The 56,453-nt window shown below is 61.3% G+C and carries 55 protein-coding genes and 1 pseudogene (2 of these 56 cut by a window edge); 44 read left to right on the top strand and 12 right to left on the bottom strand.

The annotated features are described in order from the left end of the window. Positions 1-6: the beginning of an MFS transporter gene (locus LKX83_RS16465; RefSeq protein ID WP_227883379.1), read on the bottom strand. Its footprint begins 1,206 nt before the window's first position; only the first 6 of its 1,212 coding nucleotides appear in the window; it begins with the start codon at positions 4-6; its stop codon lies beyond the left edge, outside the window. Between the two features lie 217 nt (positions 7-223). On the opposite strand from LKX83_RS16465, the gene LKX83_RS16460 reads away from it, so the two are divergent. From LKX83_RS16460 to LKX83_RS16415, 10 genes are all read left to right on the top strand, one after another. Further along, a complete protein-coding gene (locus tag LKX83_RS16460; protein ID WP_227883378.1) occupies positions 224-613 on the top strand; it encodes a GntR family transcriptional regulator in 390 nt (129 codons plus the stop codon). 6 nt (positions 614-619) lie between these two features. Continuing rightward, positions 620-1,357, top strand: coding sequence for an ABC transporter ATP-binding protein (locus LKX83_RS16455; protein WP_227883377.1), 738 nt, complete (start codon positions 620-622; stop codon positions 1,355-1,357). Further along, on the top strand, positions 1,354-2,922 hold the full coding sequence (locus LKX83_RS16450) for a hypothetical protein (RefSeq protein WP_227883376.1): 1,569 nt from the start codon (positions 1,354-1,356) through the stop codon (positions 2,920-2,922). Before LKX83_RS16455 ends, LKX83_RS16450 begins: the two co-directional genes overlap by 4 nt. A gap of 197 nt (positions 2,923-3,119) precedes the next feature. Then, positions 3,120-3,566, top strand: coding sequence for a hypothetical protein (locus LKX83_RS16445; RefSeq protein ID WP_227883375.1), 447 nt, complete (start codon positions 3,120-3,122; stop codon positions 3,564-3,566). Continuing rightward, a complete protein-coding gene (locus LKX83_RS16440; protein WP_227883374.1) occupies positions 3,563-4,684 on the top strand; it encodes a transglutaminase-like domain-containing protein in 1,122 nt (373 codons plus the stop codon). Before LKX83_RS16445 ends, LKX83_RS16440 begins: the two co-directional genes overlap by 4 nt. 56 nt (positions 4,685-4,740) lie before the next feature. Next, the gene (locus LKX83_RS16435; protein WP_227883373.1) at positions 4,741-6,759 is read left to right on the top strand and encodes a peptidoglycan D,D-transpeptidase FtsI family protein; all 2,019 of its coding nucleotides are present in this window, start codon (positions 4,741-4,743) and stop codon (positions 6,757-6,759) included. Between the two features lie 305 nt (positions 6,760-7,064). After that, positions 7,065-9,116, top strand: coding sequence for a peptidoglycan D,D-transpeptidase FtsI family protein (locus LKX83_RS16430; RefSeq protein WP_227883372.1), 2,052 nt, complete (start codon positions 7,065-7,067; stop codon positions 9,114-9,116). Positions 9,117-9,213: 97 nt separating this feature from the next. Continuing rightward, positions 9,214-9,957: a Cof-type HAD-IIB family hydrolase gene (locus LKX83_RS16425; RefSeq protein ID WP_227883371.1), complete on the top strand. Its 744-nt coding sequence runs from the start codon at positions 9,214-9,216 to the stop codon at positions 9,955-9,957. 4 nt (positions 9,958-9,961) lie between these two features. Further along, on the top strand, positions 9,962-10,441 hold the full coding sequence (locus LKX83_RS16420; RefSeq protein WP_227883370.1) for a DUF456 domain-containing protein: 480 nt from the start codon (positions 9,962-9,964) through the stop codon (positions 10,439-10,441). Between the two features lie 15 nt (positions 10,442-10,456). After that, entirely contained in the window at positions 10,457-12,121 is a 1,665-nt protein-coding gene (locus LKX83_RS16415) for a putative polysaccharide biosynthesis protein (protein ID WP_227883369.1), read from the top strand. On the opposite strand, the gene LKX83_RS16410 is transcribed toward LKX83_RS16415, so the two are convergent. Further along, entirely contained in the window at positions 12,118-13,470 is a 1,353-nt protein-coding gene (locus LKX83_RS16410) for a DUF2515 family protein (RefSeq protein ID WP_227883368.1), read from the bottom strand. The genes LKX83_RS16415 and LKX83_RS16410 overlap by 4 nt on opposite strands. 134 nt (positions 13,471-13,604) lie before the next feature. Here LKX83_RS16410 and LKX83_RS16405 point away from each other — a divergent pair, with 134 nt between their 5' ends. From LKX83_RS16405 to LKX83_RS16325, 17 genes are all read left to right on the top strand, one after another. Further along, positions 13,605-15,158, top strand: coding sequence for a hypothetical protein (locus LKX83_RS16405; RefSeq protein WP_227883367.1), 1,554 nt, complete (start codon positions 13,605-13,607; stop codon positions 15,156-15,158). Between the two features lie 147 nt (positions 15,159-15,305). Then, positions 15,306-15,656, top strand: a complete 351-nt coding sequence (locus tag LKX83_RS16400; protein ID WP_227883366.1) for a thioredoxin family protein — start codon at positions 15,306-15,308, stop codon at positions 15,654-15,656. Positions 15,657-15,949: 293 nt separating this feature from the next. Then, entirely contained in the window at positions 15,950-16,885 is a 936-nt protein-coding gene (locus LKX83_RS16395; RefSeq protein WP_227883365.1) for a COX15/CtaA family protein, read from the top strand. Between the two features lie 19 nt (positions 16,886-16,904). Then, the gene (locus LKX83_RS16390; RefSeq protein ID WP_227883364.1) at positions 16,905-18,677 is read left to right on the top strand and encodes a UbiD family decarboxylase; all 1,773 of its coding nucleotides are present in this window, start codon (positions 16,905-16,907) and stop codon (positions 18,675-18,677) included. Positions 18,678-19,374: 697 nt separating this feature from the next. After that, on the top strand, positions 19,375-20,076 hold the full coding sequence (locus LKX83_RS16385) for a GntR family transcriptional regulator (protein ID WP_227883363.1): 702 nt from the start codon (positions 19,375-19,377) through the stop codon (positions 20,074-20,076). A 38-nt stretch (positions 20,077-20,114) separates the two neighbouring features. Beyond that, positions 20,115-21,608, top strand: a complete 1,494-nt coding sequence (locus LKX83_RS16380) for a sugar ABC transporter ATP-binding protein (RefSeq protein WP_227883362.1) — start codon at positions 20,115-20,117, stop codon at positions 21,606-21,608. Next, positions 21,601-22,575 (top strand): ABC transporter permease, encoded by a 975-nt coding sequence (locus tag LKX83_RS16375; protein ID WP_227883361.1) that lies wholly within the window; start codon positions 21,601-21,603, stop codon positions 22,573-22,575. The genes LKX83_RS16380 and LKX83_RS16375 overlap by 8 nt, the downstream gene beginning before the upstream one ends. A gap of 89 nt (positions 22,576-22,664) precedes the next feature. Further along, a complete protein-coding gene (locus LKX83_RS16370) occupies positions 22,665-23,651 on the top strand; it encodes a substrate-binding domain-containing protein (protein ID WP_227883360.1) in 987 nt (328 codons plus the stop codon). A 28-nt stretch (positions 23,652-23,679) separates the two neighbouring features. Further along, the gene (locus LKX83_RS16365) at positions 23,680-25,896 is read left to right on the top strand and encodes a glycoside hydrolase family 20 zincin-like fold domain-containing protein (RefSeq protein ID WP_227883359.1); all 2,217 of its coding nucleotides are present in this window, start codon (positions 23,680-23,682) and stop codon (positions 25,894-25,896) included. Further along, positions 25,893-27,038, top strand: coding sequence for a M20 family metallopeptidase (locus tag LKX83_RS16360; protein WP_227883358.1), 1,146 nt, complete (start codon positions 25,893-25,895; stop codon positions 27,036-27,038). The genes LKX83_RS16365 and LKX83_RS16360 overlap by 4 nt, the downstream gene beginning before the upstream one ends. A gap of 25 nt (positions 27,039-27,063) precedes the next feature. Then, a complete protein-coding gene (locus LKX83_RS16355; protein ID WP_227883357.1) occupies positions 27,064-27,447 on the top strand; it encodes a RidA family protein in 384 nt (127 codons plus the stop codon). 36 nt (positions 27,448-27,483) lie between these two features. Then, positions 27,484-28,221 (top strand): MBL fold metallo-hydrolase, encoded by a 738-nt coding sequence (locus LKX83_RS16350; protein ID WP_227883356.1) that lies wholly within the window; start codon positions 27,484-27,486, stop codon positions 28,219-28,221. Between the two features lie 76 nt (positions 28,222-28,297). Then, positions 28,298-29,422 (top strand): aminotransferase class V-fold PLP-dependent enzyme, encoded by a 1,125-nt coding sequence (locus LKX83_RS16345; protein ID WP_227883355.1) that lies wholly within the window; start codon positions 28,298-28,300, stop codon positions 29,420-29,422. Positions 29,423-29,444: 22 nt separating this feature from the next. Then, positions 29,445-30,476 carry a zinc-dependent alcohol dehydrogenase gene (locus LKX83_RS16340; RefSeq protein ID WP_227883354.1) on the top strand — a complete coding sequence of 344 codons (1,032 nt, stop codon included), beginning with the start codon at positions 29,445-29,447 and terminating at the stop codon, positions 30,474-30,476. Between the two features lie 4 nt (positions 30,477-30,480). Then, positions 30,481-31,515 carry a Gfo/Idh/MocA family protein gene (locus LKX83_RS16335; RefSeq protein WP_227883353.1) on the top strand — a complete coding sequence of 345 codons (1,035 nt, stop codon included), beginning with the start codon at positions 30,481-30,483 and terminating at the stop codon, positions 31,513-31,515. Between the two features lies 1 nt (position 31,516). Beyond that, positions 31,517-32,380 carry a fumarylacetoacetate hydrolase family protein gene (locus tag LKX83_RS16330; RefSeq protein ID WP_227883352.1) on the top strand — a complete coding sequence of 288 codons (864 nt, stop codon included), beginning with the start codon at positions 31,517-31,519 and terminating at the stop codon, positions 32,378-32,380. Positions 32,381-32,394: 14 nt separating this feature from the next. After that, positions 32,395-34,131, top strand: coding sequence for a methyl-accepting chemotaxis protein (locus tag LKX83_RS16325; RefSeq protein WP_227883351.1), 1,737 nt, complete (start codon positions 32,395-32,397; stop codon positions 34,129-34,131). Positions 34,132-34,251: 120 nt separating this feature from the next. Here the strand turns inward: LKX83_RS16325 and LKX83_RS16320 are convergent. Further along, positions 34,252-34,338 (bottom strand): annotated as a pseudogene (locus LKX83_RS16320) (hypothetical protein); the annotation flags it as partial. 100 nt (positions 34,339-34,438) lie between these two features. On the opposite strand from LKX83_RS16320, the gene LKX83_RS16315 reads away from it, so the two are divergent. Both LKX83_RS16315 and LKX83_RS16310 read left to right on the top strand, forming a co-directional pair. Further along, positions 34,439-36,178 (top strand): ABC transporter ATP-binding protein, encoded by a 1,740-nt coding sequence (locus LKX83_RS16315; protein ID WP_227883350.1) that lies wholly within the window; start codon positions 34,439-34,441, stop codon positions 36,176-36,178. A gap of 4 nt (positions 36,179-36,182) precedes the next feature. Next, positions 36,183-37,919 carry an ABC transporter ATP-binding protein gene (locus tag LKX83_RS16310; protein WP_227883349.1) on the top strand — a complete coding sequence of 579 codons (1,737 nt, stop codon included), beginning with the start codon at positions 36,183-36,185 and terminating at the stop codon, positions 37,917-37,919. A gap of 177 nt (positions 37,920-38,096) precedes the next feature. On the opposite strand, the gene LKX83_RS16305 is transcribed toward LKX83_RS16310, so the two are convergent. Then, the gene (locus tag LKX83_RS16305) at positions 38,097-39,653 is read right to left on the bottom strand and encodes an ABC-F family ATP-binding cassette domain-containing protein (RefSeq protein WP_227883348.1); all 1,557 of its coding nucleotides are present in this window, start codon (positions 39,651-39,653) and stop codon (positions 38,097-38,099) included. A gap of 127 nt (positions 39,654-39,780) precedes the next feature. Further along, positions 39,781-40,068, bottom strand: coding sequence for a hypothetical protein (locus tag LKX83_RS16300; protein ID WP_227883347.1), 288 nt, complete (start codon positions 40,066-40,068; stop codon positions 39,781-39,783). 147 nt (positions 40,069-40,215) lie between these two features. Between LKX83_RS16300 and LKX83_RS16295 the strand changes: the two genes are divergently transcribed. The 3 genes from LKX83_RS16295 to LKX83_RS16285 all read left to right on the top strand — a co-directional run bounded on the left by LKX83_RS16295 (position 40,216) and on the right by LKX83_RS16285 (position 42,271). Then, positions 40,216-40,656 (top strand): small multi-drug export protein, encoded by a 441-nt coding sequence (locus tag LKX83_RS16295; RefSeq protein WP_227883346.1) that lies wholly within the window; start codon positions 40,216-40,218, stop codon positions 40,654-40,656. A gap of 85 nt (positions 40,657-40,741) precedes the next feature. Next, positions 40,742-41,455, top strand: coding sequence for a Cthe_2314 family HEPN domain-containing protein (locus LKX83_RS16290; protein WP_227883345.1), 714 nt, complete (start codon positions 40,742-40,744; stop codon positions 41,453-41,455). Positions 41,456-41,485: 30 nt separating this feature from the next. After that, positions 41,486-42,271 carry an SDR family oxidoreductase gene (locus LKX83_RS16285; RefSeq protein ID WP_227883344.1) on the top strand — a complete coding sequence of 262 codons (786 nt, stop codon included), beginning with the start codon at positions 41,486-41,488 and terminating at the stop codon, positions 42,269-42,271. Positions 42,272-42,364: 93 nt separating this feature from the next. Here the strand turns inward: LKX83_RS16285 and LKX83_RS16280 are convergent, their stop codons facing one another. Next, entirely contained in the window at positions 42,365-42,613 is a 249-nt protein-coding gene (locus LKX83_RS16280; protein ID WP_227883343.1) for a NifU family protein, read from the bottom strand. Positions 42,614-42,727: 114 nt separating this feature from the next. Between LKX83_RS16280 and LKX83_RS16275 the strand changes: the two genes are divergently transcribed. Beyond that, a complete protein-coding gene (locus tag LKX83_RS16275; RefSeq protein WP_227883342.1) occupies positions 42,728-42,994 on the top strand; it encodes a YuzB family protein in 267 nt (88 codons plus the stop codon). Positions 42,995-43,000: 6 nt separating this feature from the next. On the opposite strand, the gene LKX83_RS16270 is transcribed toward LKX83_RS16275, so the two are convergent. Beyond that, entirely contained in the window at positions 43,001-44,062 is a 1,062-nt protein-coding gene (locus LKX83_RS16270) for an NAD(P)/FAD-dependent oxidoreductase (protein WP_227883341.1), read from the bottom strand. A 59-nt stretch (positions 44,063-44,121) separates the two neighbouring features. Next, positions 44,122-45,225, bottom strand: coding sequence for an aminofutalosine synthase MqnE (mqnE, locus tag LKX83_RS16265; RefSeq protein ID WP_227883340.1), 1,104 nt, complete (start codon positions 45,223-45,225; stop codon positions 44,122-44,124). A 274-nt stretch (positions 45,226-45,499) separates the two neighbouring features. Here mqnE and LKX83_RS16260 point away from each other — a divergent pair, with 274 nt between their 5' ends. The 4 genes from LKX83_RS16260 (at position 45,500) to sda (ending at position 48,357) form a co-directional block, all read left to right on the top strand. Beyond that, positions 45,500-45,976: a hypothetical protein gene (locus tag LKX83_RS16260; RefSeq protein WP_227883339.1), complete on the top strand. Its 477-nt coding sequence runs from the start codon at positions 45,500-45,502 to the stop codon at positions 45,974-45,976. 552 nt (positions 45,977-46,528) lie between these two features. Then, on the top strand, positions 46,529-46,888 hold the full coding sequence (locus LKX83_RS16255) for a HesB/IscA family protein (protein WP_227883338.1): 360 nt from the start codon (positions 46,529-46,531) through the stop codon (positions 46,886-46,888). A gap of 380 nt (positions 46,889-47,268) precedes the next feature. Further along, positions 47,269-47,940 (top strand): YheC/YheD family protein, encoded by a 672-nt coding sequence (locus LKX83_RS16250; protein WP_227883337.1) that lies wholly within the window; start codon positions 47,269-47,271, stop codon positions 47,938-47,940. Positions 47,941-48,210: 270 nt separating this feature from the next. Next, positions 48,211-48,357 carry a sporulation histidine kinase inhibitor Sda gene (sda, locus tag LKX83_RS16245; RefSeq protein WP_370639089.1) on the top strand — a complete coding sequence of 49 codons (147 nt, stop codon included), beginning with the start codon at positions 48,211-48,213 and terminating at the stop codon, positions 48,355-48,357. Here sda and LKX83_RS16240 read toward each other — a convergent pair. Beyond that, positions 48,354-48,602 carry a hypothetical protein gene (locus LKX83_RS16240; RefSeq protein WP_227883336.1) on the bottom strand — a complete coding sequence of 83 codons (249 nt, stop codon included), beginning with the start codon at positions 48,600-48,602 and terminating at the stop codon, positions 48,354-48,356. The two genes, sda and LKX83_RS16240, sit on opposite strands and share 4 nt — an antisense overlap. 93 nt (positions 48,603-48,695) lie before the next feature. Further along, the gene (locus LKX83_RS16235; RefSeq protein WP_370639088.1) at positions 48,696-49,691 is read right to left on the bottom strand and encodes an NAD(P)/FAD-dependent oxidoreductase; all 996 of its coding nucleotides are present in this window, start codon (positions 49,689-49,691) and stop codon (positions 48,696-48,698) included. Positions 49,692-49,978: 287 nt separating this feature from the next. Here LKX83_RS16235 and LKX83_RS16230 point away from each other — a divergent pair, with 287 nt between their 5' ends. Together LKX83_RS16230 and LKX83_RS16225 are read left to right on the top strand one after the other, a co-directional pair. Then, a complete protein-coding gene (locus tag LKX83_RS16230; protein ID WP_227883334.1) occupies positions 49,979-51,172 on the top strand; it encodes an NAD(P)/FAD-dependent oxidoreductase in 1,194 nt (397 codons plus the stop codon). After that, positions 51,172-51,450: a hypothetical protein gene (locus LKX83_RS16225; protein ID WP_227883333.1), complete on the top strand. Its 279-nt coding sequence runs from the start codon at positions 51,172-51,174 to the stop codon at positions 51,448-51,450. The genes LKX83_RS16230 and LKX83_RS16225 overlap by 1 nt, the downstream gene beginning before the upstream one ends. Before the next feature lie 68 nt (positions 51,451-51,518). Here the strand turns inward: LKX83_RS16225 and hemQ are convergent, their stop codons facing one another. Continuing rightward, positions 51,519-52,262 carry a hydrogen peroxide-dependent heme synthase gene (hemQ, locus tag LKX83_RS16220; protein WP_227883332.1) on the bottom strand — a complete coding sequence of 248 codons (744 nt, stop codon included), beginning with the start codon at positions 52,260-52,262 and terminating at the stop codon, positions 51,519-51,521. A gap of 156 nt (positions 52,263-52,418) precedes the next feature. On the opposite strand from hemQ, the gene LKX83_RS16215 reads away from it, so the two are divergent. The 5 genes from LKX83_RS16215 to LKX83_RS16195 all read left to right on the top strand — a co-directional run bounded on the left by LKX83_RS16215 (position 52,419) and on the right by LKX83_RS16195 (position 56,262). Then, entirely contained in the window at positions 52,419-52,703 is a 285-nt protein-coding gene (locus LKX83_RS16215; protein WP_227883331.1) for a YuiB family protein, read from the top strand. Positions 52,704-52,737: 34 nt separating this feature from the next. Beyond that, positions 52,738-53,142, top strand: a complete 405-nt coding sequence (locus LKX83_RS16210) for a GtrA family protein (RefSeq protein ID WP_227883330.1) — start codon at positions 52,738-52,740, stop codon at positions 53,140-53,142. A gap of 231 nt (positions 53,143-53,373) precedes the next feature. Then, on the top strand, positions 53,374-53,928 hold the full coding sequence (locus tag LKX83_RS16205) for a type IV pilus modification PilV family protein (RefSeq protein WP_227883329.1): 555 nt from the start codon (positions 53,374-53,376) through the stop codon (positions 53,926-53,928). Further along, entirely contained in the window at positions 53,912-54,415 is a 504-nt protein-coding gene (locus LKX83_RS16200; protein WP_227883328.1) for a PulJ/GspJ family protein, read from the top strand. The genes LKX83_RS16205 and LKX83_RS16200 overlap by 17 nt, the downstream gene beginning before the upstream one ends. An 11-nt stretch (positions 54,416-54,426) precedes the next feature. Then, positions 54,427-56,262 (top strand): hypothetical protein, encoded by a 1,836-nt coding sequence (locus tag LKX83_RS16195; protein ID WP_227883327.1) that lies wholly within the window; start codon positions 54,427-54,429, stop codon positions 56,260-56,262. A gap of 72 nt (positions 56,263-56,334) precedes the next feature. Here the strand turns inward: LKX83_RS16195 and LKX83_RS16190 are convergent, their stop codons facing one another. Then, positions 56,335-56,453, bottom strand: the end of a protein-coding gene (locus LKX83_RS16190; protein WP_227883326.1) for a DUF5057 domain-containing protein. The gene runs 4,861 nt beyond the window's last position; the window shows 119 of its 4,980 coding nt (coding positions 4,862-4,980); its start codon lies off the right edge, out of view; the stop codon is at positions 56,335-56,337.

The following is a 56,453-nucleotide window of genomic DNA, read 5'->3' as shown; positions in this document are numbered from 1 at the left end:
TCTCACCGGCCATAACACCTCCCGGGATTGGCGCGATCCGACCGGGACGCGCTTGGATAGGTCTATCCTACTTGTACGTCGAACAAGCCGGGGTTATGCCCCTGACCGGAGACCTCCTCCGCGCAGATTTGGGCTTGCAAGTGTATGGCGATGCGTGGTACACTTATCGCAGAGTGTATGGTGTGTAGTCATACACGTCGTACAAAGGAAGAGGAAGGTGGGGATGAAGATGCCTCCCATCCAGGTTTGGACGATCGACGATTTCCGGTTGGACCCTTCCCGGCCGCTATACGAGCAGCTCGTGGAGCAAATGCGCGCGAAGATCGCCAGAGGCGAGCTCGAGCCGGGCGCGCGGCTGCCATCCGTTCGCGAAGCGGCAGCGGCCCTGCGGGTCAATCCGACGACGATCATGAAGACGTATCAGGAGCTCGAACGTCTCGGACTTATCGTCACGCATCGCGGTCAAGGCACGTTCGTGACCGACGCGGCGGCGGCCATCCGGGACTCCCGCCGGCAGCTCGCGCGGGCAGCCGTCGCCCAGCTCGAGGAGACGGCCCGGTCCATCGGGCTGACGCTGGCGGAAATCATCGCTTTAGCTCAAGAGGAGGAGTGATTGTCCATGTCGAACATTGCGAAACCGACGCAGGAGGGGTCAGCTGCCAAGGCGCCCGCTATCCGTTGCCGGGACGTCGGAATGACGTTGAAGAAAAAAAGCATTCTGGCGAACGTCACCTTTGAGGTGGAGGCGGGCAGCCTGACCGGCTTGCTCGGTCCGAACGGCGCGGGCAAATCGACGCTGATGCGGATTTTGACCGGCCTCGTCCCGCCGGAGTCGGGCACGGTGGAGCTGTTCGGAGCGCCGGCCGGACCCGAGCGGCTCGGCGTCCTCTCGTTCCTGCCGGATCGCGGGCAGCTGCCTCCGTACTTGACGGCGGGGGAGTGGCTGCAACTGGCGGCGGGGCTGTATCCGGACTGGAGCCGCGCCGCGGAGCGGGACTTGTCCGGCAAGCTCGGCGTCGACCCCGCGCAGCGCATCGGCGCGATGTCCCGCGGGGAGGAAGCGAGGCTTCAACTGCTCACCTGCCTCTCCAGGCAGGCGCCGCTTACCGTCCTCGACGAGCCGTTTACCGGCGTCGACCTCGTCTCCCGCGAACGGATCGCGTCGGCGGTCGTTGGGGAGATGGCGGACGGGGAGCGGACCTTCCTCATCGCGACCCACGACATCCGCGAGATGGAGCAGCTGTTCGACCGGATCGTCCTGGTCGGAGACGGGACGATTCGGGGGAGCCATCTGGTGGAAGACCTGCGTCGCTCCGGACGATCCGTCGAATCCTGCTATAGGGAAGTGTTCGCATGAAGAAGCAGCCGGACGCTCTCTACGAACTCGAGTGGCGCAGTTATCGCGCGTATTTGCCGCTGGACGCGAAGAGCGGCATGTATTGGGCAGCCACCTTTTTGGCCATACTTGCCGCCGCTCTGATTTTCTTGCGCGAGTCCGTTTCCATCGAGTCCGTCTTTGCCTTCGGCGCCATTCTCGTGGCGCTGCTGAGCGGATTCACTTCTTTATTTCAGTCGCTTGCGATTTGGGAGAACGGCTTTCGCGAGTGGTGGCTGACGTTCCCCGTGCCGCGTCGCGATTTGATCCGTGCCAAAGTGCGGGCCGCGATCCGCATGCAGTACTATACGGCGGGCAGCATCTGGATCGTCTGCTGCCTCTATGGACTCATCCGCGCCGCCGGCGGAGAGGGGGCGGAGCCGATCGCCGCCGACCGGCTGCTCGGCGACTGGATCGCCTATGGATGCTTGTTCGCGGCGATCGTTCCGTTGTGTACGATGATCGGCTACGCCCTGCTGGGCATGTATTACGGATGGCGGCGCTGGTTCCTGATCCCGCAGTTTTTCGTCAGCCTGTTACCCATTATGAGTTTTTCCCTAGTCAGCTCGGCATCAGAGGACATCCAGCGCTGGCTGAGGGCCGAGACCGTCTTCCTCTACGCGGGGATCGCCCTGGCCCTTGCCGCGCTGCTTTACCGGGCCGTGATGGCCTTCGTCGCCCGCTACGGCATGGCGGAGCTCGCGAAGCACCGCCCGGGCGGACACGCGGCCGGTTCCCGCGGCGGCCGCGGGACCGCAGTTCGCAGCAGGCTCCGCGTCGGGCACGGTTTCGCGGCGCTGTACGCGCTGGAGCGCGCCCGGTTCCGCCACTTCAGCTCGCTCAGGGTGGTGCGCATTCTATATGTCTGCGCAGCCGCACTCGCCGGCGCAGGCGCGTACTTTGCCGTGCGGGAGCGGGAGAGCGGACTGGGCATGATTCAGATTCTGCTGATCTTCCTCGTCGTCGTGCCGCCTTCGATCCTTTCTACCTTGACCCAGCACGACGCCAACAAGCGTCGAATCGACTGGTGGCTCGGCCTGCCCTACAGCCGCCTCTCGCTGCTGCTGGCACGGATGGCCGCGACATGGGCATCCATCGTGATCTGGATGGGCGGCCTGGTCGCCGCCGCGGCCGTCGGCGCCGCCTTGCGCGGCGGCGGGAACTTCGTTGCGACATTCGACTTCGGACGCGACGGGATGCTCCTGCTGTACATGGCTGCCCTCTATGTCGGACTTGGCATCACCGTCAGCTGCCTCCTTTTCGGACAGTCGTATTCGTTCCGCCACAAGCTCGTCACCTGGATCTATTTCCCGATCGTCACGGGCATCTATTTCGTTCCGATGATGATCGGAAAGTGGATGCTCGACGAGGAGGCCATGCGAAGCGGCGTAGGGATGACGCATTGGCTGTGGCTGGCCGTCGCGACGGCGATCGCGGCGCCGCTGGCCGCGATCTGCTTGCGGCTCGGGGCCAGATGGGTGCATCTCTATCCTTTCAACACGCAAGAGGCAGGACGTCGGAACCGGGCTTCCCGAAGGGCCGCTTAACGGGTGAAAGATCAAATAACGCGATACGGATTCGCCCGCGCGATGCGGGCGGATCCGTTTTGCCGTGCTTTGCGGACCGCGTTCCGATCGACGCTGGCGAACGTTGGCAGGAGAGAACGGGCGGGTCAGGTTTTACTATAGGCAAATAGGTAAAGTATAATAGAGTAGAGAACTCGCGTGCGTATGGAGGAGATGGCATGAATCTCGACTTCGAGGCCTGGAAGCAATTCGCGATCGATCACTGGGTAGTGATCGTGATCGCCGTCATTGCGCTGTTTATCGTTTTGAACGTCGTAAAGACGGTGCTGAAGTGGGTGCTCGTTGCGGCAATCGTCATCGGGGTCTTCGTCTACGGAGGAGTGACGGTGAACGATCTGAAAGAAGTCGGCACCCAGGCGATCGACAAAGCCAAGGGCGCGATCGAGGATGAAGCGGCCAAGGCGATGGCAAAAGAAGCCGAGGAGGCCACCTACACGCTGAACGACGATCAGACCTTCACGGTGAAAACACCGAACCTGGAGCTGCACGGGGTGCCCAATTCGGGCGAGGTGGAGGTCAAGTTCCGCGGGGCCTCGCTCGGCACCTGGAAAATGGAGGGGGCCGTCCGCAAGCTCGTTGAGGCGGCTCGTCAGTCGTCCAAATGAACATGCTGGACAGAAACTGGGTCACGATCGCGCTCGTCGCCATCGTGGCGATTTCGCTGCTGCAGGGCATGCGGCGCGGGGCCAAGGGGTCGGCAAAGCAACTGGTCTTCTTCCTGGCCGGGGCCGCGATGACGCTCGTCAGCGTGGCGGCGGCGGCCTGGGCGGCCACCGCGGCGTCGCCGCGCGTGCAGGCGTGGCTTGAAGCCCGCGCCTGGGTGCGTCCCGCGGCGGACGCATCCGCACCCTTGCAGTTCGGGTACACGCTGTTTGCGGGGCTGCGGGATTTGCCGCTGTTTCGCTTCGCGGTGCTGTTTCTGATCGTCTATCTCGTGCTGCGGACGGCGCTCGGGGCCGCCGCGTCGCTGCTCATTCACGTCGGCGCGATGCCCTTCGGGCTCGTGCCCGGCGGGGGTCCGATCAGCCGGACCTTCGGCGGCCTGATCGGAGCGGCGCTCGGGGGCGGGCGGGCGATCCTGCTCACCGCCTTGCTGTTCGCCTATTGCGCGCTATCGCCGCACAGCGCGTTCGCGGATTACATCCAGCAATCCGCGCTGTATCGGGAAGCGGCCTCGCAGATCATCAAGCCGGCCGCGGGCACGCTGCTCGCCGAGCGGCTGCCGGTGTTCGCCACCTCGATGCAGAGCGAGTTGGACAAGCTTTGGCAAAAGCGCTACGACGTCATCGACGCCGACATGCCCGCCGATATCGTCGCCGCAGCCCGCAAAGTCGCCGGAGACGGCAAGACCGACGAGGACAAAGCCCGCGCTCTTTACGCGTGGGTCGGCAGCCGCATCGCCTACGACAACGACAAGGTCGACGCGTACGAGCAGCGCGGGGAATGGCGCGAGCAATCGCCGGAGGACACGTTCAAGACCAAGAAGGGCGTGTGCATCGACTACTCCCGGTTGTATGCGGCCATGGGCAGATCCGTGGGACTGGACGTGCGCGTGGTGACCGGCCAGGGCTACGACGGGCGCGGCGGCTACGGCCCGCACGCCTGGAACGAGGTTTATCTGTCCGAACGGCAAGCCTGGGTACCGCTCGATTCGACGTGGGCCAAATCCGGGGATTGGTTCGACCCGCCCCGGTTCGACGATACACATATTCGCAAAGCATAATTCGCAAAGCATAACCGAACGGACGGTTGCGACGCGGCATCAGGAGGATTTGCGACATGAGCGACAAACTGACGGAAGAAGCCCAGAAACGCGAGCTTCGCAACCGCCGTCATTTCAGCGTGCGTCTGAATTTGTTTTTTTTCTCAATCTTTTTTCTGTTCTCGCTGCTCATCGTGCGCCTCGCGTACCTGCAGTTCGTGGAAGGCCCATCGCTCAAGGAAAGGGCGTACCAGATCAGCACCCGCAACGTCTCGATCCCGCCGATCCGGGGCAATATCTACGACTCCAAGGGCCAGCCGATCGCTTACTCGACGTCCACCCAGTCTCTCTATTACACGCTGGAGCCCGGGACGAAAAAGGAGCAGGGCCAAGCCATGGCCGAAAAGCTGGCCACCCTGTTCGCCCAATACGGCGATCCGAACCAGGAGCCGCTGACGGCCGCGGAAATCTTCGACAGCATGGACTTCGGCGGCCGGGTGCATCTGCCCTTCCAGCAGCGCCGGATCAAGGCGGGGCTGACGGAGAAGGAGATCGCCTACTTCAGCGAGCATCGGGACCAATTCAAGGGCATCGACGTCGTCGAGGAAAGCATCCGCCAGTACAGCCAAGACAAAGTGGCCGTTCAGCTGGTCGGCTACATGAAGCAGCTTTCGGGCGCTACGTCGCTCGACTACTACAAAGAAATCAACAAGGACCAGACCGACCCGACGCTGAAGTACCTAGACTCCGAGGAAGTCGGATTCGACGGGATCGAGTTGATGTACCAGGAAGAGCTGCGGGGGCGCAACGGCCTGAAGACGTATCCGGTCAACAACCAGAGCCAGATCATCGGGCCGATGCAGCTGACCAAGCCGGTCAAGGGGGACAACCTGTTCCTCACGATCAACCGCGACGTGCAGCTCGCGACGCAGAACGCGATCACGTCGCATCTGCAGAAGATCCGCACCTCGTCGAACAAGTCGGAGCGCGCGCCGAACGCGAAGACCGGTTTCGCCGTCGCGATGGAAGTGAAGACCGGCAAGGTCGTCGCCATGGCCAGCATGCCGGACTACGATCCGAACGTGTGGCAGGGCGGCATCAGCTCCAAAAACTACGAACAGTTCAAGTTCTATCTGAGCAACGGGGCGATCCGCGAGGTGCAGGCGCCGTACGACGACGCCAAGGAACGGATGAAGCATCCTTCCTCGCTCGTCAACCTCGGCTCCACGCAAAAGCCGCTGACGATTCTGCTGGGCCTGAACGAGAAGCTGATCACCCCGGGCTCCTCGATGTACGACCCCGGCTACTTCGAGTTCGGCCGCCAAGGCCACGAGACGCGCGTCCGCAACTCGCACAGCGCGGTCAACGGCAATATCGACGCGGCCACCGCGATCGCCAAGTCCTCCAACGCCTACATGTCCAAGATGATCGGCAACGCGCTTTACTTGCGCGACGGCTCCAAAGGCCTGGACGTCTGGGACAAGTACATGAAGGAGTTCGGCCTCGGGGTCAAGACGGGCAGCGGCCTGCCCGGCGAATCCAAAGGCTCGATCAACTACTACATCGAGTCCAAGCGGGGAAGCTCCCAGTCGGCGCTCGTCTATGCGTCGTTCGGCCAACAGGGCCGGTATACCGCCCTGCAGCTCGCGCAGTACGCGACGACGCTGGCGAGCCGGGGAACGCGCCTCAAGCCGCAGTTCGTCGATCATATCGAGGACTCGGACAGCACTACGGTTCAGCCGTACCAGAAAGAAGTGTTGAACCAAATCGAATACCCGGCATCGTACTGGAAAACGATCGAATCGGGGATGTCGCAGGTTAAGGTCCAAGGCTTCGAAGGCTTCCCGTACAGCTTCAACCGGAAAACGGGGACGTCGGAGCAGGACGTCGGCGGCGGCCGCGTCGAGAACGCCGTGTTCATCGCGTACGCGCCGGCCAACGATCCGAAGCTGGCCGTCGCGGTCGTCGTACCCGAAGGCGGCTTCGGCGGCTGGGGCGCCGCGCCGATCGCGCGCAAAATCTTCGATGCCTACGATGCCGCCGTCGGTCTGACCGACGCCGGTCCGCGCGGCGGAGATGGCGGCGCGTCCGACTGATTCTCGCCCGCCGGCCCAAATCTTCCAAATCCCGCGGTTCCTCAAGGAACCGCGGGATTTTTTGCGTGCGCCCGCGTTTTCCGCCGCTGTAGCGAAAGAAACTTTCGTTGCAGACGCCCCAACCCCCGAATCCGTCGGTCTGAAGGTGCGGTGTCCGTTCGCCTCGGCAGCCCATCCTTTTCAAAGAAAATTACGAGCGGACATGGTTAAACTTGTAAACCGCTTCTTTCGTCTATTGAAAGGCAGATTAATGGGGGTCCACAATATGGTAAAATGACCATAGACGGATCGAGGAGGAAAATACGATGGGCGGCACTACGACGGAACAGGCCAAGAAGAAGGAAATTCGCAAACGGATCCATTTCAGTTTTCGGCTGAACGTATTTTTCATGATCACCTTCCTGCTGTTCACGTTGCTGATCGTGCGGCTCGCGTACCTCCAATTCGTAGAAGGACCGACCTTTCAAGAACGCAAAGACCGGCTTACGACCGCAGGTTTGCCCATCCCGCCGATCCGGGGCAACATTTACGACTCCATGGGGCAGCCCATCGCCTTCTCGGTTTCGACCCAATCGCTCTACTATACGCTCAAGTCCGGCACGTTAAAGGAAGACGGTCAAGCCTTGGCGAAGCGCCTCGTGGACGTGTTCGACAAGTACGGGGACGCCAAGGACAAGCTGACGCCGGACGAGGTGTATCAAAAGATGGATTTCGACGGCCGGACACACTGGCCTTACGAGCAGCGCCGCTTGAAGGTGGGGCTGACCGAGCTGGAGATCGCGTTCCTGAGCGAGCACCGGGATGAATTCCCCGGCATTGAGCTCGTCGAGGAGAGCATCCGGCAGTACAGCGAGGACCGCGTCGCCGTACAGCTTGTCGGCTACATGAACAAGATGAAGGGCGCCAAGGAAAACATGGACTTCTATAAAAAGATTAACGAAAACCAGGACGATCCCGGGCTCAAATATCTCGCTACGGAAGATGTCGGCTACGACGGCATCGAGCTCATGTACCAGAACGAGCTGCGCGGCCGCAATGGCTACAAATCCTACCAGGTCAACCGGGACAGCCGCATCGTCGGCGACGAGAAGCTGACCAAGCCCGTAAAGGGCGACAACGTCTATTTGACGATCAACCGCAACGTCCAGTTAACGGCCCAGCAGGCGATCATGGACCAAATCGAGACGACGCGCAAATCGACGGTCAAAACGCTGAAGGACGCGCAGCCGACGACGGGCTACGCCGTGGCCATGGAGGTCGATACCGGCAAAGTCGTCGCGATGGCGAGCATGCCCGATTATGACAGCAACATTTGGCAAGGCGGCATTAAGACGACGGAGGAGTATCAGGCGATCTCGCCGTTTATCGGCAACGGGGCGATCCGCGAAGTGTTCCCCCCATACGACGACCCGAAGGAGCGGGCGCAGCACCCGACTTCGCTCGTGCCGCTCGGTTCGACGCAGAAGCCGCTGACCATCTTGACGGGGCTGGCGGAAGGGCTGATCACGCCCAACACCCGTTGGCCGGACCCGGGGTATTTTCCTTTCGGGGCCAAAGGACATGAGACGGAAGTGCAGAACGCGGGCCGCGCGGCCAACGGGGTGCTTACGCCGATGACCGCGATCGCCAAATCTTCGAACGCTTTTATGGCGGCGAATGTCGGCAACAAGCTTTACATGCGTAGCGGGAAAAAGGGCGTCGAGATCTGGGACAGCTATATGAAGCAGTTCGGACTGGGCGTGAAAACGGGAAGCGGGTTGCCTAAGGAATCGCCCGGCTTTATCGAATATTTGACAAGCGCGGAAAGGGAAAGCCCGCAATCCGCCCTGATCTACGCCTCGTTCGGCCAGCAGGGCAAATATACCGCCTTGCAGCTCGCCCAGTACGCCTCTACGCTCGCTTCGCGCGGCAAGCGGATGAAGCCGCAGCTCGTCGATCATCTGACGGACAGCGACGGCAACGTCGTGTCTTCCTTTCAGCCGGAGGTGCTGAACACGATCAAGCTGCCTTCCGCCTATTGGAGCATTATCGAGGACGGCATGGATCGCGTCGGCGTGCAGGGCTTCGAGGGCGTGAACTACTCGTTCCGGCGCAAGACGGGGACGTCCCAGCAGCAGGGGGTCGGCAAGCGCAAGTTCGTCGAGAACGCGGTGTTCATCGCGTACGCCCCCGCCGACAAGCCGAAGCTTGCCGTCGCGGTCGTCGTTCCGGACGGCGGATACGGGGGCTGGGGTGCCGCCCCGATCGCGCGCAAAATTTTCGACGCGTACGACGCGGAGATCGGGCTGACAAGCGCCGGCCCGCGTCAGCCTGCGCAAGCGCAGGATACGGTCGAGGCGCCGAATCCAGGCGCATAAGGAGCGGAGGGCGGATCGTGCGCGGCCTGGAAATATGATAGAATGGCAAAGAAGCATTGTAGGCTGGGCGAAAGAGATAAGGAGATGAACGACTGGAGTGGGAAACTACCGACTGCTAGCGCTCGATCTGGACGGGACGCTGCTGAACGACCGGCAAGAGATCAGTCCCGCCAATCTCGAATGGGTGCGCAAAGCCTCGGAAGCGGGCGTCACGGTATGCGTATCGACCGGACGGGGATTCCCGAGCGCGCTGCCGATCGCCGAGCAGATGGCGCTTACGACGCCGATGATCACGGTTAACGGGGGCGAGATTTGGCGCAAGCCGCACGAGCTGCACCAGCGGACGCTGCTGGAAGCGGAGAAAGTGATGAAGCTGCACATGCTGGCGGAGCGGTATCCGGAGACGTGGTTTTGGGCGTACTCGACCCAGGATATCTACAACAAAGAGAAATGGGTCGACGATACGTACGCCCACGACTGGCTGAAATTCGGCTATTACAACGAGGATCGCGCGGCGCTGGCCGAGATTTGGCAGGAGATCCGCGGCTGGGAAGGGCTCGAGCTGAGCAATTCTTCGCCGTCTAATATCGAGATCAATCCGATCGGCATCTCCAAGGCGACCGCCATCGCGGAAGTGTGCAGGATGATTGGCTGCGACATGTCCGAAGCGGTGGCCGTGGGAGACAGCCTGAACGACCTGGCGGCGATCAAGGCGGTCGGCCTCGGCGTCGCGATGGGCAACGCCCAGGAGGAAGTCAAGGCGCAGGCCGATGCGATCACCGCGTCCAATCAGGAGGACGGCGTCGCGCTTGTCATCCAAAATTACGTGCTGAAGGCGTGATCGCATGGACATTCTCGGCTGGGTGCTTGTGGTGGGGCTGTTTGTCGTAGGCATGGCCGGCTCGATCTATCCGATCCTGCCGGGAGCGCTCGCGATTTACGCGGCGTTTTTCGTATACGGGCTGTTTTTCTCGTTCTCGCCGTTCGGCTTCTGGTTTTGGACGATCCAGACGCTCATCATCGTCGTCCTGTTCGTGGCGGATTACGTCGTGAGCGCGTGGGGGGTCAAGCGCTTCGGAGGCTCGAAGGCTTCCGTGTGGGGCAGCACGATCGGCGTCATGGTCGGGCCGTTCATCATTCCGGCGTTCGGCCTGATCGTCGGGCCGTTCGCAGGCGCCTTTCTCGGCGAGCTGCTGGCGGGTTCGTCGTTCGACAAAGCGCTGAAGGTCGGCTGGGGATCGCTGGTCGGCCTGTTCACGAGCACGGTCGCCAAGATCATCTTCCAACTGGCGATGATCGTGATCTTTATCATTTGGTTGTTATAAGGATGTATGGACAGCATGGTCAAGAAAGATTCGTTGATTAAAGGTACACTGATCCTGACCGCCGCGGCGCTCGTGGCGCGCGTGCTCGGCCTCTTCCAGCGCGTGCCGCTGGAGCACGCGATGGACAAGGTCGGCAATACCGCGTTCGGACAAGCCAACAATATTTATTTGCTGCTCCTGGTGTTCGCCACCGCGGGCATTCCCAGCGCGATCAGCAAGATGGTCTCCGAGCGGCTGGAGCTCGGACGGGAAGCCGAGGTCAAGCGGATCTACCGCGCGGCCATCGGCTTCGGCATCGTGGCGGGAATCGTCATGACGGGGCTGCTGCTCCTCATCGCGCCCTGGTACGCGGAGGCGAGCGGCGCGCCGGGATCCCGGCTGGCTATCCAGGCCATCGCGCCGTCGCTGCTGCTGTTTCCGGTGATCGCGATGATGCGGGGGTATTTTCAGGGCCGCCAGTTCATGACAGCCGGCGGCGTGTCCCAGATCGTGGAGCAGATCGCCCGCGTCGTGACGGCGGTGGCGCTCGTCTACGCGCTGCAGGGCTGGGGCTACAGCAATGCGGTGATGGCGGCGGGCGGCGCCTTCGGGAGCGTCCTCGGCAGCGTCGCCGCGTTTGCCGTCATGCTGTGGTACGCCTTCAAGCTGCGGGCGAGCGACCGGGAGCGGCCGCTCGTTCCCGAGACCGCGCCCGCGCCATCCGACGGACGGATGGGCGCGGCGCCTCCGGTGCTGACAAGAGCGCGCGAGATCTATGCCGCGATCTTCCGGACGTCGATCCCGATTCTGCTCACCGCGATGACGGTACAGCTCATCTACAATATCGATCAGTCGCTGCTGCTTCCGCTGTCGCGCTGGCGGTTCGATGCGGATACGGCGGAATCTTGGCTGAAAATTCTCATCACCAACGCGCAGTCGATCGCGGGCATTCCGCCCGTGCTCGCCATCGCGCTCAGCACTTCGCTGCTGCCGGTCATCGCGGCGGCCTTCGCCTCCGGGGATTCGGAGCGGCTGCGCCGCCAGACGACGCTGGCGCTTCGGATTGCGATTTTCTCGGGCATGCCGGTCGTCCTGCTCTTGTCGGTCGGCGCCGACCCGGTCAACGGCCTGCTCTTCAGCTCGCCGAAAGGCAGCATCATCGTGGGGATGCTCGCGGCCGGTACGACTTTCCAGATCACGATGATGACGTCCAACTCGATCCTGTACGGCCTCAGCCGGCAGCGGCTCGCCATGACGCACACGTTGACCGGGATCGCGATCAAGCTCGTCCTGACGTTGGCGCTCACGCCGTTTTTCGGCGTGTATGGCCTGGTCGCCGCCACGTCCGTCTGCTTTATTTTCGTCACGGCCTGGAACATGCGGACGATCCGCTCCCTGACCGGCGTGCGGGCGCTCGGCGACCGCTGGACGGGCTTCGCGGCTTCCGTGGCGCTGCTGGTTCTCGTCGGCGCCGCGATCTCCTACTTCGGCCTGCGGCTCTTCGAGCCGCTCGGCTGGAAATGGCCGTACCTGTTCACGACCGGCATCCTCGGCCTTTTTCTCCTGATCGGTTACCCGCTGCTGCTCGTCGTTTCCGGCGTTCTGCGCGCCGAAGACGTGGAAGGCTATCCGGCGCGGATCCGACGATTGCTGCGCCCGTTCCTGCGCTTTAGCCGCGCGCGTTCCTCGCAAGCCGGCTAATCGAAGCTCGCCCGCTCCCCGTCCGGGAGCAGGGCGAGCTTTGTCATGACGGCGGCCTGCAGCTTGCGCTGTCCGAACGCGTGCTCCCGCGTCATCTCGAAGACGAGCGGCGGCCGCAGCCCGAGGAGGTATCGCGCGGCCGACGGATCGGTCAGCCAGTCGCCCGGCGTCGGCGGCGCGAGCGGCCGGTCGGGCCAGCTTGCGGCATGCGCCGGACTTCGCCAGCGGCCTTGCTGTCCCCAGCCGGCCTGCCGGACCGTTGCTGACGGGCGCGCGTCGCCGATCGGCGTAGCGGCAGCAAAGACACGCGGCCAATAGTCCGCGCGGGAGCCGGTATGCGGAACGGCCTTGGCGAAGGCGACGGCGCCTTCATTCACCTTTGGGTAAGCAAAAAGCATCGCATACAGGCTTTTGCCGAAGGCGATCCGCTCGCGGATGTCGTCGAAACGCTCCAGCACGCGGCCGGACAGTCGCGAATCGGCTCGTCCGAGGTCGACGCCTTTATGGCGGGATTCGTCTTCCGCTTCGTTCTCCGGAGGCGCGGCAAGCGGAAAAACCACTTGGTTCAGTTGCAGCCACCGCTGGCTTAGAAAGGGGAGGGAGGACAGCACGGTGGACCGGTACGCGGGATCCCGAACGACTCGGCCTTCGATGACGTGCTGCTCGTTGACGATGAGGGCGACCGTGAGCAGCGGGGCGTCCCGGTCGATCCAGAAGCGCTCCCAGAACGGCGTCATGAACGCCGACACGCCGAACGCGGGAAGCAGGCCGAACCGGCTTTGGCCGCTGCGCCTGCTCTCCGCGTAGAGCAGCAGCTGCGGATAGGCGTCGCGAAAGATAAGCGCGTTGCAAGCCTCCAGCATGGCGAAAATCGTCTCGACGGCGTCCGGCGCGAGCAGCGTCGGCAGCCACTGTCCCTTCAGATCCGTCATGCTCCAGCCCCCGTTCCGGGAGACGAGATGGGCAAGCAGCGCCCAATGAAGCTCCGGATACGCCCGGAACATCGCCAGATAGGCCGCCGTTCGCGTGATGTTGTTGCGGTTGTGCTTTTCCGTTTCCTCCCGGATGCGGCGGACGAGCTCGGCGATCGTCCCTTCCCAGTCGGAGGATTCGCCCCGCATTCCCCGCAGCATCCGTTCCCGCAGCGCCTCCTCCGCCCAATGTGCCGTCTCCCGCCGGATCCGCAATTCCGCGCGCGGGGAGGCGAGCTGCAGCGAATCCCAGACGCCGCCCGCTTTGGCGGCAAACCCCTCCGTCAGCCGGCGCGCCATCCGGGCCCAGCCGGCGGCGTCCGGAGACCGTCCGGACGCCCCGCCCGCGTCGTGACGGCCCGATGGCTCGCGACGCATGTCGACCCCTCCTTTTTATACGCCGAACAGGCTGATACTGGAAGGATTTCCTAAGGTGGCGTCGAATTATCCTTTACTTGCGGAAAGCATGTTCCGCGAGGGGAGAGAGCCGGCTGAAAGAAAGGGGAAAGAACATGAAACACAGAAAGTTGCGGCGCATCGGCGGCGCCATCGCCGTACTCCTGCTGGCCGTACTGGTCGGTTGCCAGGCGGTCGGAGGGTTGAACCTGAACGACATGATCGTGAACCAGTTAAACGTCAAGTCGTCGGAAAGCCGGGGCACGGTCGAAGTCACCTTCGATTGGGACGAAGAGCAGCTCGCCGCAGCCGATCCGGAAGCGGTCCAAGCGATCGACTGGTTCCGCAAGGTGAGCTTGCAAATCGATGCGATGAAGTCGGACGATCGAGGCCACGCCTATGCGAAGGGCGCCATTGCCCTCGCCAAGGGGACCATTCCGTTCGAGCTGCGCGCCGACCCGGAGAAGGCGGTGCTGAACGTCGGCGGCGCCGCGCACCCGTTCGTGCTGGATCTGACCGGCGCGGGAGGCGGGCTGCCGGGCTTGAACGGCTTGGGCGTCCAAGGCAAGGGCCAAAACGAGGCGCTTCAGGAAGCGGTTCGGTCGCTGGTTCGCGAGGCGGCATCGTATGTTGTGGGGCATCTGCCGAATCCGCCGGTCGTCCGGGTCGAAGCGGCGTCCCTGCCGATCGACGGCGTCCAGACGGACCTGACCAAAGTCCATGCGGAACTAAACGGCAAGGAGATTGGCGAGTTGGTGCCCGTCTTCCTAGATTCGTTGGCGAAGGACGAGCAAGGCTTGCGCGAGCTGATCCGCACCGTCGTCCAGTGGGGGAACGACCTGCCGGCGGACGTGAAGCTCGCGCTCGGCATCGGGAACGACGAGGCGCAGCCGACGGAAGCGGAGATCGACGAAGTCGTCCAGGAGGCGCTCGCGTACTTCAAAGAAACGCAAGCTCAGATTGAAGAAGCGAAGCGGGATCCGGATTGGGAGCAGGCGTTTAACGACGGCATGACGCTGAAAACCGACCTGTACGTCGACAAGTCGCTCCACATTCGCAAGTCCGATACCGAGTGGAAGATCGACCTGACGCGCTTCGGCGAGCTGGGCTTCCCGCTGAAAAGCGTCACGATCACAAGCAGCCAGGAGAGCTGGAACGTGAACGGAGACGTCGGCTTGGGGCCGGTCGCGGTGCCCGCGGACGCCATCACGGCCGAGCAGCTCGTCGGCATGACGCCATACCGGGTCGTCAAGCAATTCAGCGTGGATTCCGCCGTGTACGGCTTGCTGAAAAACGACCTGCACTTCGACGATCAGTCGTTTACGCTGAGCGACGAATGGGGCGTTCCGTTCGCCAGCGACGAGGACGGCGGCCTCTACGTGCCGCTGCGGGAAACGCTGCGCCAGCTCGATATTCCGTTGTCCTACGATCCGGCGACCAAGGTGCTGCGTTTCTATGATGAGCCGACGATGCAGGACGTAACGCTTAAGGCGGGCTCCGCCAACGTGTCCGTCAACGGAACGGACCGCAGGTGGACCCAGCCGCTCGTTCCGCTGGACGGCGTCCTCTACGCGTATGCCGACGATCTGCTCGGCCTGCTGCGCGCGGAGTATCGTTTGCAGGATGGCCCGTACGGCGATCAGGAACTGCTGATCACGAGGAAGCCGTAAGTCCGAGACAAGGCGATGGATCGCCGGTCCGGTCCGGCTTCGCCGCCCCTTGTGCGTCCTCGCGCGAAGGCGTATAATGACCGCAAACGAAATCGAGGGCTCGCCTCCGGCATCCGCCGCGCGAGGCTCGCAAGGGGGAATCACCGCATGGAGAAGATTCATGACGAAGCGACATTCCGGGAGCGGGTAGGCGGGAGCGGCCTGACGATCGCCGTCTTCAAGGCCGACTGGTGCAAAGACTGCCACTTTATCGATCCGTTCATGCCCGACGTCGAAGCCGCGTACGCCGATCGCCTCTCGCTGATCGAGATCGACCGCGACGAGCTGCTGGACCTTTGCGGCGAGCTGAACATCTTGGGCATCCCGAGCTTTATCGCTTTCCGCGAAGGCCGGGAGCTCGTCCGGTTCGTCAGCAAGCTGCGCAAGACGCGGGAGGAGATCGAGCAGTTTTTCGACCGCGCCGTCGAAGTCTCGAAGGCCATCTCCCCGACCGCTTGAGGGAGAGAATGGTACGTATGCGCACCCCCGCCGGCATGCCGGCGGGGGTTGCTGCGTTTGCGCGGGCGCTTGCGTATGTGCTTGCGGTGCCCGGCCTTCCGGGAGAGCATCGCGTCTGTCAAACCGGCGGCAGCGGGCGCTTCCGCGCGCGGTCGGACGATCGTGAATCCTTTGTGACAATAATCACGAATGCGGCCGCGTTCACATTTTCAACATGGCTTTGTCTGGGAGGGTTGGGTATAATGAGGTTGGCCGTTTAGAGCCTACTTCACATCAGAAATCGGGGATGAGGCATGACCGCTCGAACCTATCGACTTCTCACCCTGTGGACCTGCATCGGCATGTTCCTCGTGCTCGTGGTCGGCGTCGTCGTCACAAATACGGGCTCCGGCCGGGGCTGCGGCACCGACTGGCCGCTCTGCCACGGCAAATTCGTGCCCGCCTATACGCTGGAATCCATGGTCGAATATTCGCACCGGGCCGTAAGCGGCCTCGAAGGCTTGCTCGTCGCCGCGACGTTCGTCGCCACGTGGAAGATGAAGCCGCGCAATCGCGAAGCGATGTTGTACGCGGGCAGCGCGCTGCTGTTCACCGTCGCCCAGGCCGCGCTCGGCGCGATGGCCGTCGTCTGGCCGACGTCCGACGCCGTGCTCGCCATCCACTTCGGCATCTCGCTGATCGCCTTTTCCAGCACCTGGCTGCTCGACGCCTGGGCCAAGCGCCGGCTGCACGCGGGCAGCGCGCCCGCCGCCGAGCGGGGGCCGGGCGGCTCCGCGATCGTGCCGGCCGGCGTCTTCGGCTGGATCGTCGCTCTGCTTGTCTACTGCTACGGCGTCGTCTACCTGGGCGCGTACGTCCGCCACACCGACTCGGCGGGAGGCTGCATCGGCTGGCCGCTGTGCAACGGAAAGTTCGTGCCGGAGCTGTCCGGGGCGACCGGCATCGTATTCGCGCACCGCGTAGGCGCCATCGTCCTGCTGATTGCGATCGTCGCGATCGTCTGGTTCATCGCGAAGGCCACGCGCGGCCACCGCGAGCTGACCGGCATCGGCATCACCTCGATCGTGCTCGTCGTTTGCCAGGTGTTCAGCGGATGGCTGCTGACCGCCACGATCGGCAACGAAGACGTGTACGTGTTTACCAGCCTGCTTCATACGATCATCATCTCCGCGCTGTTCAGCTCGCTTTGTCTGCTCGCGGTACGCGCGTGGCAGTTGTCCCGCCGCTAATGCCAATGGAGGGGTTTCGATGAGTTTCGCTTCGCTTCGTCCTTATCTAGATACGCTTAGACGAGAGGGGGATCTGGCCGTCATCGACGCGCCCGTAGATCCCTCCCTCGAGATCGCGGAAATACACCGCCGGGTCATCGATGAGGGTGGCCCGGCTTTGCTGTTCACGAACGTCAAGGGCAGTCCGTTCCCGGTTGCGACCAATCTGTTCGGCACGAGCCGCCGGGTCGACCTGGCCTTCGGCCCGCGCCCCGAGCAGCTGATGAATCGCCTCGTCGGCTCGCTCGACACCCTCATGCCGCCGACGCCGGCCGCTCTGTGGCGCGAGAAGGACATGCTGTTCGAGCTGTTCAAGATCGGCACCAAAAAAGTATCTGCAGACGCGGCCCCGGTCCTCGGCGTTTCCCGCCGGGAGCGCCCGCTGGCGGGGCTGCCGGTGCTGACGAGCTGGCAGGAGGACGGGGGACCGTTCGTCACGCTGCCGCTCGTGTACACGGAGCATCCCTCCCATCCGAAGCAGCACAACCTCGGCATGTACCGCATGCAGGTGTTCGACGATCAGACGACCGGGATGCATTGGCAGATCCACAAAGGCGGCGGCTTCCACTATCACGAGGCGGAACGGCGCGGCGAAGCGCTGCCCGTCACCGTATTCCTCGGCGGCCCGCCGGCGCTCATCGCGTCGGCCATCGCCCCGGCGCCGGAGGGACTGCCGGAGCTGCTGCTGACGTCGCTCATTCTCGGCGGCAAGCTGCAGATGGTCGAAGACCCGCTCGGCGGCCACCGGATTCCGGCGGAAGCCGAGTTCGCCATCGCCGGGCGCGTGCCGCCGCACGTCCGCCGGCCCGAAGGGCCGTTTGGCGACCACTTCGGCTATTACTCGCTCCAGCACGACTTCCCGGTGTTCAACGTCGATCACGTCTGGCACCGCAAGGACGCGATCTACCCGGCGACGATCGTCGGCAAGCCGCGCCAGGAGGATTACTACTTGGGCGAGTTCCTGCAGCGGCTGCTCTCGCCGGCGTTTCCGATGGTCATGCCGGGCGTGCGCAGCTTGTGGACTTATGCGGAGACGGGCTTCCACGCGCTGGCGGCCGCCGTCGTGCGGGAGAGCTATTCCCGCGAGGCGCTCGTGACGGCGTTCGGCATTCTGGGCCAAGGCCAGCTTTCGCTCACCAAGTTCCTCATGCTGACGGACCGTCCGATCGAGCTGGAACATTTCCGCCTGCTTTTGCAGACCGTGCTGGAGCGGTTCGATCCGAGCCAGGACCTGTTTATTTTCGACAACACGTCGCACGACACGCTGGATTATACCGGCCGCCGGCTGAACCACGGCAGCAAAGCCGTCATGTTGGGCGTAGGCGATCCGATCCGGGAACTGCCGCAAACCTATGCCGGCGGCGATCTGCCGGGAGTCGACCGGATCGAAGTGTTCTGCCCCGGCTGCCTCGTCGTGAGCGGTCCTTCCTTCACGGCGGAGCCGGAGCTCGGAGAGCGGCTCGCGCGGCTCCTGTCGGGCGGCGACTTCCCGTGGCCGATGGTCGTCCTCGCCGACGACGCGGGCATTGCGGCCAGCGAGCGGAAGTTTTTGTGGACGGTGTTCACGCGGTTTAACCCGGGCCACGACATGTATGCCGAGACGCAGGCCAAGCGGCACCATCTCAGCTACGGGCTGCCGATCGTCATCGACGCGCGCATGAAGCCTGGGTACCCGGACGAGCTGTTCCCGAGAGAGGACATCGTGAAGCTGGTGGACGACCGCTGGAAGGAATACGGCATCAAGCTGGGATAACAGGACGCGCGAGGCTTTCATTGCACGGATACGTCATCGAATACGGCCTTATTGCGTGCTCCTACGGGACGCGGCAGAGACGACTCTGCCGCGTCTCTTTTTTGGCGGATGGGGCGGAGGAGGGGCGCTGTAACGAAAGAAAGTTTCGCTGTAGCTCCACGGAGGTGTTCCCTCTAGACATTCTAACGATTAGGGATCGCTGCAGAAGCGAAGATGCCTGGATTAGTCACTATGGCTGAAGCATGTTGTGCTAATCCGTCACGATGCCGACGCCCGATGTCCAAATGGGTTGCCGAAACGACACAAAAGATCGCTACAGACAGCGTATCCGCCAGCAAGACCGCAAACAAATCCACTACCGCAAACAATTTCACTAGTAAAACCGGAAACAACTCCACTAGCAAGACCGTCAGCAAATCCACAAACAAACCCGAAACAAGTTAACAAGTCCGCTACGAACCCGCAAGACTTCCCAGCCTGGCCGCTCCCGCGTGCACGAATCGGTCCATCGAAAGTTGCTCCATTTGGCGAAAATGCATGAAACGCCCCACTTTTGACCCCCTTCCGGCTTGTTATCCTTTCCAAAAATCGCGTAAATTTTCAAAATAGGCATTGCCAAAGTTCTATATTCTATATTATATATAATACATAATATAGAACTTGAGTCTGAGCAAAACAGGGAGATGAGTCGCGTCTCATGAAAGACACTACGCCAAAGCCCGCCTTCATGGATAAGATCAATATCAGCCGGGAAGTCGTGGAGTATATCAAGCAATCGATCCTGAGCGGAGAGCTCAACCCGGGCGACAGGATCGTGGAGACGAAGTTCGCGCGCGAGCTGGGTATCAGCCAGACCCCGATCCGCGAAGCGATGCATCAGCTGTCCGGCGAAGGCATCGTCGTGATCGTGCCGAACAAGGGGCCAGTCGTGAAGGAGCTGCAGCGCAGCGACGTGTTCGAGATCTATTCGCTGCGCGCCGCCATCGAAGGGCTTGCGATCCGCATCGCCAGCCAGATCGCGCCGCAGGAGGCGATCGACGAGCTGGAGCGGTTTTACGAGCGGATGAAGGTCCGGCAGCAGGACGACGAGGTGGATTCGCTGCTCGGGGACTCGTTTCAGATCCATCAGACGATCATCAACCTGTCCCGGCACGAGCGCCTGATCAATATGTACGGGTCGATCTCGTTCCAAATCTCGTTGGTCAACCGCATCCTGGGCACCCAATCGACGAAGCTGAAGGAAGTCGAGCAGCACCGGGAGCTGGTCGAAGCGCTCAAGGCACGCGATCCCGACCAGGCGGAGAAGATCATGCGCATGCACATCTACCGTTCCTATCGGGAGTTCATCGAGCTGGACGAGGATAAGCACTGGGAAGACGGAGAGACGCTCTGGTTCTGACGACGCGGCATCGCGCGAGACGCAAAGGAGGCGGCCCGATGGAGACGGTACTCGCGATGAACGGCATAACGAAGTCGTTTTTCGGAGTCAAAGCGCTGGATGGCGCGTCTCTCGAAGTACGGAGAGGCGAAGTGCACGCGCTCATGGGGGAGAACGGTGCCGGCAAGTCGACGCTGATGAAGATCTTGACCGGGCTCGTGACGCCCGACGAGGGGAGCATCGAGCTGTTCGGCGAACGGGTCTCGATCGCCACTCCCCAGGATGCGCTAAGGCTGGGGATCGCGATGATCCACCAAGAATTGAATCCGATCCCGGACATGACGGTGGCGGAGAACATTTATCTCGGAAGGGAACCGACCCGCGGCCCGTTCCTGAATCGCAAACAGCTGCACCGGCAGACGCGGGAGCTGCTCGAGCGGTTCGACTTTCACGCGGCGCCGGAAACGCGCGTCGGATCGCTCAGCGTCGCGCAGAAGCAGATGCTGGAAATCATCAAAGCGGTGTCCGCCGAGGCGCGCTTGATCATCATGGACGAGCCGACGTCGGCATTGTCGGACGGAGAAGTGAAAACGCTTTTTCAGACGATCCGGGCGTTGAAGGGGCAAGGCGTCCCGATCATCTACATTTCGCACCGGATGGAAGAGATCTTTAGCATGACCGACCGGGCGACGGTGCTGCGAGACGGCCAGTACATCGGTACGGCGGATATCGCCGCGCTGGATGCGGACCGGCTGATCGCGATGATGGTCGGGCGGCCGCTCGAGGCGATCTACCCGAAGGAGCGGATCGAGCCGGGCGAAGTCGTATTTGAGGCGAACGGCCTAAGCCGCAAGACCGTCTTCGACGACATCACGTTCCGCGTCCGGAAAGGCGAAATCCTCGGCATCGCCGGGCTGATGGGGGCCGGGAGAAGCGAGGTGGCGCGGGCGATCTTCGGCATCGACCGGCTGAGCGGGGGCGAGATTCGGATCGACGGCCGTCCGGTCGCCGTCCGGCATCCCGCGGACGCCATCCGCCACGGCATCGCGCTCGTGACCGAGGACCGCAAGGAGATGGGCCTCGTCCTGTGCCGGCCGATCCGGGAAAACATGACGCTCGCCAGCCTCCCGATCGACGCCAAAGGCGCGTTCGTCTCCGGCCGCTCCGAAGCCGGGACCGTCCGCGGCCTGACCGACAAGATTCGCATCAAGATGCGCGACGTCAACCAACCGGTGCAGAGCCTGAGCGGCGGCAACCAGCAAAAGGTCGTCCTCGCCAAGTGGCTGCTGACCAAGCCCAAGGTGCTGATCCTGGACGAACCGACGCGCGGCATCGACGTCGGCGCGAAAGCCGAGATCTACCGGCTGATGTCGGAACTGGCCAAGGAAGGCTTGGCAATCATCATGATCTCGTCCGAGCTGCCCGAAATCCTCGGGATGAGCGACCGGGTGCTCGTCATGGCGCACGGCCGCATCCAGGGCGAATTCGAAGGTGCGCATCTCACCCAGGAACAAATACTCGCCTGCGCGATCGGAGGTTCCCACAGTGCGTAACGAACTGGCATTCAAGCGAAAGCTCGCTCCCGGCGGCTTGTCCGAAGGCATGCTCCGCAAGTACGGCCTGATCTTGATCCTGCTGCTGGCCGTGGTCGTGCTCAGCATCGTATCCGACACGTTCCTTACCTTTACCAACTTGATGAACGTTCTACGCCAAGTATCGATCAACGGCATCCTTGCCGTCGGCATGACGCTGGTCATTCTCACGGGCGGCATCGATCTGTCCATCGGCTCCTTGATGGCCGTCTCTGCCGTCATCGCGGCCAGCACGGTGTCCGATTCGTCCGGTGCCACGATCCTCGCCCTGGTCCTGGGCATGCTCGCTTCAGGCTTCCTCGGCGGCGTCAGCGGCACGATGAGCGCCAAGCTCCGGGTCGCCCCGTTCGTCGCCACGCTCGCGATGATGACGATCGGCAGGGGCATCGCCCTCCTTTATACCAACGGACGCCCGATCATCGTTGATTCCCCTTCCTTCAAATATTTGGGCCAAGGCTACGTCGGCCCCATCCCCGTTCCCGTCCTGATCTTCGTCGTCATCGCCGCCCTCGTCGCGGTGCTGCTCTACCGGACGAAGTTCGGCCGCTACATCTTCGCCGTAGGCGGCAATGAGAACGCTTCCCGCGTTTCCGGCATCCGCGTCGACCGCATCAAGATCGGCGTGTACGCGATCAACGGACTGTTGTCCGGCCTCGCCGGCATCCTGCTCGCCTCCCGCATCAGCTCGGGCCAGCCCAACAGCGGCATCGGCTATGAACTCGACGCGATCGCGGCCGTCGTCATCGGAGGCACGAGCCTTTTCGGCGGCCGGGGCTCTCTGCTCGGCACGATCGTCGGCGTTCTCATCATCGGCGTCATCAACAACGGCCTGAATCTGCTGGACGTGTCGTCCTATTGGCAGCAGATCATCAAGGGCGTCATCATCGCCGGCGCGGTCATCCTGGACCAGCGGGCGAAGCGCGACTGAACCTCGTGATTGCCGGGGCTGCATCGCCAATAGCGGGTGCGGCTCCGAGATCAAATACACAATCGACAAAAGGGAGAGGTGCTAGAAAGATGAAGAAATTCAAAGGCTGGAAATGGGCGGGGGCGGTCGTGCTGGCGGCGGCGCTGCTGTCGGGCTGCGGCAATGGCGGCGATAAGGGAGGCAACGCCTCGCCAGACGCGTCTGCCGGCGCCTCCGGCGCTTCCGGCAAGGCGTACAAGATCGGCGTCGCGGCGCAAGGACTGTCCCACGAATTCATCAAGTCGCTCGTCGAATCGATGCAGGAAAAGGCGAAGGAGCTGAACGTCGAGCTGCTCGTCATGGACAGCCAGGACAAGATCGAGGAGCAGCTGAACCAGGTCGATACGCTGATTTCCCAGAAGGTCGACGCCATCATCCTGAATGCGGTCGACATGGTCGGTTCGAGCCCGGCCGTCGATCGGATCAAGGAAGCGAAAATTCCGCTCGTCGAAGCGATCACCTACACCAAAAACGAAAACTACGACGTTTTCGTCGGCACCGACCCGGAACAGTCCGGCGTCATGATGGGCGAGCTGCTCGCCGACATGCTCGGGGGCAAGGGCAACGTCGCTCTGCTGCAAGGCCAAATCGGCCACTCGGCCGAAATCACGCGCGGCGTGGGCCTGCAAAAGGCGCTGTTCGACAAATATCCGGACACGAAGCTCGTCACGCAGCAAACGGCCAACTGGAACCGCGACGAAGCGATGCGGATCACCGAGGACTGGCTGCAACGCTTCCCGGATCTGAATGCGATCGCCGCCCAGAATGACGAGATGGCGATGGGTGCGCTCCAAGCGGTCGAAGCGGCCGGACGCAAGGACGTCCTCGTCGTCGGCATCGACGGCATCGCCGACGCGCTTAAAGGTGTGAAGGAAGGCCGCATGGCCGCTACGGTTCTGGACAACGTCACCTCCGAAGGCAAGCGCGCGGTCGAAGTCGCCGTTGGCCTCATCAAGGGCGAGAAGTTCGAGAAGAAGGAGCTCGTCGACTACGTCAAGATCACCAAGGACAACGTCGGAGAGTACTACGGCGGATGAACGAGACCCGGTAAAGGAGTGGAAGGCGATGACAGCAGCGGTTGACCGTCTCCCGGCGCCGCTGCTCCCGACGCCCAAAGAGTGGCGGACGGGGGCGGGCCGGTATGCGCTCGGGAGAACGACGAAGCTTGCACTCGATCCCGCCTTTGCGGCCGTGTCCGAGGTGGCCGTCCGCGAACTGCCGGCGCTGCGCCTTGACGCCGCGGACGGCGCGGAAGGAGCGCCGTTCGGCGTCCTGGCCGTACAGGGACCGGACGCGATCCCGGCGGAGACGCGGGAGGCGCTGCTCCGGCAGGCTCATCCGGAGCAAGCCTATACCCTCCGCATCCGGGAGGACGCCATCACGATCGGCGCGATGAACGCGAAGGGGGCGCTGCACGGCATCTCGACGCTGGCGCAGCTGACGGAACTGAGCGGCGAAGACGGCTTGCCGGAAATCGACATCGTGGACGGACCGGATATCGGCAAGCGCATCATCTCGCCGACGATGACCTGGTACGCGGGCTTCGCGCGGGCCGGATTCGGCACCCAGCTGTGGGAGGGGGAGCGCTGGAAGACGTTCGTGGACTGGTGCTTCCGCCGCAAGATCAGCGCGTTGAACGTCGTCATGTACGGCTTTTGGCCGTTCGAATTCGACGCGTATCCGGAGACCGTCCTGCGGAATTTGCCGGTCGAGACGTGGTCGGAAGAGATCGGCGACTGGGTCGAGGTGTCGTTCACCCATCCGAACCTGCGCAAGCCGTTCCTCGAAGAGCTGATTGCCTACGCCAACACGCGTGGAATCGAGATCTACGCCTACATCGGCATGAACTCCTACAGCGGCGGCTATCCGGTCGTCCACCCCGAGAGCCGCAGCGTCCTGTCCGACGAGCTGAAGGCCGAAGGGCACGTGAACAGCTACGACGCGATGTGCACTTCGCGGTCGGACGTGCGGCGCTATCTGATCGAGAGCGTCAAGCGGATCGAGGCGCTCGGCTTTAACGGCCTCGTTTTCGAGGAGAGCGAGGAGGTGAAGTGGTTCTGCCAATGCGAGGAGTGCCGGCGCAAATACGGCCATTTGGCGCCGAACGACGCCAAGCATACCGTCACGGCCGAGCTGTTGGCGGAGTACGTCCGGGTGCTGCGCCCCGAGACGCTGGTCGGCGTCCGCTGGCTGCGCGAGCCTCCGATCGTCAAGGACCGGACTAAGCTCGCGGAATGGGCCGCGAAGCTGCCGGAGCGAGTCGTGCTGTTCTGGGCGCCGGGGCTGGAGGACGACGACCGGGAATTCCTGAAATGGCGCGACGTCTTCGGCGAGGAACGCATTTGGTCCCGCAACTGCGAGGGCAGCGGCTTTGCGGCCAGTCTCGGGCGCATCCCGTACCTGATCCCGGACACGTTCCCGGATTCTCTGCGCAACTACACGTTCCAGCACCTGTGGAACGACATCGCGCAGTTTCAAGGCGCGGTCAATACCGGCTGCGCGGCGATTAACGGATACGGCTTCGAGTGGTACGGGCACGAGCTGTACTTCATGGCGCCGGCCCAGTTCGGCTGGGATTGCTGGCGGATGGACCGCGAAGCGTTTTTGACGCATGCCTCTTTGCACCTGCACGGGCCGGAGAACGGTCCCCGGTACGAAGCCGTTGTCCGGCGGCTGCCCTGCATCCACGAGACGCAGATTTGCAAGACGCTGCCTTCGTTCCCGTTCATGCCGGACAAATACGCGGGACCCGAGGGGATCGCCTATCTGGAGCGTTGCCTATCGGACGCTCGCTGGTGCGTCGGCGAGCTGGAGGCGATCCTGTCGTCCGGCGATCTCGCGGCGTGGCAGCGGGAAAACGCCGAAGCGACGCTCGTCATGGCCCGCCGGATGGCGGAGGTTGCGGCGGCGGGCATCGCGTTCGGACGCTTCGAGCTCGAGCGGGACGGCCGCGCCGACGCGGACCGGATGCGCGGGCACGCACGGGACGCCCTGCGGCACGCGGAGGAGGATTACCGGCTGATCAAGACGCGCTATTTCGATTCCAAAGCGCATGCGTGGACCGGCGTGCCGATCGGCGAGTACTACATTCCGATGGTCATCAACGAGTATCGCAAGCGCTTCTCCGAGACGCTCGGGGACGAATTCGCGCCGGACGACAGCGTCCCCTACATGGTCGGAGGCGAGAGCCTGCCCTGGGAGTGGCTGCTGGAATGGGGCCACCGGATCGCGGCCGCGAAGCCGCTCGCCGCGTTGCGTCCGCAGGGCGGTGCGGCAAGGTGAAGCATCGCGCGATCGCCATTTTGGAGGAACTGATCGGCATCCAGAGCGTCAATCCGCATTACGGGGAAGGCGCGGCCGGCGAGATGGCGCTCTCCCGGCACCTCGAACGGCTCTGCCGCGAGGCGGGACTCGTCGTGTCCAGGCAGCAGGTGTTCGAGGAGCGGGACAATCTGATCGTTCGGCTGCCCGCGCCCCGGCCTGGCCCGCTGCTCATGTTCGAAGCGCACATGGATACCGTATCGCTCGGCGCGATGCCGGATCCGCTGACTCCGATCCATCGCGAAGGGCGGCTGTACGGCAGAGGCGCCTGCGACACCAAAGGCTCGCTCGCCGCCATGCTGGCCGCGATGGAGACGCTGGCCCTGCAGCCGGACACGCTCGGCTGCGACGTGATGCTGTGCGCGACGGTCGACGAGGAACACGCTTACCGGGGGCCGCTCAAGCTGCTGGAGCTTGGCCTGCCGATCGCGGCCGCGGTCGTCGGCGAGCCGACGAACCTGCGCATCGTCGCCGCGCACAAGGGTTGCGCCCGCTTCGCCGTCCATGTCCGGGGCAAGGCGGCGCACAGCTCGGTTCCGCACGAGGGCGTGAACGCCATCGTCCACATGTCGCGGGTCATCCGGTATTTGGAAGAGACGGTCGCGCCAGAGCTGGCCGACATCCGGGATCCCCTGTGCGGTCCAGCGACGCTGTCCATCGGCACGATCTCGGGCGGGAGGCAGATCAACATCGTGCCGGACCGCTGCAGCATCGAGGTGGACCGCCGCATCGTCGCCGGGGAACATCCGGGCGAAGCGCTGGCCGAGCTCGAAGCGCGCCTTCTGGCGTGGAGCCGGACGCAGGGCATCGACCTTTCCGTGGAGCCGCTGCTGCTGGACTGGGCGCTCGGGACGCCCGAGGACGATCCTCTGGTGAGCGCGGCGAAGCGGGCGGCAGGCGGCCTGGGGCTGCCCGAAGGGAGCCGCGGCGAGACGTACGGCAGCAACGCGAGCAAGTATCAAGGCATCGGGGGCATCCCGAGCATCGTCTACGGCCCCGGCTCGATCGCACAGGCACACGCCGTAGACGAGTGGGTGCCGGTCGCCGAGGTCGAGGCGGCGACGGCTTTTTACGTCGCGCTGGCCCGTTCTTTTGGAAGGTAAAGGACATCGGAAAGGAGTTCATCCCATGACAAAAGAGATCATTCGCACCGACAAGGCGCCGATGCCCGCCGGCAGCTACTCCCAGGCGGTCCGCTGCGGAGACACGCTGTATGTCGCCGGCACGTGCCCGTTCGAGCTCGGCTCGAAGCGGGTGCTGCACCCGGGGGACACGGCGGCGCAGACGAAGCTGGTGCTGGAATATATGCAGGCGATCCTGGAAGCGGCGGGTTCGTCGATGGAGCGGGTGCTGAAGGTAACGGCGTTTTTGGACAATCTCGACAACTTTGCCGCCTACGACCGCGAGTACGCCCGCTTTTTCCCCGTCGATCCGCCGGCGCGAAGCACGGTGGAGATCGGCAAGTTCCCTCCCGGCATGTGCGTGGAGATCGAATGCGTTGCAACCTTGTAGGCAGCATCCACCTAAGCGAAAAGGAGGAGAACCGCCATGCGGATTAGCGAACGCGTATCCCTGGTCGGCAGCGGCAAGTTCGGCATGGAGCTGAGCGATCCGACGGACTGCAATGTGTACCTGCTGGACGGCGGCGGCGAATGCGCCCTCGTCGACGCCGGAGGCGGCGTCGAGCCCGAACGCATCGTCCGGCGGATCGAGGGGTGCGGCATGGCCATGGACCGTGTCCGGACCTGCATCCTGACGCACGCCCATGCGGATCATGCGGCGGGCGCGAGCTACTGGCGGGAGCGGTACGGGATGAAGATCGTCGCCTCGGCCGAAGCGGCGCCCTGGCTCGCGCGGGGAGACATGGACAAGACGAGCCTGAACGCGGCCAAGCGGGGCGGCGTCTACCCGCCCGATTTCGCTTTCCCGGCGTGTCCGGTCGACTTGACCGTCGCGGAGGGAGACCGCATACGGGTGGGCGATCTGTCGCTCGACGTGATCGATGCGCCGGGACATGCGCGCGGCCATATCGCGCTCGCGCTGATGGAAGGGGAGGACCGCAGCCTGTTCGCGGGCGATACGGTGTTCGCCGGCGGCAAGATCGTCGCGCAGCGCGTCTGGGACTGCATCATCGAGGAATACGCCGAGACCGTGGCCAAGCTGCACCGGCTGCGGTTCGACCGGCTTTATCCCGGGCACGGCCCGTTCTTGCTGTCGCGGGCGTCCGTGCACATCGAAAAAGCGCATCTCATCTTCGAGAGGCTGGAGCTCCCTCCGAATCTGTAGCCGCGCACGGCACGGAAGCGCGCGTCCGGGCTTCCGTGCGCCAACGCAACCCCAGCGAAGGGAGGAAGGGACGCCTATGAACGCGTTGCTGGACAAAAAAGACTTTATCGGATTGAACGGGTGCGCCTGGTTTTTCAGCGGCGCCGAGACCCCGACGCATCTGGGCGTGCAGGCTGCGGTGAACGACTATTTGACGTCCCGCAGCCTCGGTCCGGGAGGCCGGGAGCGCAACGCCGAGACCGAGCGGCAGTGCAAGCGCAACCTGGCGCAATTGCTGAACGGACAGCCCGAACAGATCGCCATCCTGTCGAGCGCTTCCGAAGCCATCTCCATGGCGGCCCGGGCGATCGACTTTCGCCCCGGAGACAACGTCGTGCTCCACGCGCTGGAATTTCCTTCGGGCGTGCTGCCTTGGCTCGCCTTGAAAAAGACCGGCGTCGAAGTCCGGGTCGTGGCGCACAAGGGCTGGGAAATCGACGAGGACGACCTGCTCGCGGCGGTCGACGGGAGGACCCGGCTCGTCATGACCAGCCACGTCAGCTTTCTGAGCGGGGCGCGTCTCGACTACGGCAAAGTTTACGAGCGGCTGCGGCAAACGGAAACGCTGTTCCTGCTGGACGCCACCCAATCGCTCGGCGTCGCGCCGGTTGACGCCTCGCAGGCCGACATCGTGGTGTGCAGCACGTACAAATGGCTGCTGTCGCTGCACGGCGGCGGCGTGCTGGCCGTTAATCCGACGCGCGCGGGGAATCTGCTGCCGGCCTACGTCGGCTGGCGCAGCGTCGAAGAACGCCTCGGGCCGGACCGGTTCGACGGGTTCGACTTTCATCCGGACGCCCGCCGATACGAGCTTGGCTATCCGAGCTACCCGACGGTCTACGCGCTGGAGCGGTCGACCCGCCTGCTGCTGGAGGCCGGCGTCGACCGGATCGAACGCCATGTTCTCTCGCTCGGCGGCGCGCTCATCGAGATGCTGCGGGCGCACGGGCTCACGGTGACGACGCCGGACGATCCGGCGCGCCGCGCCGGCAACATCAGCTTCCTGCACGAAGACGCCGCCGCGGTCGCGGAGCGGCTTCGCCGGGAGCGCATCTACGTCATGGGCAGCGAGGGCCGGGTGCGCCTGTCGGTGCACGCGTTTAACGACCGCGCCGATCTGGAGCGGCTGCAAGCGGCGCTGCCCGCCTGTCTGAACGGATAACGGAATGGGGAGGGAAACACGCATGAAGGCATTGGTATGGACGGCGCCGGAAAAAATGGTTTTCCAAGACGTGCCGAAGCCGGAGCCGGCCGAAGACGAAGTGCTGATCCGCGTCGACACCGTCGGCATCTGCGGGTCGGAGATCGAAGGATATTTAGGTCACAACAGCCTGCGCGTTCCGCCGCTCGTGATGGGACACGAGTGCTGCGGCCGGGTCGAGGCGTGGGGCGCGCGTGCCGGCCGGTTCGCGGCGGGTACGAAGGTCGTCATCAACCCGCTCATCTCTTGCGGAGCCTGCCCGGCCTGCCGCAAAGGGCAAAACCAGCTCTGTACGAGCCGCCGCATCGTCGGCATCCATCGGCCGGGCGCGTTCGGACAGTGGGTGGCGGTCCCCGTTACCTGCGTCGTGCCGGTATCGGAGTCGCTCGGCGCCGCCCGCGCGGCACTGGCCGAGCCGCTGGCCTGCTCGCTGCGGGCCGCGCGCCGCGCCATGCAGCGCCACTTCCGGCCGAACGTGCTCGTCTTCGGCGCGGGCGGCATCGGCCTGTTGTGCGCCAAGGTCGCCCGGCTGCTCGGCGCCGCGCGGATCCTCCTGGTCGACACCCAGTACGACCGGTTGAAAATCGCGCTCGACGCCGGGGCGGCCGACCGGACCGTCCACCCGGTGGACGACGATCTGACCCGTGTCGTCCGGGAGGCGACCGGCGGCGAAGGCGTTGACGTCGTCATCGACGCGGCCGGCTTCCAGCCGACGAGAGCCCAAGCCATGTCCGTCGTCAATCCGGGCGGCACGATCATGAACATCGGCCTCGGCATCGACGGGACGGAGCTTCCGATCAATCATCAAATCCGCAGCGAAATCGAGGTACTTGGTTCGTTCTGCTATACGCCGCAAGACTTCCACGACGCCGTGCGGCTGCTGGAGGAAGGCCGCGTCACCGAGGAAGGCTGGACGGCTTCGCTGCCGGCGGCCGAGGGCGGCCGGGCGTTCGAGGATTTGGTGCGAGGCCGCGTCCGGCAGGGCAAGCTGTTCCTCGTCATGGAAGGAGCGTAAAGGGATGAAAAAGCTCAAAGTAGGCATCATCGGCTTCGGGAGCTGGGGCGAATGCCATCTCGAAGCTTATCGCGCGCTGCCGTTCATCGAAGTGGCGGCGGTCTGCGACGCGCAGCCCGCTCGCAGGGCGCGGGCCCGGGAGCTTGGCGTCCCGGTCGTCTGCGAGACGGCCGAGGAGCTGCTACGCGAGGCGGACATCGGTCTCGTCAGCGTCATCACGTTCGAAAAGGCGCACCTTCAGCCGGTGCTGGCCGCGCTCGAGGCCGGCAAGCACGTCCTGGTGGAGAAGCCGGTGGCGACGGACGCGGCCGAGGCGGCGCAAATGCTCGCGGCAGCGAAACGGCACGGCCGGTTCGTCGCGCCGGGTCATCTGCTGCGGTTCGAGCCCAAATACGCCGAAGTCCGCCGCCTGATCGCGGAAGGCGCGCTTGGCCGACCCGCCTCGATCTACATGAAGCGCTCGCGCAACCATTCGCTCTTCGGCACCTATCGCCGAACGCACACCGTTTATGAGCTGATGATCCACGACCTGGATCAGGCGATCTGGTACGCGGGCAGCCGCGTCAAGCGGGTGACGGCGGAGGGCTGCACGCTGTCGGGGGGAGACGTTCCCGAGATTTTGTGGGTGCAGCTTCGGTTTGAAAACGGCATGCTCGCCGTGCTGCACAGCAACTGGATGACGCACGACGCGGCCGGCGTCGTCATCAACGACTATACCGAAGTCGTCGGCTCGGAGGGCACGGTTCAGTTCGACACCGACCTGGCCGGCGTCCATCTGCTCGGCATCCGGGGCCGCGCGTCGACGGACCTGTCGGTCCACCACCGGCAGGGCGGCCGGATCGTCGGCGCGCTGAAGGAGCAGCTCGCCTACATCGGCGAATGCGCGCTGAACGGTACTTCGCCGGATGTCGTCTCGTTCGAGGATGCCATCCACGGCATCGAGGTGGCGGACGCCATCGTGCGTTCGGCCCGGTCGGGCGAGCCGGTCGAGCTGGGCGGCCAAGCCGCGTTAGATCCAAACGGACAGGGGGCCCGTTAAGATGAAATGGGTGCAATTCAAACGAAAACACGAACCTAACGGACGAATCGCGCTGGGGGTGCAGGAGGCGGACGGGCAGGTGCGGCTGTTCGCGGACGGCTTGGAGCTGAGGACGCTTATCGAGCAGATCGCGGACCTGCCGCCCGGCGCCGAGCCGCCCGCGCCGCCAGTCTACGCGCCCGTGCTCGCCCCGGACGACATCGTCCTGTGTGCGCCGATCGCCAAGCCGGAAAAGCTGATCTTCGTCGGCCTCAACTACCGCGACCACGCCGCCGAGTCGAACATGGCGGTGCCCCAAGTGCCGGTGCTGTTCCCGAAATACCCGAACGCGATCGTCGGCCCCGACGCGGATGTCGTTATTCCGGCCGAGGTGCGCGAATGCGACTACGAAGCGGAGTTGGCCGTCGTCATCGGCAAGCGGGCCAAGCGCGTCCGGCCGGAGGACGCGATGTCGCACGTCTTCGGCTACACGATCATCAACGACGTGAGCGCGCGGGATATGCAGCTGCATGAAGGCCAGTGGACCCGCGGCAAGGCGATCGACACGTTCGCCCCGATGGGGCCGTGCGTCGTCACGCGCGACGAGATTCCGGACCCGGGCCGGCTCGACATTTCCCTAACGCTGAACGGGGAAATCATGCAGCAGTCCAACACGCGGGAGCTCATCTTCGACATTCCGTATCTGGTCTCCTTCCTGTCCCGGACGATGACGCTGGAGCCCGGCGACATCATCAGCACGGGCACGCCTCCGGGCGTAGGCATGGGCCGGACGCCGCCCGTCTGGCTTCGTCATGGCGACGTGACGGAAATCGAGGTAGCCGGCATCGGCAAGCTGCGGAGCCGGTATATTCAGGAGCAGATCTGAGGGATATCGAACGTATGAACAAGCGGAAGACATGGCGAATGCCGGGGCTGCGGCTGACGATCGCCGTCAAAATCATCATCGGGTACGCCGCGATGCTGCTCTTTTTGGCGGCGGCGCTGCTCGTCGTCTCGGGAACGATCGACCGGCTGCAAAACGAGATCGACGCCGTCACCGGGCGCGATCTGAATATCCAGGTGCTGACCTATCAGATCGACAAAAGCGCCTCGGACATGGACGGCGCGCTGCAAGCCTACATGGTGGCGGGGCAGGAGAACGCCAGGAAAACGTACGATTCGGCGGCATCGGCGTGGCAGCGGAGCGACGAGCGGCTGCAGGAGCTGCTCGCCGCCGAGCCGGAGCAGCTGAGCCGGCTGGCCAGCGTGAGCGGCGCCGTCCGACAGTGGATGACCGGCGCCGAAGCGCTGATGAAGGCGGGGACCGGCGGACGCACGCTCGAGGAGTTGGGGACCGCTCTGTACGGGGCTTCAGCGCAAAAGCAGATGGACGGCATGCGCGAACAGCTGTCCCGGCTGCGTCAGGCCGAGAAGTATTTGATGGACGAGCGCATCCGTGCGCTTGCCCAGCGCAACGATCGGCTCCAGACGCTGCTGTACGGGATCCTGGGCGGGCTGACCGTTTTCGCGGCGCTTTTCGCCTGGCTCGTCTCCCGGCACGTGACGCGCAACATCCGCAAGGTCACGTCCGCCGTCTCCGATATCGCGGGCTCCGGCGGCGACCTGACGCGGCGCATCGAGGTTCGCACATCGGACGAGATGCGGGAGTTGGGCCGGGAGACGAACGCCCTGCTCGCCGCCCTGCAGGGCATGATCGGCTCGGTCAAGCGCGGAGCGGAGCAGCTGTCGGAGGTGGCGGGCCAGATCCGGCAGGGCACGGACGGCGCCCTCGTCGTCAACGGGCAGGTAGGGGACGCCGTCCGCCGGGTTGCCGCGGGCACGGAGCACCAGGTGGCACAGGTGCAGGAGATCACGTCCGTCATGACGGAGACGGCGCTTTCGCTCGAGGGCACCTCCGACCGCGCGAAGGAGGTGGCTGACCTGGCCCATCATACGCGCGGCGCCGCGGAAGACGGCATTTACCATCTGGATCGGTCCGGCGCGGCGATCGGCGAGATCGAGACGGCGTTCGGAAGGATCGGCGACAGCGTGAAGGAGCTGACCGGCGAGTCCGACCGGATTCACGCCATGGTCGGCTACATCTCCGACGTCTCTACGCAGACGAACCTGCTCGCGCTGAACGCGGCGATCGAAGCTGCCAGGGCGGGCGAGCACGGCCGGGGCTTCTCCGTCGTCGCGGACGAGATCCGCAAGCTGTCGGAGCAGACGTCCCGGTCGGCCAAGGAGATCACCGTGACGCTGGAGCGGCTGAACGGAGGCGTGCGGCGCATCGACGAGCTCGTCGACGCCAGCCGCCAAGCCGTCTTCGGGAGCACGGCGTCCGTCCGCGAAGCGGGCGAGCGGGTGCAGCGCATCATCGGCAGCGTCGGCGAGCTGGCGTCCTCGATCGGGGAGGTGGCCGCCTCCGTCGAGCGGATCGCCGAAGACAGCGCGCAGGTCGTGAAGTCGAGCAAAGAGATCAACCGCATCGCGGAGGACAACTCGGCGTTCGCCGAGCAAATGTCCGCCATGGCGGAGGAGCAGAGCGCAGCGATGCGGCAGTTTTCCGTCACATCCGACGATCTGAAGCAGGTGTCGGATGAGCTGCGGCGTTTGACGGGCAGCTTCACCGTCTAGCGCCGCTGCTTCCCTCCAAAGCCTCGCGCTGTATCGAAAGGGCTGTCCCGTTCGTCTCCTAGGTGACGAGGGACAGCCCTTCGTATCGTTTGGCGCAGACCGCGTTAGATCAGCTTCGCGGCGAACCTCGGCCTTCTCGCCGCCGCTCAGGACGGAGATGCGGCTCTCGATGTGCTTCGTCGTCAGCCCACACTTGGCGAGCGCCGCGTGTGTAAAAATTTGTATTGTAAACATTCTATATTATATATATTATATATATCGTATATGATGTTTGGTTGGAGGATGACAAGGGATAGAGGCGATATGATTGATCTTTCGTAAAGGCAATCCTAGCTATGTTATCTGTCTTATGAAAGATGTACTCAAAAGTTGGCCATGGTACTTTGCAAGTATCGTGGCTACCATTGTTTATTTGCTTATGGATTTTTATATGAGAAAAATGATTGGAACGGTTGCAGACGATATTATTTATCAAAAAGAAACTTTCATGATGTCTTTCGTATTCTTGCTTGGTTCTACCTTTTTAGCGTCGCCATTCCATGGCATATCCACCTACACAAAAGGGCGTATGTCCGAAGAAGTTCTCCTAAAGTTGCGTTTGGCGATCGGCAAAAAAACCACAAAGCTAAGTATGCCCTACTTGGAAACCCATGATAGCGGAGAAATCATTTCTCATTTAGGTTCGGAACTGGATACACTCAATGGTTTTACCTATTACGGTCTTTCCATGGTAACCACTTTGTTTGTTCAACTGATTGGCGTAACAGGGTTTATGCTGGCTGTCGATCCTGAGATTACGATTGTTTTTATTTTGATATCCTTACTCGTTTTGCCATTTAGTATTCTTTTGACCAAGCAAGTTCGAAGGAATGAAAAAGTCTATAGAAGCCAATTGGCAAAATCTCAACAGAGAGCAAAAGAAGGGATCAACTTTATTACGCTAGTAAAAGCTTTTCGATTAGAAAAGATGGTTTTTAATCAATATGAAAAAGCATTGCATCAAGCAACGGATGCAGCGATCAAAAATGAAAAGACAGTTGCATATGTAGCAGCGGCAGGCAAGGCTATCGGCTTCATACCGCTAACTGTAATGATTGCTCTCGGGGTGTTTAGAATTTTTGAGGGTACCTTGACGCAAGGCGAGTTACTTTCCCTCGTGGCCATTGGCGGCGGTTTTTTCTCATGGCTTCAAGGTACGCCGGATACGGTAGCTTATTTAAGGAAGGCTCAAGTGGCTTGTGAACGGATATATGGCTTTTTGGATTTGCCCGAGGAAGAAAATGGTACTGCAACCAAACGTCTTCAAAAAGATTCTTGTATGGTGAAAATAGAGGATGTTCATTTTGCTTATCCTGGAGAAAAAGAGGTTTTAAACGGCATTTCAATGGAAATCAGAGAAGGTGAGTCGGTCGCTTTGGTGGGAGCCAGCGGTTCCGGTAAATCTTCGATCATCAAACTGATTTGCGGATTTATTACTCCCGATTGCGGCAGCGTTGAAGTAATGGGAAATTCAATAGAAGACTGGGATAAAGAAGCAATGCGCCGGAATATTGCATTTGTCGGGCAGGAAAGCCGCCTATTCCCTGGAACGTTGAGGGAGAATCTATTAACCAACCAAATGCATATGGAAGATGAAAAGCTTATGGCACTGTGTAAGCGAGCTGGATTGGAAGCTTTGTTAGGCGAAAGAGGCTTAGATGGGCGTGTAGGCGAAGCCGGGTTTCAATTTTCCGGAGGCGAAAAGCAGAGAATTACCATTCTACGGGCATTGCTCAAGGATGCAGATTTGATCTTGTTGGACGAGCCTACTTCTGCATTGGATGCGGTTTCGGAAGAATCGATTCAAGAATGCCTGCGCATGCTGACAAAAGGGAAAACGTCACTAACGATCGCGCACAGAATGGCTACCATTAAAAATGCGGACCGAATTTATGTTCTTCATCAGGGGAGAATTGTACAGTGTGGCTCCCATGATGAGCTATTCAAACAAGATGGCCAATATAGAAAAATGCTTCAACTTCAAGAGTTAAAGGAGCGAGCCATATAGCACAATGGAAACTCAACGAGAATTGAAGCGGCTATTAGCCTATATCTTGCCGTGGAAAAGGAGTTATTTTACCGGTTCTATTGTTGTAACTGTGTCTAACTATTGTGAAAATATGATCATGGCATTGCTGCTTGGACGTGTACTTGGCGCAGTTGCAACTGAAAGCTTCCAAAAGGCTAAATCAGACATTATTTTATATGCTGTCTTGTACTTGCTGATCCTGCTGATCGTTGCTATCGGCAAGGGCATATCCAACAGGGATGCCAACCTTGCGACAAAAGAGATACGGCTCAGGGCGTTTGACCGTATAATGAAATCCAAATTACGCCATATCGTAAAAAGACATTCAGGAGATGCTCTTATAAGACTGGACGGCGACGTCAATGCCGCGTCAGAAGTTTTCAAAAATACAGTGCAAAGTGCTTTATCTTTGATATTTACTTTGGCAGCCACGATCGTAACGATTTTCGCCGTCAGTTGGATTAGCGGAGTTGTTCTGCTTTTATTTGGGTTGGTGATGCTAGGGATCAATATAAAGTTCGTCGCTCCGGCGAGAGAGAGGTATGCGATCGCTAGAAAGCATGTTGGCATAACGGCGATGGACATGACCGATTTGCTCTCAAATGCAGAGATGTTAAGATTTTGCGGTGAACATGCTATTTTGCTGGATAGATATGAGAAGGATTGCATAACCCTACAAGCGAAGAAAATGGCAGCGGTTAAGTTAACGGCTGCACAAAATACACTAGGTCAGATTCAAGCTAGCTTTGTTGTTCTTTTTAGTATTGGCATAGGATTTCTTTTATGGAAGACAAGTGTCATTTCGATTGAACAGATCCCCATTCTACAAAGCATGGGTAGCATGCTTGTTAACCCGCTTTCTAGCATTGGGTTTATGATGGCGAATATGCAGAATAACTTAATGGGAGGCGTTCGTGTTTTGGAGCTTGTGGACTTGCCGGGAGAGGAGTACCCAGAGCAGGCTCAGGCTAAATCAGATATAGATTTAGAAAATGCCATTTCCTGTAAAAGACTGACATTTGGATATGACGAAAAACCTGTATTGGATCAAATATCCTTTTCTCTGCCGAGAGGGAAGATGCTTGCTGTTGTAGGTGAGAGCGGCAGCGGCAAAAGTACATTGTTAAAGCTTTTGATGGGTTTGTATGAATATAAAGGGAGCTTCACCGTATTGGGAAAAGAGATCTCCTCCATTCCTCCAGATGAGGTCAGGCGTTTGACTGCCTATGTTCCACAGGAATGTCCTTTGTTTGAAGGAACGATTTTCGAAAATATTTCTCTAGGGCGCAGCGATGCGACTGAGGAAGAAGTATACCAGGCGGCTTCGGAGGCTGGCGTTGCCGAGTTTGTGAAAGATTTTCATCAAGGTTATCATACGCAGGTTGGAGAATGGGGCGTGCAATTGTCGGGAGGGCAACGCCAAAAAATATCGATCGCGCGGGCTCTTTTAAAGGATGCGCCGATTTTGTTGTTTGATGAGATTACCTCTTCTATTGATTCCATATCTGAGCAATATATACAACAGACCATGGAAAAATTAAGGGGAGATAAGACGATTGTCGTTGTTGCCCACAGGCTCTCGACGATCAAGGAGGCTGATTGTATTCTTGTAATGGACAAAGGAAGAGTGGTGGAGACGGGCTCTCATGAAGAGCTTATGGGTAAGGAAGGAATGTACGTAAAACTGCAAAAGCTGCAATCCTTGGGATTTAATGAGTAGCATTTCAAACTTCTCCGCGCAGTACACGGTATAACGATTCAAACCATCCTAGAAACGGCAAGGGGTTGTTCCATCCGTCATCTTCACGACGATGGGACAACCCCTGTTTGCCGTTCGTTCGCGGCGGACGGACTGCGATACCGGCGCCGGCATCACGCAGCCTACGCCGACGTGAGATTAGATCAGCTTCGTCGTCCAGGACTCGCCGTTCCAGACGTCGGTCGCGACGTCGCGGTAAAATTCCGGCTCGTGGCTGATGAGCAGGATGCTGCCCTTGTACGCCTGAAGCGCGCGCTTCAGCTCGTCCTTGGCGTCGACGTCCAGATGGTTCGTCGGCTCGTCGAGCACGAGCAGGTTCGATTCGCGGTTGATCAACTTGCACAGGCGAACCTTGGCCTTCTCGCCGCCGCTCAGGACGGAGATGCGGCTCTCGATATGCTTCGTCGTCAGCCCGCACTTGGCGAGCGCCGCGCGCACCTCGAACTGCGTCATGCCGGGGAACTCCTTCCACACGGCTTCGATGCACGTCTCGTCCGCGCCGCCTTTGATCTCCTGCTCGAAATAGCCGACGAGTTGGTTGTCGCCGCGCTCCACCGTGCCGGAGAGGGCCGGAATTTCGCCGAGCAGGCTGCGCAGCAGCGTCGTTTTCCCGATGCCGTTGGCGCCGACAAGTGCGATCTTCTGGCCGCGCTCCATGAGCAGGTCGATCGGGCGGCAGAGCGGCTCGTTGTAGCCGATGACGAGCTGCTTGGCCTCGAAGACGAGGCGGCTGGACGCGCGCGCTTCCTTGAAGCGGAATTCCGGCTTCGGCTTCTCCTTCGCGAGCTCGATGAGGTCCATGTTGTCCAGTTTCTTCTGCCGCGACATCGCCATATTCCGCGTGGAGACGCGGGCTTTGTTGCGGGCGACGAAGTCCTTGAGGTCGGCGATCTCCTGCTGCTGGCGCTTGAAGGCCGACTCGAGCTGGGCTTTTTTGGCCTCATGCTGCTGGACGAACGTATCGTAATCGCCGACGTAGCGGTTCAGTTCCTGATTTTCCATGTGGTAAATCAGGTTGATGACGCTGTTCAGGAACGGAATGTCGTGCGAGACGAGAATGAACGCATTTTCGTATTCCTGCAAATAGCGCTTCAGCCATTCGATATGCTGCTCGTCCAAGTAGTTGGTAGGCTCGTCCAACAGCAGAATGTCCGGCTTTTCGAGCAGCAGCTTGGCGAGGAGCACCTTGGTCCGCTGGCCGCCGCTCAGGTCGTGCACGTCCCGGTCGAGGCCGATGTCGGCGAGCCCGAGGCCCCGGGCGATCTCGTCGACCTTGGCGTCGATCAGGTAAAAGTCGTTCGAATTCAGAATTTCCTGAATTTCGCCGACTTCCTCCAGCATCCGCTCCAGCTCGTCCGGCTCCGCGGAGCCCATTCGGTCGTACATGCCGTTCATCTCGGCTTCCAGCTCGTTCAGATAGCGGAATGCCGTCTTCAGTACGTCGCGGATCGTCATGCCCTTCTGCAGGACGGAGTGCTGATCCAGGTAGCCGATCCGCACCTTTTTGGCCCACTCGACCTTGCCCGCGTCGGGCTCCAGCTGGCCCATGATGATGTTCATAAACGTGGATTTGCCTTCGCCGTTCGCGCCGACGAGGCCGACATGCTCGCCTTTCAACAGGCGAAACGAAACTTCGTTGAAGATCGCGCGATCTCCGAAGCCGTGGCTTAGATTGGTAACGGTCAATATGCTCATGGGTCGATCCCTCGTTTGCTCTCGTAGTTCGTGCATGACGCACCATGTCCATTTTATCCGGCCTTTCGGGAGAAGGAAAGGGTTTGGCGGAAATTGTCGCGGATCTGGCGAAGCGGAGAGGGCGCTCCTACGCCTTCGACGGACGGCAGGAGCGGATCGGAGGGTCGCGCCGGGCGGCGAGACGCCTGCGCGCGTCGCGGATCGGCTGCTTGAGCCGCTCCGATGCCTTGCGCATGGCGGTCGGAAGGACGGCGCTGCTGGCGATGGCCGACCACTCGGGGAGTCCGATTTTTTTCATATAGAGGTAGATGCCCGTACTGACGAGGAACTCGAAAAAGACGTATTCCTTGATCGCGCCGGCAGACACCACGACGATGACGATGGCGCGGGGGTCCGCGCTCCTGCGCCTCTGCAAGGGAATCATCCTCCTGTCGGCTCCGGTAGCGGCGGAGACGTTCCAGCATATTCGACGGGGCGCGTCCGATATGCGAAGAGACGGACCGGAACCTGACCCCGGTGCCAAGCGTATAACATCGGTGAAAGAGAAAAGGGGAGATTATCGATGAGCATCTGGATGCAAATTGCAACGGTCGTCGCCACCAGCGTAGCCGAGCTGTGGGCCGCGATTCCGCTCGGCTTCGCTTTCGGCCTGCATCCGATCCTGATCGGCGCGGCAAGCGCGGCAGGATCGATCGTAGCGGCGGCCGTCGTCATTTTCTTCGGCAAGTCGCTGCGGGCATGGCTTCAGCGTCGCATGACCGGAAACTCGAAGCGCGGGGGGCGCATCACCCGCATCTGGGATAAATACGGCGTCGCGGGGCTGGGCTTCCTGTCGCCGCTGATCACTGGCGCGCCTCTGGGCGCGGCCGTCGGGATCGCCCTCGGGGCGAAGCCGGTCAAGCTGTTCGTCTGGATGGCCGCGGGCATCGTCGTCTGGAGCGTGATCCTGACCGCCGCCGTGGCGATGGGTCTGCTCACGTTGACGGGCGGAGCGGCCGGTTGAGCGGGGGAGCGCAATTGCGGTAAAATGAAGGAACGGACCTACAGGCGATCCCGACCGGGAACGACGCCGTCCGTTGGAGGACGAGATGCTGCGAGCGATGTTCGGCGAACCTGCCCGCGAATGGACAGGTCCGCTGTTGGAGACGGTGCAATTGATGGAGCGGTTCGTTCGCCGCCAGCGCGAGCTCGGCCGATCCGAGGCGCGCGGCGCGGCTGCGAGCCGCATGCTGCAGATTCGCGCGGAAGGGCTCGTGCGCTCGCTCGACGAGCTGGAGCAGAGCCGCTACGCGGCGAGGCGCTTCGCCGAGCGGGTGACCAAGGACGCGCTCGAGGAGATGACGCGGGAAGAACGGCTCGACTACGACAGGCACGTTTACTTCGACAAGGATGCCTATATCCGGCTGTTTTCGCTGCTCGACAAACTCGGCGTCCTGTTAAACGATGTTTTGGCCTTGGAGACCGAGCGGATGAAAGCGTATTTCTCGTACTTCACAGTGCTTCGCAATATGCGGTTGAACGGGCTGCATCCGCCGCTGTCGGCGGAGCTGAACGGGCTGAAGGCGCGGCACGAGGCGGCGTTCGGCCGCCTGCGCAAGCGCCGCAATTTGGAAATTCACCATATGAACGCGGAGCTGCAGGACGACCTGCAGCTTGCGATGCGAAGCCAGGGCGGCCACCCGCACCTCGAGAATATCGCGGATCATATGCGCGATCTGGACGAGGGATGGGAAATGGCGCACCGCTCTCTGGCGGCCGCGTTCCGATATTTGTTGGGCAAACATGCAAGGCGGCCTTCCTAGCGGGGGCCGACGAAGGAGAGGGGGAGCGGGATGCGACTCGCAGGGAGAACGGCGCTCGTCACGGGCAGCGCCAAAGGGCTGGGACGCCGGACGGCGATGGAGCTGGCGGCGCTTGGCTGCGACGTGGCGATCACCTACGTGTCGAGCGTGACCGAAGCCGAGCAGGCGGCGGCCGAGATCGAGGCGATGGGGCGACGGTCGCTGGTCGTCCAAGCGGACGTCGCCAAGACCGACGACGTCGAGCGTCTCGTCCGCGCCGTGGAGGAAGGACTGGGCGGCATCGATATTCTCGTCAACGCGGCGGGACCGTTTATCCGCGAGCGGCGGCTGTTCGCCGATTACAAGCCGGAGGACATCCATTATCTCCTGAACGGCAATCTGGTCGGCACGATGCTGCTCGATCATCGGGTGCTGCCCGGGATGCGGACGCGCGGTTGGGGGCGCATCATCCACTTCGGCTTCGGCCATGCGGGCGAGGCGCGTTCCTGGCCGCATCGCGCGGCGTACGCCGCCGCCAAGGTCGGCCTCGTCTCGTTCACGAAGACGCTGGCCGTCGAGGAAGCGGCAAGCGGCGTGACCGTCAACATGATCTGCCCGGGCGACATCCGCGGCGATTACAAGGAGAAGTCGATCGCCGACGTGGATGGCTTCACCGACGACGAGTCCCCGCGCGGGCGCCCCGGGACGGGCGAGGACGTGGCGCGCGTCATCGGCTTTCTCTGCCTGCCCGAATCGGACTTCGTGACGGGCAATACGATCGACGTGTCGGGCGGACTCGACCCGATCCGGAGCAACGTCAAACCGGCCAAAGCATGACAAAAGGCCCCGCCTCCGGTTTGACCGGACGGACAGGGCCTCCTAACCCGGCCGCGGGGCGGCCGGGGCAAAACGCGAGACGCGAGGATGGGATTAGAACACTTGGACGACTTCCTCGATGCCTTCGACTTCTTCGAGCAGGGCGCGTTCGATGCCTGCCTTCAGCGTAATCGTCGAGCTCGGGCAGCTGCCGCAAGCGCCCATCAAGCGTAGCTTCACGACGCCGTCTTCGACGTCGACCAGTTCGACGTCGCCGCCGTCCCGCTGAAGGAACGGACGCAACTTGTCGAGCACTTCGAGCACTTCATCGTACTGGGTTGCCGCTTGTGCGTTGTCACTCATGTTTATCCACTCCTTTCAAACCCTATTATAGTACAAAAATGTCGGAAATAAAACGGACGCCGGCAAGGAAACGCAAGGGACCTCCGCCGCGGCCGAAGAAAGGATATGGGCGCCATGCACATCGTAGAATTTTGCGTCAGCAACATGCATCACGGCACGGACGAGGTCATGCGCCGGCTGGAAAAGCTGCCCGACATCGAGACGATCGAATATGGCTGCCTGGGCAACTGCGGCGAATGCTACCTGTCCCCCTATGCCTTGGTCAACGGGGAATCCGTCGTCGCGGAGACGGCCGACCAGCTGTACGAGCTCGTCCTGGCTGCCATTCGGGAGCAGGACGAGGAACGGTCCGCGCTGGACAAACTCTTGGACGACTTGTAAGGAACGCTATCCGAAGTGGCGGCGGCTCTTCCAGAGCACGCCGCTCTTTAGGATGCGCGGAACGCGTCCCATGATCGGCGTGGATCCCATAATGCCAAAGCCGGACTTCTTGCCAAGCGAGCCGAGCGTGCCGCGCAGCCGAATGCGCGGGAGGCGCGGTTCTTTGCCGTGCAGGCGGGCGCGGATGACGTGGGCGACCTGCTTGCCCTGCGCCTGCGCCAGCTGCGCGCTCGGGGAGTAGGGCTGGCTGGAGCAGTCGCCGATGACGAATACGTTCGGCGCTTCCGGCAGCTCGTGAAACTCGTTCACGACGAGGCGGCCCTGCTTGTCCTTGGCGTACGTCAGCCGTTGGATGATCTCGACCGGCTGGATGCCAGCCGTCCACACGGTCACGTCGGAGAGGATATCCGCGTCAGTCGTATGGATGACCCCTTGGCCCAGGCTGTTCGTCGTGATATGGGAAAGCATTTCGACCTGGTGTTCCAGAAACCAAGAGGCGACGAAATGCTGCAATTTCCCAGGAAATCCAGACAGTACGCTAGGTCCGCGGTCGATGATGCGGATGTTCAGATCCGGACGGCTCTCGCGCAGCTCGGCGGCCACTTCGACGCCGCTGAGTCCGCCGCCGATGATGGACACTTGGCCGTAAGGACGGGCGTCGTTCAGCATCTGATAAGTCCTGCGGGTCGCGGACAGCGTCTGGATGCTGCAGGAGTATTCGTCCGCACCGGGAATGCCGTGGTAGTTGTCCGTGCAGCCCAGCGCGAGGACGAGCGTATCGTAAGGCAGCGGATCGCGGTTCGCGAAGGCGACTGTTTTCGTTTCCTCGGAAAAGCCGGTGATCTCGCCGTACACAATCTCGAGCTGCGTATGGGACGGATACGTCACGCGAATGTCGAGATCCGACGACGTGCCCGCCGCAAGGGCGTAATATTCGGTTTTTAGACCTTGGAACGGCATTCGGTCGACGAGAAAGATCCGGACTTCCGACGGGAGATTCTCTTCGAGGAGCTCGTTGACGAGCGTCAACCCGCCATAGCCGCCTCCCAAGATGACGATATGACTCACGTGTATGTCTCCTTCAAATCAGGTTTCCATAGGATGCCCTAATCGGGCCCCAGGAACGCTTATTCGTAAACCTTCACTTCGTTGTAGAGCGTATCGCGCTCTACGGGAATTCTACCCGCCCCTTTGATCAGCCAAACCAAATCTTCCCTCGTGATGCCTGCCGGCGTCAGGGCGCCGGCCGCATGGCTGATGCGCTCGCGGACGATCGTGCCGTGCGCGTCGGAGGCCCCCATCGTCAGCGCGACCTGGGTCAGCTGCGTGCCGATATTAATGAAATAAGCCTTTACGTGCTGGAAGTTGTCGAGCATGAGGCGGCCAATGGCGATCGCCTTCAGGTCGTCGTACGCAGAGTTGCGGCGACGGATGCCGGCTTTCGGGCTCGTCGGCTGCATGGACAGCGGAATGAACACCTGGAAGCCGTTCGTTTCGTCCTGCAGCTCGCGAAGCTGGATCATGTGCTGGACGCGTTCCTCGACGGACTCGACCGGACCGTACAGCATCGTGGTCGGCGTCTTCATGCCGAGCTGATGGGCGGTGCGATGAACTTCGAGATATTGGGCGATGCCGGCTTTTTCGACGCGCATTTTCTGGCGATACTGATCGGAGAGGATTTCTGCGCCGCCGCCGGTGAGCGATTCGAGGCCGACGGCCATGAGCCGCTCGAGCACTTCCCGGTAGCTCAGACCGGAGATGCGGGAGTAAAAGTCGATTTCCGCCGCCGTATAAGCTTTGATCGTCACCTGCGGATACCGTTCCTTGAGCGAGCGGATCGATTCGACGTAGTATTCGAAAGGCACGTGCGGATTGTGTCCGCCGACGATATGGAATTCGCGCGCGGTCGGCGTAATATGCTGATCGACGTAGGCGAACATCTCTTCGGGCGTTAGCGTATAGGCGCCTTCGTCGCCCTGGTCCTTGCGGAAGCTGCAGAATGCGCAGTGCGCCTCGCATACGTTCGTGAAGTACAAGCTCATCGTTTCGGTAAAATACACTTTTTTGCCGTTCTTGCGCAAATTCGCTTCATTGGCCAGTTGGCCGATCGTGAGCAGATCCTCGGAACGATACAGGTATACGCCGTCCTCCTGGGCGAGACGTTCCCCGTTGCGGACTTTGTCCGCGATCTCCGCCATGCGGCGATCTGAATGCGCCATGACGAGCGTCATGCTTCCTAACCTCCTTTGATGGAACCCGGTTCGGCTCGGGACGAAAGACCTGATACGGACCGGGATCGGTCGGACTTTGTGAAAAAAATAACTTTCACTCGCCGAAAAAAACGCCATGTGTACATAACTGTTCACATTATAAACTGGAAGCCGCAGAGGGGCAACCTAAAATAAATAGGTATAATTGCACGTAAAAGTGGGAATCAACTTGAATAATAAACAAAATATGGTACTGTAAGGGATGATAAGCTAAATGAAAAAGGATGATGGATGGATGGATAAACCGGTGATTCTGCCGTTGGCCGAGCTGGAGACGCTCGACCAAGCCGAAAAGGTCGCGACGCTGCAGCAATACCGTGCCGCCTACACGATCAAGGACTTGAGCCAGGCATGGGGATTGTCGAACCCGATCCAATACTATATGTGGCTGAAGAAGCAAAATATTTACGAGCAGCTCGTGCGCAGGGCGGACAAGTTCGAACCGACGAAGGAGTGGAAACGGCTGCGCGAAGCCGAGAGCCGCGAGGACGCGGATCGGCTGCGGGTCAAGGGGCTGCCGGCGGATCAGTTCCGCTACGGGCTGGACACCGATTCCTCGGGTCCGGAGCTGGCCCACGTATTCCGCCGACTGGCGGATTTCCTGCACAATGAGACGGGCAACTTCCGCTGCCGGATCGAGTTGAAGGCGATCCAAGCCGCGGCCCCCACGGCCGCGAGCGGAGACTGGAAGGAAGAAGAGCCGGGCGCTTAAGGCGCCCGGTTTTTTGCGTCTCCGGATAAGGAGCGGATTCGCGCGATCCAGGTTTCGGAGGGCTTCGGTTTGGAAGTTGTGGCAGCGTGGGGAGGGAGCAGGGAGAAAGAATGGGCGCAAGGAGCGGGGGAAGGAAGGCGGATGAGGGCGATTAGTTGCATTCCTGCCACTAAATAGAGGATGAAAGGGGCTGCAAGGCGATTAAGTTGCAAACGTACCCTTATATTTGCAGTTTTAGACGAGATGTTTAAATTTGGACCTGTTTAAGTGTACTTTTGCAACTAAACGGTCCGATGAGGGACTTGGAGACGATATTAGTTGTACGTTTGCAATAAAATGCGGTTTGAGGACCCGTAGACAGCGAGCAGGCCTTTGGCAGACAGCGGTTAGACAACGGGCAGCCAGCGAGGATGAGCGTTAGCAGCCAGCCGATTTCCGGTCCGGCTTCCCCGTCCCTTCCGCAGAGACCCTTGAGCGCTGCGGCGGAGAGGAGTATACTTAGGAGACAAAGCACGACACCATCGTTTTTATCGTTAGAAGGAGGGACCGTACATGATTCAGATCAGCGAGACGGCCGGACTTAAAATACAGGAGATGCTCTCGGCCGAGGAGATCCCGAACCTGTTCCTGCGCATCGGCGTTCAAGAAGGCGGCTGCAGCGGCTTTTCATACGGCATGGGATTTGACGACGAGCAGCACGATAACGACCAGGTGCTCGAGATTCGCGACCTGAAGGTCGTCGTCGACGAGGACAGCATGAAGTACCTGAACGGCCTCGAGATCGACTGGAAGGAATCGGGCATGGGCGGCGGCTTCACCATTCACAATCCGAACGCCACCGCGACCTGCGGCTGCGGCAGCAGCTTCCGCACGGCGACGGCTGCCGGCAAGCCTGCGCCGGAGCAGTGCTGATTGAAAGCAAATCACCGTGCAACATGTCATGAAATAAGCGCCTACGGACGGGACTCTTACGAGAGAACCGTATCGTAGGCGCTTTTCTTGTTGTTGGTGAAGATCAGTCGGGCGCGTCATGTCATGGAGAAGTGGAAAGCTAGCGCTCCTGTGCATAAATCCATCCCCACAATCCCCCGCGCCGGACAAGGGCTGCGGTCGATTGCCAACATTCAGGTCACAGGCTGTCCACAGACGCTTGGGGATAAGTTGGCCTTCCATCGGACAAATTGGGCCGGAACGGACTCGATTCGGGCTTGTTGCGTAGTGCAATCATCCAAGAACACGTTTTTTCGCCCGAGTATGCTATAGGGATATCAAGGCAAAGGAGGCCAATTCGGATGCGGAAAAGGTCTGGACGCATGCTGGCCAGCAAATGGGTCAAAACGGCCGCGCTTTTGTCGAATCGGGAAGTCGCGATGCACATTCCGGCCACGCGTGTCTTGAGTCCCGGCAATCTGAGGGGAATGCTTGCCGCGTACGGGATGGTCGTGATCAAGCCGATCCGGGGCGCCGGCGGGCTTGGCGTAATTAAAGTGACGAAGCATGGCGGCCGTTATTCGGCCAAATACATGTCGCAGACGCGTACGTTCAGGAGCTTCAGTTTGCTGTATCGGCATCTCGGCCGCATTCGCCGCCGGAGGGCGTACTTAATCCAGAAAGGGATTCACCTGGCGACGATCGGCGGGAGGCCGATCGATTACCGGGTCAAGTTCGTGAAGAAGGCCGGTGGCTGGCGATTCCGGTCGATGGTAGGACGTCTCGCAAGACCGGGGCTGTTCGTGACCAACCTTTGCCGGGGCGGCAGCCGGATGTCGGCCGCGCAAGGGATTCGGAGGTCGCTGTCGCCGGGGCAGGTCGATGTGAAGAAGCAAGAGATGCGCCATTTGACGCAGGTGGCCACTTCCATTCTAGAGACCCGGTTCCCGGGCATCGGCCAGTTGGGCTACGACTATGGAATCGACCAAAAGGGACATATTTGGATTCTGGAAGTCAATACGCGACCTCAGTAATCCCGGAGATGCGACAAAAGGCGTTATCAAAAGGATTAATCGCCGCAAAATGCGCCATGAAACTTTTTTATGAAATGGCGTGAAAGCTGCCTGTGTATAACTTCATCCACAAAATCCCCCAAATCCCACGGCTGTTGCGGCATTTTTCAACAGAATACCCACACGTTGCCCACACTGGAATGTGGATAATTGCGAGTCTTGTCCACTTATTCCCAGCCATGCTATGATGCCAGCACGGATCAAGCAATAATGAAAGGAAGGGTGTGGGTGATGTTGCCGCTCTTGTCTGATGAGCTGTTGTTGGAAGCCTATCACCAAGCGGTTCGCCTGCAGTTGGAACGGGAATTCGTGTTTATGCTGCGAGCGGAGATCAAGCGAAGAATGCTGCCCGTCGCCGTAGAGGAACTGCCCATCTAAGGAAGCAGCGGGACGGCGGCGGTCGAAAAAGTGCCGCAAGCGGGACAGCGGACGGCGTGCTGACAGTCTTCGGGGACGGTAGTGTCCGGCCCGGCGGCGGAGAGCGCGGCCGGCTGTTCGGGCGGGCTGTAGGGCGCATAGGGACCGAGCCAATCGGTCGCGCGCCCTTCGTCGACGACAGAGTCGCCGCAGACGCCGCATGGGGACGACAGTTCCTCCATGCCGTTGCAAACGGGACAGATCACAAGGGCATCCTCCTTAGAGACCGGACCGGCCGGTTGTTTCCTAAGTAGGATGCCCTTTTTGTGCGTACTGCATATGCGGTGCGGATGAAGCGTCTAGAGCTTCATATTGCTGCTATGGCCGGGGGAAAGCTTCGCATCGGGGTCTACGTAAACCTTGGCGTTGTTGATTGCCGTAGGGGCCTCCCCGAAGCCGACTGCGATGAGCTTCAGCTTGCCGGGATAAGTGGTGATATCGCCGGCGGCGAAGATGCCCTGGATGTTCGTCTCCATGCGGGAATCGACGACGAGGGAACCTCCGTCGATCTCGAGCCCCCACTCGGCGATCGGGCCGAGCGAACTCACGAATCCGAAGTTCACGATGACGTCGTCCACGTCGAGCTCGACAGGCTCGCCCGATTTGACGTCGGTCAGCGTGACGCGTTCGATGCGCGCCTCGCCGTGCATCGCCGAGATCTCCTTCGGAACGAGGACGTTCACTTTCGATTGGCGGAGCAGCTCCACGCTGTGCTCGTGCGCACGGAACTTGTCGCGCCGATGGACAAGCGTCACCTGCTCGGCGATCGGCTCGAGCATGAGCGACCAGTCGAGCGCGGAGTCGCCTCCGCCGGTCAGCAGCACGCGGCGGCCGCGGAAGCGCTCGAGATCGCTGACGAAGTAATGGAGGTTCGCCTTCTCGTAGCGCGCCGCTTCGGGCAGCTCCAGCTTCCGCGGCTCAAACGCGCCTACGCCCGCCGTCACGATGACGGCCCGCGCCCGGTGGACGCGTTTATCGGTCTCGACTTCGAACAGCCGTTCCCCGAGCTTGCGGACGGCGACGACCTTTTCCTCGAGCGCGATATTCGGCTGGAACAGCTCCATCTGACGCTTTAGATTGTCGACGAGCTGTTGGGCGGTCACCTTGGGGAACCCGGCCACGTCGTAGATGTATTTCTCCGGATACAGGGCGGCTAACTGCCCCCCGAGCTGCGGCATGCTCTCGATCACGGTGACGGTCATTTTCCTCATGCCCCCGTAGAAGGCGGCGAACATGCCCGCCGGTCCTCCGCCGATAATCGCGACGTCCACCGGCTCCAATACGTCTTGGCTCACCATTGCCACCTCCGTCAAATGCGCCTTTCGCGCCAGTCTTTTCCTCATTATAAACTTGTCGATCGGGCAAAGGAATACCGGACGCACAATTGTCGAATGATGGGTAAGGACGCGGCTTTGGACAAGGCAATTTTGTGGAGATGTCCAAACGATTTTGTGAAAATGAACCTTGAAAAGAAAAGGCATAACCGATATGATTCATGTGACGGCAAAAGAGAGAAACTTGTCGGTAGACATTGTGGATTTTTTCACAATTTAACACCACATTAGGATTGGATGGGATTACCATGAGCAGCATACCTAAAATCGTCATCCTGGGCGCCGGATACGGCGGCGTATTGACGTCCCTTCGTCTACAGAAAGAACTTAATTATAATGAAGCGGACGTCACCCTTGTCAATAAACACGATTATCATTATATTACGACCCATCTGCATATGCCCGCCGCGGGCACGGATCATCCCGACAACGCGCGCGTGAGCATCTCCAAGCTCATCGACGAGTTCAAGATCGACTTCGTCAAGTCCACGGTCGTGCAAATCCGGCCGCAGGACCGCAAGGTCATCCTGGAGGACGGGACGCTGTCCTACGACTACCTGGTCATCGGACTCGGCGGCGAATCCGAAACGTTCGGCATTCCGGGCATGGCGGAAAACGCGTTCACCATCCGATCCATCAATTCCGTGCGGCTCATCCGCGAGCATATCGAATACCAGTTCGCCCGCTTCAAGCGCGAGCCCCATCGGACGGACTACCTGACGTTCGTCGTGGGCGGCGCCGGCTTCACGGGCATCGAGTTCATCGGCGAGCTGGCGGACCGGATTCCCGAGCTGTGCAAGCAGTTCGACGTCGATCAGTCGCTGGTCAAGGTCATCAACGTCGAAGCGGCGCCGACGGCGCTTCCGGGCTTCGATCCGGAGCTGGTCGAATACGCGATGAACGTGCTCCGCAAGAAGGGCGTCACGTTCCGCATCGGCACGGCCATCAAGGAATGCACCCCGGACGGCGTCATCGTCGGCGAAGGCGAAGAGATCAAGTCGCAGACCGTCATTTGGTCCGGCGGCGTGCGGGGCAACCGCTTGATCGAGGAAGCCGGCTTTGAGACGATGCGCGGCCGCGTCAAAGTCGATGAGTTCCTTCGGGCGCCGGGCCATGAGAATATCTTCGTGCTCGGCGACAACTCGCTCATGTTCAATCCCGAAGGCCGTCCGTACCCTCCGACGGCGCAGATCGCGATGCAGCAAGGCGTCAATTGCGCGCACAACCTCGTCGCCTCGATCCGCAACCAGTCGCTGAAGCCGTTCGTGTTCCAAAACAAGGGCACGGTGGCGTCGCTCGGCAAGGGCGAAGCGATCGGCATGGCCTTCGGCAAGAAATACAAAGGCCGCGTCGCCGCATGGCTGAAAAAGCTGATCGATCTGCGGTATCTGTTCATCATCGGCGGCATTCCGCTTGTCCTGCGCAAGGGCAAGTTCCTCTAATGCGCCACTGCAGCGTGCAGGTCCGGGGTCTGCTGACCCGGGACGAACTGGACCGCTACAACGCGTTGATGGAGGTCGGAAGCTACCTCGAGTCGCAATCGCGGTACGATCTGTCTGCCATCGTGCAGGCCGAGGTCGACCTGCTCATCCAGCCCGGCATCGAACGGCTGAAGGAGAAGGGGCGCGAGCGCGACCGCAAGACGCAGGAATATCTCGAGGAGCGCCGTCGGGCCGAATGGGAAGCCCAGATGAAGCAGCTGGACGAAGACGACGACTGAATCAACAAAGCCGCCCCCGCAGCGCGTATCGCTGTCGGGGGCGGCTTTTTGGCGAACGGAGAAGGCGGTTACTTCAGCAGCGCGCCCAACGCGTCGTTCGTCAGGCGGTTGCCGACGTAGAACGGGCCGAACTCGCCATAGCGCGCGCTCACTTCGTCAAAGCGCATCTCGTAGACGAGCTTCTTGAACTGCAGGGAATCGTCCGCGAACAGCGTGACGCCCCACTCCCAGTCGTCGAAGCCGACGGAGCCGGTAATAATCTGCTTGACCTTGCCCGCGTAGCTGCGGCCGATCATACCGTGGCTGCGCATCATCGCTTTGCGGTCTTCCATCGGGAGCATGTACCAGTTGTCCCCAAGCAGGCGCCGCTTGTTCATCGGATAGAAGCAGATATGGTTCGACTTCGGCAGCGTCGGCTTGAGCCTCGCCACGATTTCCGGCACCTGCATCGGATCGACGCCCGGCGCCGCCATATAGTTGCTGAGCTCGACTACGCTCACATAGGAATAGGCGGGCTTTGCAAACCGGGCGAATGCCGAGCGGTTAAACGCGTTCTCGACGGCGTTCAGCTCTTCCAGCGTTTCGCGAAGGTGCATGAAGACCAGATCGGCCTTCTGCCCGACGATGCTGTAGAGGGCCAGGCTGCCTTCCTTGCGGGCCTCGACCGCTTCCCAGTCGGCGACGAGAGCCAGCAGCTCCCGGCGGGCCGCCTCGCGCTCCGCCTCGGTCGCTTCTTTCCAGGCGGTCCAATCGATCGTACGAAAATCGTGCAGGGCATACCAGCCATCCAGCGTTTGTGCGGCTTCGCTCATGAAAGCATCATCTCTCCTTTAGAACAGTCAACAGGGCTTTTCTCATTTTAGCCTAATTGCGAACCCCGGGCAAACCGCCGCTTCGCGCGTTGACTCGCGGGAAAGCGATCTTGTAAACTAAGGATGGAAATCAAGTTGGGAGGAATCCAATTAGTCATGCGCGAGTTGGTGCAAGAGATCGTGGGGACGCTGCTCGTCTTCGTATTGTTTTTCGGAATCGGCTTCATCTTGAATATGTTAATTAAAACGACGTGGTTGCCGACGTGGCTATATGTTCTGATCGTCCTGCCGCTGAGCGTGTGGTATTTCTGGGATCCGGAGCTCAGCGTATTGGCGTTTTTCGGCGTCTTCACGCTTCCGCTGCTTGCGGGCATCGGCGGCGCCTTGGTGAGCGGGTGGGCGATCCGCGCGCTGCGCCGGGGCGGATACCGAATGTTCTGACGCGGCTTCGGCCGACGTGGAGAGGAGCAAGACCATGCTGCAGGAATGGAGAAGATTGTTCAAGTTCGCGCTCGTCGGCGGCATGAACACGGGCATCGACGTGGCGCTGTTCGCCGCTCTCGTGTACGGGCTCGGGCTGTCGTCGACGCCTTCGCAGTTCATTTCGTATTTCGTGGCGTTTCTCAACAGCTACTGGTGGAACAAGCGCTGGACGTTCCAGACCGGGGGCAAGCGCGACGCGCGGGAGCTGATCCGGTTCGGCATCGTGAATTTGCTGTCGTTTCTGTTCGCGACGGGCGTCCTGCTCGCCTTCGAGCGAGGGATCGGGTTCTCGCCGATCATAGCGAAGCTGTTGTCGGTGTTCGCATCGCTCGCCGTCAACTATACCGGGAGCAAGCTGTGGGTTTTCCGCAAAGAGTCCGTCCGCCAACAATCCTAGTACGCGCGTTTCTCGCCAAGAGCCGATAGACTGCCGTAAGGCAGCGCTATCGGCTTTTTTTCGCTTTCCGGACGATGGACTCTCTTCGCGCTGACCGTCCGTCCTCTCGTTGCTCCAACCCGCAAATCTCTCACGCTCCGAATCTCGTGTCCACCGAAGGAGGAATATGGTAAGATGAGAGAGAATGTAGGACTTAAGTACTTGATTGAAATAGGAAGAAGGTAACAGATGATGAAGGCGTGGCGAAAGCAAGAAACCGGTTTTACGCTGCTCGAGGTTTTGGCGGCCGTGACCATTCTGTCGGTGGTGTCCTTGTCGCTGACGGCTTTTTTCGTCCATGCCATGTCCTACGCCAAAGGCAACCAGAACAAGACCGTTGCCGTCCATCTGGCGCGTAACGCGCTGTTTTTTCTGGAAAAGACGAGCTTCGACGCCTTCAACGGCTATCTTGGTCAACATAGGATCTTGTCGACGGAGGGGTGCCAAGCGATTGAAGCCCCGGACGGGCCGAGCCAAGTGGTGTGCGCAGACGATGCGGAACGCACGGAGCTTTTCAAAGCCACGCCCTATCTATGGGAGGCGCTGCGTCCGGTCGTAAACGGGCGATCATACGCGGCCGAGGTGACCCGCCTGCCGCCGGCCGGCGGCGACGCCGACGCCGACAAAGAGAAGCTCGAAAAGTTTCTGATCCCGATCCGGATCCGGATCGAAAGCGAAGGAGCCGCGGGCGGCAAGCGAAATTCGGCCGAAGTGGAGGGGTATCTCACCAATGAGCGCATTCGTTAAGCGCCTCCGGCGGGAAGAGGGCGGCTATACGTTGATCGAGCTGATCGCGGCGCTGTCGCTGCTCTCGATCGTTTCCCTGACGATTTATGCGGTTCTTCACTTCGGCATGGCCGCCTATCACAAAATTACGATCGAAAATTCGCTGCGCGACGAAGGCGATCTGCTCATGTCGACCGTCATGCAGGAGCTGTACGACTACGGGCCGAAATCCGTCGCGCAGACGGCGAACGGCATCCGGCTGATCGGAGACGCGGGCAATCCCGCGATCCGGATCGAAGGCGGGGCGCTGCATATCGACAAGACCGGGTCGAACGACGCTGTGGTAGAAACGAAGTCGACGCTGACGGATACGTCCCGCATCCGGGTGAGCTGCCGCGGTATGGCGAGCGAATGCGCGAGCGGCCTCATCGAGGTGTCGCTGACGCTGTCGCAATCGTACGGCGGGCGGGAGCAGCGGCTGACGCTGGACAGCCGATTCGGATTTTAGGGGGCACAGCCATGGAAGCTAGCGGTACGCAAGGGCAGCGCGGCTCGGCGCTGCTGCTCGTCGTGTTCATGATCCTTCTGTTCACGATGCTCGGCATCGCGATCATCGGGGCGACGGTCGGCGGCGCGCAGCGGTCGGCGACGCGGGAGAAGGACGTGCAGAGCCTGCATTTGGCCGAGATGGCGCTGAACGAAGCGGCGGCGCGGGTGGCCGCCTACTTCGAGGGGCGGGAGGACATCGATCTGGACACGCTGCCGGACGACCTCGCGGCGATCAAGGCGCAGATCAACGCCGGCAAGGAACGAAGCAGCGATCTGGGCCGGGAAGCGTGGGGCCGGATCGAGTCGTTCGAGCCGGACGGAGGCGAAGACGGACAGCCGATCGGCGGCGTCAAAACCAAGGATTTTACGATCAAAGTGACGGCCAAAGCGAACGTGGACGGCGTCGTACGGACGCTGGCGCAGGATATCGTCGTCAACACATACCCCGAGTTTTTGAAGTATGCGTTCGGTTCGGAAGAGGAGGTGTACCTGAATGGAGCGCCTTACTTTCTGGGGAACGTCTATGCGGGCGGCAAGCTGTGGATTCAAAACCACGCGGAATACGTCTATCGTTCGAATGCGGGAAGAGAAGCAACCGCCTTTCCGACGGTGGCCGCCGACAGCTACCTCTATTTGCAGGATGAAAACAGCGTGCGCGTGTGCAAGGATGCGGCGCGCTGCAACAGCGCGGCCGGCGACTACGAGACGGTCCCGGTGAAGCAGACGAATGTCGACGCGCTTCAAACGATCATCGGATTGCCGCTCGACCGCTTCCAATTCCGTTCGCGCAAAAAGTTCGTCTCGATGAACGTCGCCGAGTCCTTCAAGGACAAGTTGGCGGAAGCGATCGGCGCGCCGAAGCCGACGTCCGGCGACAGCATCGGCGGCCTTCTCGGGCAGTTCCCGACATCCCGGATCATGCCGACGACCAAACCCGTCCTGAGCGAAGATCCGAACAAAGATCCGACCGACGAGCAGATCGCCGCGTTCGAGGAGGAGATGCGGCGATACAGCCTGTTGAACGGAGAAGCGTTGACGGAGTCGGTGCTGTTCCCGGGAAATCTTCTAATCGACGGAGGCGAGTTCCAGAAGATTTTGTATTCGGAATCGGCCAAGGCCTCTCGCCCGCAGAACGGCAACTTTTACAAAAGCAACTGGCTCGTCGTCGGCGGCGACCTGACGATCGACAATTCGTACGCGGGGTCCGATCATCCGATGGAGATCCGGGGGAATATGCTGGTGACCGGAAACGTTTGGATCAAGGGCGAGGTCAAGATGGATGCGACGATCATCGCGCTTGGCGGCGCGACGATCGAGGACGCAACGATCTATCCGCTCGATGGCCGGGAGCTGCTGCTGATTTCCAAAGGCAAGGTGCTCATTAACCGCGTCGACGCGTTTAATCCGATCGGCGCGCCCTTCGGTCAGGACGCCGCTCCGGCCGCCGCTCCGGCGATCCTGAACGCGTTCTTCTATACGGACGACGAGGCGGAGCTGTACGGCGTGGGCTCGGCGTTCTGGATCAAAGGCGGCTTCTTCGCCAAAAAATCGATTCGGGTGAACGCGGTGCTAGGCAACACGGCCGAAGGCGCGGAAGATTTGATCTTCGACGTGAAAAATGACTTCCCGCTGGACCGCGGGTTTGAAACATCCGAACCGACGCGGCTCCAATCCCGGTTCATCGTCGCCTACAACGACAAGATCTATCAAGATCAATACGTCGGCCTGCCGCGCGTCGACCAGATCAACATCACGGTCGGCAAAAAGCGTTTCGCCGACGCGCTTTCAGAAGGAACGAGTCCCTGAACTTTGACGATCGACACGAAACCCCCGTCCGCATGCGGACGGGGGCTTGTCGTGTTCTTAGGCTCGGCCGACTCAATACCGGTCTCCGGACGCGGAGGGAGGCGTGCTGTCTTTGACTTTGACGACGGTGGTGAACTGATCGGCTTGCCCGTCGGAGTAGACCAAACGCATCGTTATATGTTCCTGGCCGG

The sequence above is a fragment of the Cohnella baijiui genome (assembly GCF_020731285.1).
Taxonomy (GTDB): domain Bacteria; phylum Bacillota; class Bacilli; order Paenibacillales; family Paenibacillaceae; genus Cohnella.
This window is presented reverse-complemented; position numbering and strand designations above follow the sequence as displayed.

What these genes read in the sequence shown, in the direction of transcription:
- LKX83_RS16440 (WP_227883374.1), top strand. Translation starts at nt 3,563, where the DNA reads ATGAACATGCTGGACAGAAACTGGGTCACGATCGCGCTCGTCGCCATC.
- LKX83_RS16415 (WP_227883369.1), top strand. Translation starts at nt 10,457, where the DNA reads ATGGTCAAGAAAGATTCGTTGATTAAAGGTACACTGATCCTGACCGCC.
- LKX83_RS16205 (WP_227883329.1), top strand. Translation starts at nt 53,374, where the DNA reads ATGAAGGCGTGGCGAAAGCAAGAAACCGGTTTTACGCTGCTCGAGGTT.
- LKX83_RS16295 (WP_227883346.1), top strand. Translation starts at nt 40,216, where the DNA reads ATGAGCATCTGGATGCAAATTGCAACGGTCGTCGCCACCAGCGTAGCC.
- LKX83_RS16210 (WP_227883330.1), top strand. Translation starts at nt 52,738, where the DNA reads ATGCTGCAGGAATGGAGAAGATTGTTCAAGTTCGCGCTCGTCGGCGGC.
- LKX83_RS16450 (WP_227883376.1), top strand. Translation starts at nt 1,354, where the DNA reads ATGAAGAAGCAGCCGGACGCTCTCTACGAACTCGAGTGGCGCAGTTAT.
- LKX83_RS16365 (WP_227883359.1), top strand. Translation starts at nt 23,680, where the DNA reads ATGACAGCAGCGGTTGACCGTCTCCCGGCGCCGCTGCTCCCGACGCCC.
- LKX83_RS16395 (WP_227883365.1), top strand. Translation starts at nt 15,950, where the DNA reads ATGACCGCTCGAACCTATCGACTTCTCACCCTGTGGACCTGCATCGGC.
- sda (WP_370639089.1), top strand. Translation starts at nt 48,211, where the DNA reads ATGTTGCCGCTCTTGTCTGATGAGCTGTTGTTGGAAGCCTATCACCAA.
- LKX83_RS16420 (WP_227883370.1), top strand. Translation starts at nt 9,962, where the DNA reads ATGGACATTCTCGGCTGGGTGCTTGTGGTGGGGCTGTTTGTCGTAGGC.
- LKX83_RS16390 (WP_227883364.1), top strand. Translation starts at nt 16,905, where the DNA reads ATGAGTTTCGCTTCGCTTCGTCCTTATCTAGATACGCTTAGACGAGAG.
- LKX83_RS16310 (WP_227883349.1), top strand. Translation starts at nt 36,183, where the DNA reads ATGGAAACTCAACGAGAATTGAAGCGGCTATTAGCCTATATCTTGCCG.
- LKX83_RS16330 (WP_227883352.1), top strand. Translation starts at nt 31,517, where the DNA reads ATGAAATGGGTGCAATTCAAACGAAAACACGAACCTAACGGACGAATC.
- LKX83_RS16255 (WP_227883338.1), top strand. Translation starts at nt 46,529, where the DNA reads ATGATTCAGATCAGCGAGACGGCCGGACTTAAAATACAGGAGATGCTC.
- LKX83_RS16340 (WP_227883354.1), top strand. Translation starts at nt 29,445, where the DNA reads ATGAAGGCATTGGTATGGACGGCGCCGGAAAAAATGGTTTTCCAAGAC.
- LKX83_RS16350 (WP_227883356.1), top strand. Translation starts at nt 27,484, where the DNA reads ATGCGGATTAGCGAACGCGTATCCCTGGTCGGCAGCGGCAAGTTCGGC.
- LKX83_RS16355 (WP_227883357.1), top strand. Translation starts at nt 27,064, where the DNA reads ATGACAAAAGAGATCATTCGCACCGACAAGGCGCCGATGCCCGCCGGC.
- mqnE (WP_227883340.1), bottom strand. Translation starts at nt 45,225, where the DNA reads ATGACGCTCGTCATGGCGCATTCAGATCGCCGCATGGCGGAGATCGCG.
- hemQ (WP_227883332.1), bottom strand. Translation starts at nt 52,262, where the DNA reads ATGAGCGAAGCCGCACAAACGCTGGATGGCTGGTATGCCCTGCACGAT.
- LKX83_RS16405 (WP_227883367.1), top strand. Translation starts at nt 13,605, where the DNA reads ATGAAACACAGAAAGTTGCGGCGCATCGGCGGCGCCATCGCCGTACTC.
- LKX83_RS16335 (WP_227883353.1), top strand. Translation starts at nt 30,481, where the DNA reads ATGAAAAAGCTCAAAGTAGGCATCATCGGCTTCGGGAGCTGGGGCGAA.
- LKX83_RS16215 (WP_227883331.1), top strand. Translation starts at nt 52,419, where the DNA reads ATGCGCGAGTTGGTGCAAGAGATCGTGGGGACGCTGCTCGTCTTCGTA.
- LKX83_RS16370 (WP_227883360.1), top strand. Translation starts at nt 22,665, where the DNA reads ATGAAGAAATTCAAAGGCTGGAAATGGGCGGGGGCGGTCGTGCTGGCG.
- LKX83_RS16230 (WP_227883334.1), top strand. Translation starts at nt 49,979, where the DNA reads ATGAGCAGCATACCTAAAATCGTCATCCTGGGCGCCGGATACGGCGGC.
- LKX83_RS16345 (WP_227883355.1), top strand. Translation starts at nt 28,298, where the DNA reads ATGAACGCGTTGCTGGACAAAAAAGACTTTATCGGATTGAACGGGTGC.
- LKX83_RS16455 (WP_227883377.1), top strand. Translation starts at nt 620, where the DNA reads ATGTCGAACATTGCGAAACCGACGCAGGAGGGGTCAGCTGCCAAGGCG.
- LKX83_RS16400 (WP_227883366.1), top strand. Translation starts at nt 15,306, where the DNA reads ATGGAGAAGATTCATGACGAAGCGACATTCCGGGAGCGGGTAGGCGGG.
- LKX83_RS16385 (WP_227883363.1), top strand. Translation starts at nt 19,375, where the DNA reads ATGAAAGACACTACGCCAAAGCCCGCCTTCATGGATAAGATCAATATC.
- LKX83_RS16430 (WP_227883372.1), top strand. Translation starts at nt 7,065, where the DNA reads ATGGGCGGCACTACGACGGAACAGGCCAAGAAGAAGGAAATTCGCAAA.
- LKX83_RS16410 (WP_227883368.1), bottom strand. Translation starts at nt 13,470, where the DNA reads ATGCGTCGCGAGCCATCGGGCCGTCACGACGCGGGCGGGGCGTCCGGA.
- LKX83_RS16285 (WP_227883344.1), top strand. Translation starts at nt 41,486, where the DNA reads ATGCGACTCGCAGGGAGAACGGCGCTCGTCACGGGCAGCGCCAAAGGG.
- LKX83_RS16290 (WP_227883345.1), top strand. Translation starts at nt 40,742, where the DNA reads ATGCTGCGAGCGATGTTCGGCGAACCTGCCCGCGAATGGACAGGTCCG.
- LKX83_RS16275 (WP_227883342.1), top strand. Translation starts at nt 42,728, where the DNA reads ATGCACATCGTAGAATTTTGCGTCAGCAACATGCATCACGGCACGGAC.
- LKX83_RS16435 (WP_227883373.1), top strand. Translation starts at nt 4,741, where the DNA reads ATGAGCGACAAACTGACGGAAGAAGCCCAGAAACGCGAGCTTCGCAAC.
- LKX83_RS16325 (WP_227883351.1), top strand. Translation starts at nt 32,395, where the DNA reads ATGAACAAGCGGAAGACATGGCGAATGCCGGGGCTGCGGCTGACGATC.
- LKX83_RS16445 (WP_227883375.1), top strand. Translation starts at nt 3,120, where the DNA reads ATGAATCTCGACTTCGAGGCCTGGAAGCAATTCGCGATCGATCACTGG.
- LKX83_RS16250 (WP_227883337.1), top strand. Translation starts at nt 47,269, where the DNA reads ATGCGGAAAAGGTCTGGACGCATGCTGGCCAGCAAATGGGTCAAAACG.
- LKX83_RS16380 (WP_227883362.1), top strand. Translation starts at nt 20,115, where the DNA reads ATGGAGACGGTACTCGCGATGAACGGCATAACGAAGTCGTTTTTCGGA.
- LKX83_RS16195 (WP_227883327.1), top strand. Translation starts at nt 54,427, where the DNA reads ATGGAAGCTAGCGGTACGCAAGGGCAGCGCGGCTCGGCGCTGCTGCTC.
- LKX83_RS16280 (WP_227883343.1), bottom strand. Translation starts at nt 42,613, where the DNA reads ATGAGTGACAACGCACAAGCGGCAACCCAGTACGATGAAGTGCTCGAA.
- LKX83_RS16305 (WP_227883348.1), bottom strand. Translation starts at nt 39,653, where the DNA reads ATGAGCATATTGACCGTTACCAATCTAAGCCACGGCTTCGGAGATCGC.
- LKX83_RS16225 (WP_227883333.1), top strand. Translation starts at nt 51,172, where the DNA reads ATGCGCCACTGCAGCGTGCAGGTCCGGGGTCTGCTGACCCGGGACGAA.
- LKX83_RS16260 (WP_227883339.1), top strand. Translation starts at nt 45,500, where the DNA reads ATGGATAAACCGGTGATTCTGCCGTTGGCCGAGCTGGAGACGCTCGAC.
- LKX83_RS16200 (WP_227883328.1), top strand. Translation starts at nt 53,912, where the DNA reads ATGAGCGCATTCGTTAAGCGCCTCCGGCGGGAAGAGGGCGGCTATACG.
- LKX83_RS16460 (WP_227883378.1), top strand. Translation starts at nt 224, where the DNA reads ATGAAGATGCCTCCCATCCAGGTTTGGACGATCGACGATTTCCGGTTG.